Origin of the sequence: Cytophaga sp. FL35, assembly GCF_014349235.1 — a bacterium.
In the GTDB taxonomy this organism is placed as follows: Bacteria; Bacteroidota; Bacteroidia; order Flavobacteriales; family Flavobacteriaceae; genus Euzebyella.
Map to the genome: position 1 here is coordinate 57672 of NZ_JACSOH010000004.1, position 57671 is coordinate 115342.

Consider the following 57671-nt stretch of genomic DNA (forward strand, 5'->3'; position numbering starts at 1 on the left):
AAAAGTAGGGCTATTGTAATGATCTACCTAAGAAAAAGAAAAGAAGTTATTAATAATCGTATCCCAAAAAAACTACCTAATTAACACCAGAAATTTCAATCCTTGGGCATTCCCAAAAGATACGTACCCAATGGTTTGCCGTTTGCTTTTAATGCCGGCCCTTTGCTCCAACTATACGTATCTGAGTGAAGCCCTTTCAAAAGTACATCCAAGTCCTTCATCGCGTACATTCTAGGTAACGAAGCCTGTCCATCCCAAGCATAACAGATGGGAATTACAGGAATGAGATACGTAAATAAAACTTGTTTAAATGTTAAGTTCTTTACGAATGGCGTCATAAAAAAAACCATCATTACAAGTATGGCCAATGAAATGGGCAAAAGCAGCCACCAAAGTAATAACGGCATCTTATTTTCGGCCATTTCATAGATTAATATGGGTTCGTTATTATCCTTTGCAGTTTTCAAAATTTGTCTTGCCGCTTTAGGAGGCATATGATGAAAACTATTGACCAAGGTTTTTAAACCAGCAGGTACTTGGGATAAATCGGTAGCATTTACGGGATCAGTATAATAGGAGATTTTAGGATTTCCTTGCGCAGAAAATTTCTTGATAATCTTCTTATTGGGATACAAATCTGTCATCAACAATCGAACATCTTGCAACCCATCAGTTTGATGCAACTGCCCTAGTACATCTGGCATACACCCACCCGAGCCCGACCCTAAATCTACAATCTGATTTAAGTTATTTTCTTTAAGAATTCCCGCCAAGAGATGGGACAACACTTCGGAAATACCCATCATACGGTGCAGCACCGCGATTAAATTGGTCATTCCCGTCCGTACAGAAGAGGGAAACCATGAAAAATCCTCGAACTCAAATAACTGTATTCGTTTCATTGATCAATAGAATTTTCCAAGCTGTGACCACATCCCCTTTTTCCAAAAATTTACGGGCTTGTTTATGCAGTTGCTCGGTATTCAAGCCCTTATATCCGGAATGTTCCTTTAAAAATTCATCCACTTGATCAAAGGACGGTATTTTTTCAACATTTCCTAATAGACCCAGATCGTTTCCCGAAAGTACGGTACTGTTCTTTATGGCATTGGGCAGGGCATCTACACCCATGCCAATACTCGATAGGGGCTTTGGCACTTCAAACATACCCTTATTCGCCCTAGTGTACCAATTGCCTCCCATACGTGCCACTTGGTCTATTTTACGTTGGTCTATTACTCCGTTTACATCCACTATAGCCCGATCTATATGTATTTTGACTACCTCTGAAAAAATAAGGTTACCTGCACCACCGTCCCTTCCCAGAGCTTCTACCTTTGTAACCTTGCATTCAAACTGTACAGGCGATTCGCCTACCCTAAAAGGCTGCACTATATCTGACTTTACCATGGTGAGTCCGCTTTTCTCAAACTCGTTGGTGCCTTTAGGATACTCCGTACTGGAAAGTGACATCTGTTGCACCATATCATAATTGACTATATTAATCACCACTTCCTTGGTCAGAAGTACGTTTTGTAAGGTATGCTTCGTAGTATTGTCCCTAACCCTGCGTGCCGGTGAAAAAATAAGAATGGGTGGATTGCTACCAAAAACATTAAAAAAACTGAAAGGTGATAAATTAGGCCTGCCTTTTTCATCTACCGTACTCGCAAATGCAATTGGTCTAGGTCCCACAGCCCCTAGAAGATAACCATGTAATTCCCCCGTTGAAACACTCCCCGGAAGAATTGAAATCATTTCTTTTGCCATAGTCCTAAAGATACAAATTTCCGCAATGGAGCCCGAGGCTCAAATGCTGTAATTATACCAATTTGCACTTGTTTACGTTATATTTGGTGAGAACACAACGCACAATGAAAATTCTGGGTTGGCATAGATTATTTGTTAATGAACTTTAACCCTAAAAATAAGACCTCCAATATCTTTTTATTGATAGCATCCTTTGTTATCGTGAGTCTTATTTTATGGAATACCAACAGTTTTTTTAAAAAATTCAAAGAAGAAGAGCGTTTAAAAATGGAGATATGGGCAACGGCCCAATCAGAATTTCAAGCTTCTTCAGAAGATATGGATTTGGGGAATCTACACCTCAAGGTTTTTCAAAACAATACCTCTACCCCAATGATATTGGTAAATAAAGACGGATCGATCAAAACCAATAACATGCCGCCAGAACGGATCAATGATACGGCATTTATTCAACAACGTATTAAAAAATTCAGAAACGAGAATGTCCCCATATCAATCGACCAACAGGGTGAGCATTTGGCCACATTGTATTATGGAAATTCAGAAGTTTTGAACAAACTCAAGTTTTATCCCATTGCCCTGTTACTCATTATTTTTCTTTTTGGCGCCGTCATATTTTTCTTTTTCAAGACAAACAAAGCTTCCGAACAGAATAAATTATGGGCGGGTATGGCCAAAGAGACCGCCCACCAAATTGGCACTCCCCTTTCTTCCTTATTGGGTTGGAACGAACTTTTAAAGGCCGAAAATATCAGCCCTGAGATTACCCAAGAAATCCAAAAGGATATTTCAAGATTGGAAACCATTACCGAGCGTTTTTCCAAAATTGGATCCTTACCCAAATTGGATGCACAGGACATTGTGGAGCAGACCAAGGAGGCCTATGAATATTTAAAGCTTCGTAGTTCTGACCTTATCAAATTTTCATTTGACTCGCAAATAGCGCACTTACCGGTACTTTTAAACAAAAGCCTCTATCATTGGACCATTGAAAACTTGGTCAAAAATGGCATTGATGCCATGAAAGGTAAAGGAGAAATTGGTATAAAAATCCTTTCGGACGGTAAGAACGTACATATACAGGTGTCCGATACAGGGCATGGTATTCCAAAAAGCGATTTCCAGTCCATTTTCAATCCTGGGGTGACCTCCAAAAAAAGAGGATGGGGCCTGGGCCTTTCTTTGGTAAAACGAATCGTGGAGGAGTATCACAAGGGAAAGGTTAGAGTGCTTACCTCTAGTAAAGCGGGCACAATTATGCAAATTTCCCTAAAACGAATGGAAACTTAAGTCCGAAATTTTTCGGCACTTAAATACAGTATTTATGTCTAAGGAAAAATTAATGGTCATTAAAGAAGCAGACCTTACCAATAATTGTCCGGAATGCTTTAACCAAGACCTCAAACTTTCTTTCTATCAAAAACATTACGCGAGCAAATTTGCTTACAGGGTAAGTGATGAAATATCGCACCAACTTATTTGTAACAAGTGCAATAGCACTATTTATCCAGTCAGTTGGACGGAGGATATTGAACGAACGTTCGATTATTATCAGAAAATGGCACAGCCTCAACCTGCTTCCCGTTCCTTTACATCCTTATTTTGGATTCTTTTATTCGGTGGTATAGCTATTGTAGCCGCCGGCATTTACTTCCTGTTTCAGCAAAACCTTATATAGGGCTTTGCAATTTTGCTTTAATGGCCGCGGCCGTAGCTTCAAAAGCTTCATTGCTCAATGTCTCCTTTTTTTGAAAGGTAGCATCCTCCATTCTGTTGAGTGGAATAAGATGCACATGTACGTGCGGAACCTCTATCCCAATTACGGACATCCCCACACGCTTACAATCAATAGCGGACTCAATGGCCATTCCCACTTTTCTGGAAAAGGCCATTAGGCCCATGTAAGTTTCCTCATCCAAGTCCAAAATACGGTCTACCTCCTTTTTGGGTACGCAAAGTGTATGTCCTTTGGCATTGGGGTTGATATCCAAAAAAGCGAAGAACTGATCATCTTCGGCAATTTTATAGCAAGGTATCTCTCCGTTGATAATTTTTGTGAATATGGATGCCATTTATTAAAATTTTAAGGCGATTAACTTCTGGTAATTTCCAAAATATCAAATTTAAGTGTACCGTTGGGAACTGTAATTTCGGCTACATCCCCTACACTTTTACCCAAAAGTCCTTTACCAATGGGTGAATTGACCGAAATCTTTCCAGATTTTAAATCGGCCTCACTTTCGGCTACCAAGGTATATTTCATTTCCATACCGTTGGTCTGGTTCTTTAACTTTACTGTAGAGAGCACTAAAACCTTGGAAGTATCCAGTTGGGATTCATCAATTAAACGGGCATTGGCCAAGGTCTCTTCCATTTTGGAAATTTTCATCTCCAAAAGACCTTGTGCCTCTTTGGCCGCATCATATTCGGCATTTTCCGAAAGATCTCCCTTATCCCTTGCCTCTGCAATGGCTTGGGACGCCTTAGGACGTTCCACATCCTTTAATTGATTAAGTTCATCCCTTAATTTCTTCAACCCTTCCGGTGTATAGTAAGATACTTTACTCATAATATGTTCGTTTTATACATAGGGGCAAACACCAATAGTATTATTTCCATGGAAATCATGAAAAACTAATCACGGTCAAACGCACTCTTGGCCCACATCATGTCCTTAGTTTATTCAAGGCCTTGATCGATAGTGGTTTATTAAGAGCCCGTGAAAGTAATCTTCGATTTCATGGCCGCACTAATGGCAGAACCCATAAAAGTAATAAATAAGAAAAATCCTCTACTTAGACCGAAATTAGACGGCTTTTTTAGAGAGGATTTAACGCAAATATAAACAATTTTTAGTCAAATTTGCGGTATAAAACGGTTTTTGACCTTACAATATGTTGCGATTTTTTGGTGTTTTGCTTATAGTTTCTCTACTCTCCTGCGATAATGATCGTGGAGCACGTAACCCGTATTTACAAGAGATTGGCTTTAGGTTCGATATGAATTTGAACCTACCGCTATACAGTCCTTTGACCAACCTGGGCAATGCCGTTTTTATAGATACTCCAGGAGTTGGCATCAAAGGCATTTTTGTCATCAAATCCAACTTTGATCAATACCGAGCTTTTGAAGCAAGTTGTCCCAACCACGTACCCAACGAGTGTTCTACAATGGAATTGGACGGCCAAATCGTTACCTGCCCCTGTGACGGATATGAATATTACCTTTTTACGGGTCAACAAAAAGACACGCCCGATGATGGTAACCGGTACTATAATTTATTGGAATACCAAGCGACCATTAGTGGCAATGTGGTGATTGTAACTAACTAGCTTGACCTATAAAAATCCATGATAGGTTTAAAAAGTTCACCTGAACTTGGAGGTGTATAGGAAATAGCATTGGCACCGGCACAGATGGCCATTTCAATGGCCTGATCCGTTTTGCCTCCGGTGGCAATGATGGCCACTTCACTATCCAAATCACGAATGCGTTTTATAATTTCCGGCGTACATGAAGCCCCAGATACGTTAAAGATGTCTACGCCCGCTTTTAAGCGACCTTGAAAATCATCCTTTTCCGAAACAACCGTAACGGTAACGGGAATGTCAATTTTGTCCTTTAACTTCCTTATTAAATCGTTGGGTGCCGGCTTATTGAGCACAACACCTAGTGCACCTTGAAAATCTGCATGGATTGCGAGTTCAACAGAACGGTCTCCCGTGGTAATCCCACCTCCCACCCCACAAAAAATGGGCTTGTCCGCCGCCAAAATCAAGGCTTGTGAAATGGTAGGTTGGGGAGTAAAGGGATACACCGCAATGATGGCATTGGCATTGGTATTTCTGATAATGGCCACATCTGTACTAAAAAGAAAAGACTTTAATAGCTGACCAAATACCCGAATGCCGGAGCAGGTATTTATAATCTCAGGTACGGTTACAATGTTCTTACGAAGTTTACTGCCAAACTCAGGTATTTTTCCCATAGACAACCCATTAAGCAATCATTTACTACAAATTGCTTAACTAAAGGTAGTGCGGAAATAGATCGGTATTTCTTAAAAATTATAGGTTACCCAAAATTTTATCCATCACCCAACTGGTATGTGTGGCCGTTTCTCCCGTAGATGGATGGGTTCGATTATGAAACAAATCATCTTTGAGCGCTTGTACATGAAATTGCTGTACGTGCTTGGGATGTTCTATAAATTCACTTTGAGTTCCTGACGCACTCACAAGAGTCACATCTTGATCTTCAAAAACGGCAAAGCTAATTTTTCCTTTGCTACCATAGATTTCCACCAAATCTTCTCGGCGGTCACATCCAAAGTTCCAAGCTCCCGTACCTGTTATTCCGTTTTCATGTAACCAAGTACCGCTCATAGCATCCTTGGCCGTATACAAACCTTGCTGATTAAGGGAAATGCCGTGTACTTCTTTAAAATTGCCGAACAAATAGGCAAACAAGTCCAAGCCATGACTGGCCAAATCATCAAAATAACCTCCAGGTGCTACGGAAGCATCTGTTCTCCAATTATGTTCCCCGCTTTTATCCACTTCACTTGGCGTTTTGCTGAGCATCCATTTGATGTGCCTCACCTCTCCAATTTTTCCTGTATCCAACCATTCCTTCACTTTTAAAAACCTAGGCAAGGTTCTGCGATAGTAGGCCACAAAGAGGGTTAACTCCTTTTTCCGAAAGGTTTCAAAAATCACCTTACTGTCTTCATACGATGGTGCCAAAGGTTTTTCAATGCAGCAAGGTTTGCCCGCCGCGGCCACCATTAATGCATATTCCTTATGGCTATCCGGCGGGGTTGCAATGTACACGGCATCAACATCCTTATCCGCAATCAACTCTTCGGCATTGGAGTAGTGCTTTGGAACATTGTGTCTACGGGCATAATCAGCTGCTTTTTCGGCATTGCGGCGCATCACGGCCACCAATTCAAAACCTTCGGTCAATTGATAGGGAGGTCCGCTTTTTACTTCGGTTACGTCTCCGCAACCAATAATTCCCCAGCGAATGGTATTTGTATCCGTATATGACATTTTAAAAGTGTTTTAGTTGATTTTTTTGAGTTCTTGAAAATAGGAAATTAATTTTTGTGATTCAGGGCATAAGCTTATAACTTGAGTTTGACCCCATCAACAAAAAAACCACCAACCTTTTGGCCAGTGGTTTCACCCTATCAAAATGTCAACTAACTAGAAGCGTACTGTGGCCCCTAACAAGAAGTTGATACCTGCCTGCGGATAATAACCTGCCCCATCATAGGTAATGACGGAACCGGTGGAATCATCATCATAAGTATAGAAATACCCATTAGAAATGATATCCGCATCAAAAATATTGTTGACCAAACCTGAAAAGGTGATACTCTGGAGTATCTTATTAAAATCTATGGTGTACTGAAGGTTCAAATCTGATTGTATATAAGAATCCAAAGTAGAATTTTCGGAATCAATATTTCCCATATATTGCTTGCCGACAAATTTGGTCAAAAAAGACACTTGAAAATTGTCTGTAGGCATGTAGGCAAAACGGTTGGCAGCAATTACGTTGGGAGAATAAGCAATGTTGGTATTGCCCAAATCTTCCAGTTCCCCATCTCGTTGAAACACAAAATCAACATTTTTATTGGTACTTAAAGCCACATTGGGACTTAAACGAAATTTATCTCCCAACATAAAATTAGCGTCCAGCTCAATACCGGCGCGATAACTATCTCCCACATTGGCACGAAGGGGAGCGCCCACATCGTTTAATTCCCCGGTAAGCACTAATTGGTCTTTGTACCTCATGTAGTACCCGTTGGCATTCAACTGAATTTTTGGCGAAACATAACGCCATCCCAGTTCAAAATCATTTAAACGTTCTGGTTTGGGGTTGCCGCTTTCATAATCATTTCGGTTGGGTTCACGGTTGGCTACGGCAAAACTGAAATAAAAATTATTGTTGCGATTCAAATCAAAAACAACTCCCGCCTTAGGGTTGAAAAAACGGAAAGTATCATCTACCAAACCGGTGTCTTCGCCATTGGCAGAATAGCCCACCCTTCGATATTGTACGTCTCCAAACAAACTCCACTGACTGTTTACCGCATAGTTGGCCTTGGCATACAAATTAAAGTCACTTTTATTTGAATCGTTGTCGTAATAGCGATCTCTTATATCACTTTGGGAGGCAAACCGGGCCCAGATAATCTCACCAAAGTGGGCCCCTTGGTAGGAATTCCAACCTCCTCCAAGAATAACATCCCATTTCTTTTTGTTATAGTTAGCAGAAAAAACGGTACCGTAAAATTCATTATCCAACCACCTTCTTCTTATCAAATCGGTTGTATTCTGCAATTCCCCATTTACTGTGAGAGGTTCCAATCCGTAAGTTGAAAAATCATCATCCTCCCTAAATTGCTCAAAGTAACCACGCCCGTTTGTGAAGTGAAATGCCACATTGGTGCTCCAGTTTTCCGAGAGCTTTTGGTTCCACAACAATTGTGCATGGTCTTGGCGGTAATTATCTTCCTCCTTGTCATAGAACTGCTCCCTTCCGTTTTCATCGGTATAGGCACCTGCCGAGTTATAGGTTCTCCCTCGAGATTCAATGGTGGCCAGGTCAATTCCGTTCCACGATTGATAGGTAATTTCATGTCCACCAAAAATAATGGCCTTTAGCAGGGTATTTTCATCTTTATAGGCCGCTTGTAGGTAATAAGACTCCAACTCTGAAGATGCTCTGTCAATATAACCATCGGAAGTAATTCGAGATAGCCTACCTGAAATTTCTACATGGTCGTTCAAAAGGCCTGAGCTAAATTTTATATTGTTCCTGAGCGTATTAAAACTTCCTATGGAAGAAGAAATTTGACCGTAGGCCTCTTCAGAAAAAGCATCCGTCAATAAATTTAAACTTGCGCCAAAAGCCCCTGCCCCATTGGTTGAAGTACCCACCCCACGCTGTAATTGCAAACTTTCGGTAGAGGAGGCAAAATCGGGCATATTAACCCAAAATGTACCGTGAGACTCCGCATCGTTATACGGTATTCCGTTGATAGTAACATTCACTCGGGTAGCATCACTACCACGTACCCTAATCCCAGTGTACCCCACACCTGCACCGGCATCTGAAGTGGTCACCACCGCAGGCAAGTAGTTCATTAGAACGGGAATATCTTGCCCTAGATTTCGCGGAGCAATTTCCTCCTTTTTGAGATTGGTAAAAGTAACCGGTGATTCTTTGGTTACCCTAACGGCCTGGACCAACACCTCGTCAAGCACTACTTTAGTACCCTCAAGAGAATCAGTAGGTTGCTGCTGGGCAGAAAGCAAGGATAACTGACTTAAAGCTACCAATAAAACGAACGAAGCTTTGAGCCTTCCTTTATTACAAATTGTAAGTTTGCCAAGATGGCCACTTGAGGCCCATTGTTTAGAATTGAAGATGGTAAAAAGTATTTTCATTCGAACTAAAATTTAGTTTCGAATAAAAGGGGCCATTATTCTAAAAATTACACATGATTTTAAGTTTCCAGCATGGAAACTTGTGGAAATTCCAAATGGTGAACCTTTCACCTCCCTTGGCAGCATTACCCGCCCAGGTTCCTTGGGTATAATCTCAGCCCTTTCCTTCTAAAACCTTCAAGTCAGTTTTTAATCAATTAGACTTGTCGATCACTTGCAGAAAAAGCACCCCTTTGAGATGCCGCAAATATAAATCTGTCCTCATTCATTTCATAACAAAACTTTTAAAAATTCTTTTCATGTATTTGAGTCCAACAATTAACGCTTTGTTATAAACCCTAAGGTCATTCTGTACGTATTTTTAATGATGGTCTCTTAATACCCAATTATGACGAGTGAAACTGGAAGATCTAAAAACAAGTTTACCCTTAAAATAGTAGCCAGCTATTTGGTATTGGCCACCTTAGCGGCCGGTGTGGGCTATTTTATCTATACAGAAATACAGACCTATATTTCCACCGAGACCAATGATAACAATGATGAAAAATTATTGCGGACTTCGTCATTGCTCACTAACCTTTACGAGGCCGAAAGTCTTTCTAAACTGGCCATACAAAATAATAACCAGCTTTCTTTTGAGGCGTATTCCAAAAAAATAGACTCCGTTCAGACACAAATAGACACCCTAAAACAATTGATGCTGGGCGAAGAACAAAAAAGCCTATTGGATAGTTTACAGCTACTGCTAAAGAACAAAGTGGCCAACAATAGTGAGCTCAGAAAACTTAAGATTAAGACCAACAATAACAATTCCCTGGACAAGGCGCTAAAGGAATTTGATAAAATAGAGGAATCTTTTGGAAAGTTTTCGGCAGAAAATCTTTTTTCGGACTTTGAGCAATTTTCACCCCAAGTACAACAATCGCTTAGGGAATATGCCGACCTCATCAACAGCAACGCCCCCAAAAATCAAGACCCGACCCAAAACAGTGCTTATGTTGACTCCATTTTAAATGTTTCCAAAAACATGATCCGTAGGGCCAAGTTGGCAGACAACCGCTCCCAACGCTCATTGGCGCAAAAAGAAATAGAAGTGATTCGCAATGATTTGGAGCTTTCCCAACAACTACAAAACATCATTACCGCATTTGAGCAAGAAGTATTGGCAAGTAGTTACAACAACAGTATCAAAAAAAGGGAAACCCTTAGAAGGACCACTAGAATCGCCGGTTTTGCCGCTTTGCTAGGCTTTGTTATAGTTGGTATTTTCTCCTTCCTCATAACCAGGGATTACTGGAAAGTACAAACCTACCGCGCCAAATTGGAGCGAGAAAAGAAATACTCGGAATCCTTACTAAGAAGCCGGGAGCAGCTAATTTCTACGGTTAGCCATGATCTTAGGACCCCGCTTAACACTATTGGGGGATATTCTGAGCTATTGGAAAGTACAGACCTATCTGACAAACAGAAAGGCTATATAAAGAATGTAAAATCAGCATCGGAATACGTGGGTAACCTCGTGAACGACCTTTTAGACTTCTCCAAGTTGGAAGCGGGTAAACTAAACATTGAAAAAGTGCCTTTTGTTCCCGCCAACCTTATTCAAGAAACTGCAGAAAATCTACAGGCCCTACATAAAAATAAAGGCCTTAGGTTGGTCTTAAATATTGACCCGGCTCTTGAAAAAACCGTTTTGGGCGACCCATTTAGAATACGACAGATACTGACCAATCTTTTGGGAAATGCCTTTAAGTTTACGGAAGAGGGCCATATAAAAGTGGAGGCTAAAGTAGATAGGACCAAAGGCAAGGAAGTAAGCGCAAAAATCTCGGTTTCCGATACTGGAATTGGAATTGCCAAAAACAAACAACATCTCATATTCAAAGAGTTTACCCAAGCGGAAAAGGATACCGAAAAGAAATTTGGCGGTTACGGTCTAGGGCTCACGATTTCCAAAAAATTGGCAGAACTACTAAAAGGCACCCTGTTATTAGAAAGCGAAGTGGGCAAAGGAAGCACCTTTACATTGCAACTTCCCTTAACCCATACCAACAAGGTAAAGGAGGCTGATAAAACCATGCCTTATATGGCCCCAAAATTGCGAATGCTTATTATTGATGATGATACTGCCTTACTGCATATGCTCAGGGAATTAGCAGAAAGTATGGGAATTACCGTTCATACTTACACCAACTTTTTATCTATTGAAGAAGATTCACATTTAGCATATGATTTAGTACTTACCGATATTCAAATGCCTCAGGTCACCGGTTTTGAAGTACTAAAAAAGCTACGATCAGGCAAGTACAAACATTATAAGAACCAGCCCATAATTGCTATGACAGGACGTAGAGATCTAGGGCCAGAGGCATATATGGGTGTTGGGTTTGCCCAAGTATTACAAAAACCTTTTACGAAGGGAGAATTGGTAGCCACTTTAAAACTTATGGGAATTGTGGCCAAAGACGAAACTAAAGAACCTGTGAGCCCCTCCCCAAAAACAATATTAGCGAAAGAGAAAAACAGTACTCCTTCATTGTATAATCTAGACATTATACATTCCTTTCTTGGTAGAAATGAAGATGCCATTTTTGAAGTATTGACCACTTTTGTTAACGACACCAAAACCAATATGGCGCTTTTGGATCAAACGGTGAGCTATCGTGACTATCCGCAAGTGAACCAAGTTGCACATCGTATGCTTCCCATGTTTAGGCAATTGAAGGTCGCCAAAAGCGTTGCAGTTTTGGAAAAACTGGAATTAGCCCAAGCAGATACAATGGATTGGGGCAAAATGGATGAGTCCTACGATATCCTAAAGCAACAGGTGAAACAACTGTTAACAGAATTAGAAGAGCGGTTGGCTACAAGTCCAAATTATAGTGGTTGATTTTATTATAAAGGGTCTTTCTGGTAACCTGAAGTAATTTTGCGGCTTTGGATTTATTAAAGTTGGTCTTTTTTAAGGCCTTGATAATACGCTCCTTCTCAAATTCAGATTTAGAGAAACCTTCTGTAGGCATGGGTTTTTCCTGTGGTTGTAAAACTTCTTTTGGCAGGGCCGAAACTTCCACTTCATCCCCCATAGTCAACAAAACGGCCCTTTTGATAACATTCTGTAATTCTCGCAAGTTGCCAGGCCAGTGGTACTGCTGAAACGCCTCCCAAACCTCTTTGGAGAAACCCTTGACATTTTTGTCTAAACTGGCATTTGCCTTGTCCAGAAAATTTTCTGCGAACAGCATTAAATCTTCAAAACGGTCTTCTAAAGAAGGTATTTCAATTGAAAATTCGTTCAATCTATGATAAAGGTCTTCCCTAAAATTACCTTTTTCGACTGCATCGGTCAAATCTTCGTTGGTGGCAGTGATAATACGCACATCTACCTCAATTTCCTTGGTACTACCTACCCTTTTTATTTTTCGTTCCTGTAGCGCCCTTAAAAGCTGAATCTGGTTCTCATAACTAAGATTTCCTACCTCATCCAAGAACAGGGTTCCTTTATTGGCAGCTTCAAAATTACCTACCTTATCTTCAACGGCGCCGGTAAAGCTTCCTTTAATATGACCAAAAAATTCACTGGTGGCCAATTCCTTCGGTATGGCTCCGCAGTCCACCGCTATGAAATTAAAATCCTTGCGCTTACTATTGTCATGAATTGCTTTGGCAGTTACCTCTTTACCGGTACCACTTTCGCCAGTAATGAGTACAGACATATCCGTAGGGGCCACCAATTTTATGTAGTCGTCCAATTTTTTTGATGCTTCACTAATCCCTTTTACTACTTTGGCACCCTTTTGTTGCATTTCCAAGATTGAAGAGGATGATTTCTTTGTAGTTACCTGAATTTCGTCCGGTTCATCCTCAATGTCCACGGGAGCTGGCACCTCCACTTTTAAGGCATTGTCCAATACCATTACAATTTCGTCCGGCGTAAAGGGCTTGGAGATATAGTCAAACGCTCCTTTTTTCATTGCATTTACGGCTGAACCAACTTCTGCATATCCCGTCATTAAAATTACTTGGGTAGCGGGATTAACAGATTTAATATCAGTAAGCAGTTGTATACCATCGTAATCCGGCAAACGAAGATCGGTTAGTATGAGATCAAAAGTTTTATCCTGAATTTTTTGTTTCGCATCAGGCGCATTAAAACTAGTCTCTACTTCGTATCCGCGTTTGGACAAAAACTTTTGCAGCATTTGACAAAATGCGGCATCATCTTCAATGATAAGAAGGTTTGGCATAAAAAAATATAGGTTCTAAAGCTATCTACGTAAAAATAAGGTAAGATAGCTGTTTTGTAGTCTTAAATTCTCATAAAAGAGAGAATACCACTGACTTAAAAGCACAAAAAAGGGGCCCGATTGATATCGGGCCCCTTTTCAATGGGAACATGTTCCCAAGAAACTACTAACTATTTTTACTGCTCAATTGCATTACCTTCCTCATCTACAATTAGGGCGCCAGAAGTACCATCTTCCAAGGATACCTCAATCTTGTAATGATTTTCTTCGTTTTTATGAGCCTTATTGATGGTTGCACCAGGATAGTTGGTCTCAATCATTGTAGTAACAGCTTCAGGAACTTCTTCTAGAGAAATTTCAGAAAAACTATCTTGAGCTACAGCTTCAGTAGCAGCTTCTTGTTGATCGGCAGCTTGCTCTTCTTGAGCAAATGCAGTTAAACTTCCTAATGCGAATACAGTGGTGATAAATAACTTTTTCATGATTTTCTGATTTTTAAGGATTATTATTAATCAAATTCACTTAGTACATTGAAAATATGATACCAAATCAGACACAAAAACATAATAAACTCAAATTCAATCTTTTATAAATTTTAGCGAATTTTTATCGTGTGTATTAGTGTGAAAGTGGGTAAGGATTGGGTAAAAAGTTCACATCATAAAAAAACCTAGCAAAATCAATTGGTTATGATAATGCTAGGTCTTACGGTAAGTTTTGGGACTTATGCTCTAACTTTTGAACTATCGATTAAATAATGGGAAAGAGTAATCTATAGTAGGTTTATGTATTCTGAAGAAATGAAGTGGGGTATACATTAGAGAACTGTAAATAAAATGGGGATTCATGAGAAAAGCCGAATGTAAATTTTGATTCTATTTTATATAGAAAAGGGTTGCTTTTAGCAACCCTTTCCCGACCAAACCAACTTGATACAAAACAAATAACTCAAGTTATTACATTTCAATCCAGTTACCATTTTCGTCTGCGTACAAAGTACCAGCAGTTCCATCTTCTAGAGAAACCTCTAGTTTGTACTGCTTAGACTCGTTCATATATGCTTTATCAATAGAAGCAGTGGGATAGTTTTTTGATACTGCTGCTGTAACAGCTTCTGGCAATTCTTCAGTAGCTACCTCAGAAAAATCATCCTGAGCTACAGCTTCTGTTGCAGTCTCTTCAACAGCGGTTGCTTCTTCTTGAGCAAATGCGGTTAAACTTCCTAATGCAAATACGGTGGTAATAAATATCTTTTTCATTTTTATAGTATTTTAAAATTTATCTGATTAGGATATAGAAATAATGATACCAAAATGCCATATTTTCACATATATTTGATTTACAGTGTTTTGCGTGTTTATCTTAAAATTTAAAGTGTGTAAAACTGGATACTTGTGCCAGGAATATGTGTAAATGGGTACAATCCTTACTGTACCGTGTCATTTATTTGTAACTATCCCCATTACCACAAGGCATAAAAAAACCCGGTCATAATGACCGGGTCTTTATTTCTGATTAAACAGTTGTGTTCGAGGGATTATTTTTCAATCCAGTTACCTTCGGCGTCAGCGTACAATTCAGCTGTTTCGCCATCTTCTTTAGCAACTTCTAGCTTGTATTCAGCTTCTTCGTTCATATAAGCCTTAGAAATGGTAGCACCTGGGTGAGCAGCCTCTAGAGCTTCAGTAATGGCAGCAGGAACTTCCTCAGCAGCAATTTCTGCATAACCATCCTGTACAGCTTCTACTTGTTCAGTAGCTACTTCTTCAACAGTTGTTTCTTCTTCTTGAGCAAAAGCAGTCATTGTACCTAAAGACAATACTGCAGCAAACATTAAATTTTTCATTTGTAATAGTATTAAATTAATTTATTTGTTTTGATAATCGCTTAGTAAAGAACCAAAAGAGTGCCAAATCTAATTAGCCATGCAAAATCAATCTAATATATTGAAAATTAGTTACTTATATTTTAATTGCAGGATTTGTAGTATGGGTACGAGTGTGTACTAAACAAAAAAAGTGTGTAAATCTTACACACTTTTTATAACATTGAATAAATGTCTTACCGCCTATTTCACCTGATGCGCAGGTCGCAATAAATCATTTACTGTTTTAACCGGATTAAAGGTAATACTAGGCACCTCTACAAATATAGTATTCCAAAAGGCCATAGCCCCATTCCAAAGTCCAGGTAGTTCCAAAGCCTTAAGTTCTTTACCATCTTTTGTTTTGCCCGTAATGAAACCCTGCTTAGGATCCACGAATTTCATCAGGTCATATTTATTGCCTTGATAGTTTTTAACGCCGCAGACCAAATCTACCGGATTAAAATGAGTGGCATTTTGCAAAATACTATTCTGCTCCTCATCACTGGTATCAATTTGTGCAGATTCAATAATCTGAAGGGATATATTCCCTTTTCTATCATTGATATAAAAAGGCCCTCCACCGGGTTCTCCTTCATTTTTGACCATTCCGCAAACGCGAATAGGCCTATTTATTTTTTCCTTTAAAACGGATTGCTGCTCCCCAGAACTTAGATTGCCAAAGTCAGCTCCTAAACGAACATTGAGTTCTTTTTCCAAAAAAGATTTTATTTCGGTAAGTTCTTCGGATGATTTCTGACCGTCGTCCAAGCTTTTGGCATAATCAAATGCTTTTTCCTGAACCTGAAGTAATACTCCGGCCAGCAACTTTTTACTATCCGCCATTTCCGAAGCAAACCTTGGGACGGTAACATTATCTATATTTTTAATAAAAATGATATCCGCTTCCTGCTCGTTCAAGTTTTCAATTAACGCACCGTGACCTCCTGGTCTAAAAAGTACGCTACCATCGGCATTCCTAAATGGATTATTGCCCATATCAACTGCTATGGTATCGGTAGAAGGTTTCTGATATGAATAACTCACCTTATAAGAAGTTCCGGTAGCAGTAGCAACCCTGTCTCTTACCGTTTCAAATTCTTGGTTGAACATATCGCCGTGTTGCGGAGAAATGGTAAAGTGAAGTTCTGCGGTTTCCCCGGACTTGGCATACGCGCTAGCTTCCTTTAAATGCTCTTCAAAAGGAGTGGCGGTATGGTCTCCATAATTATGAAAAGGTAAAAGTCCTTTGGGATAAAAGCCATAGTTCAATGCTTCTTCAGACATCATTTCCTTTACAAAAAGATAAACTTCTTCATCTTTTGACTTTGCTTTTCCTTCAATTCGCTTCTTTACCAAATTGTAAAAAGCAAAATCCGTGATTCCTTCAGAGAATGCTTTTAAAGCCTTATCTCCAGTGCGCTCAAAATAGCCTTCAAGGCTCTCTGCAGTGGGGTCATAGTTATCTAAAAAGTTGAATAAAGCCTTGAACATTCGTGATGCCGCCCCGGAAGCAGGAACAAATTTTAAAAGGGAAAGACCTTTGGCAGACTCCTTCTCGAACTTAGTAATTAAGCCCTTTTCTTCTTCCTCCGTAAATTTAGAGATACCATCACCTGCTGTAACGGCCTTCTCTAATTGTACAAAGGGAATTCCCTCTTTAAAGGTTTCTATTTGCTGGTTTACTTTTTCTTCGGAAATGCCCTTTTCCGAAAGTAATTTTAAATCGGCTGCTGTTAAATTCATTAGTTCTTCCATAATTGGTCTATGTGTTCTATGGCCTTGGCCAAACGTTCATTTTTCCCGCCTTTCAATATAGTGAAATTACGGCCATACCTCTTTAAGGTATCTTTAAAATATTGATACATTCGCTCTCTCTCGTTGGGCTTATCGCGCAAATCATCGGCTACCCACGGTACATCTATATATGTAAGCAAATACAGGTCGTAGCTATTTTCCAAAGCATATTTTTCCAGTAGAGGGTCGCAATAACCAACATAATAAGCCTCCGAATATACTTTGGTCTCCAATAAATCAGTATCGCAAATAAGAAGATTCGTGACTTTCTTAGTGAGGTCGTTTTCCATTTGTATTTGCCCTTCGGCAATGGGTAATAGATCGTGCGGTTCACAAACCTTCCTTTCCCTATCCCACTTGTTCTGCAGATATTCACGGGCAAATTCGGGTACCCAACGTGTGTTGTAGTGCTGTGCCAATTCTTTGCTCAAGGTAGTTTTTCCAGTTGATTCGGGACCAAAAACTACTACCTTAATAATGTCTGAGGGCTCTTGTTTAAGCTTTTCTTCCATGCTAAATAGCCGTATATCGCGATTATGGTGAACAGAAAATACTGCAAACTTGTAAAAATAAGCCCCTTATACCAATATAAGGGCACGGAAATAATGTCACCAAAAATCCAATATACCCAATTCTCGAGTTTTTTTTTGGCCATAAGCCACATTCCAACAAAGAAGATACCTGTTGTGAAAGTATCCACATAGGCTGTCCAATTGTTGAACTTATCAAAATACCAGTAAACAAGGCTTACAAAAACAAGGGTGCCTAAAAACAACAACAAACTATACTTTTTTTCTTTGGATGTTGTAGAAGTAATGGGCACAAAATGGGTCTCGTCAACTTTCCGCGTCCATACATACCAACCTACGATACTCATGGTAAAATAGTAGGCATTGATAAGCATATCGCCCAACAGACCATATACCAGAAGGATATATACAAAGATGGCCGTACTGATAATACCCGTGGGGAAAACAAGAATATTTTCCCTTTTGGAATAATAAACACTTAAAAATCCAAAGAACACCCCAATGAACTCCAGTACTGTTAGATGAACGGGAATACCGTCATACTGGGAAAAAATCCATTCAAAAATGTGGTTCATAGTCGCTTCGGTCAGATTTTACCATCTTCATGTACATAAGTCCGCGTTCCATCAACTCAAAAGCCACCTTAATTTCCTCCTGTAACACATTCATTACCTCATCATACTCGCCATAGACTTGGGTACTTAAGGGGTTTTCCAAAACGGTTAGGCCAGAAGCCCTCAATTTTTTGATAAAATTGATGATGTGCCCTTCAAAATCATCTTGAAGGGGTGAAAAAGTAAGTTCTACGGAAATGTTCATGATGGTTTATCTGTTTTTGGGAATTTAGCCCCAACACTTATCTTCTCAAGGCGTACACTAGTGTAAAGCCCTCAAATTCCAAAAATCGAATATCATAATTTGAAGTGGTGCCCTGGTACAATATTTCTGCCGTGGTGGCAGAACTATCAAAAATGAAGTCTTTCACATCTATATGATGGATAAAACTCAGACCAGGTTCGGCATAAATTTTATAAAGTGATTCCTTACAGCCCCAAACAATGGTCAACTTTCGAATAAGGGCATCGGTATTGGCAATTGTCTTGTACTCTTCAATTGGGGTGAATTTATGGGCTATGCGCAGAATTTTTTCCCGTTGCATCTCAATGTCGATTCCCACATCATGCGCACTACTGATAATAATAGCGGTAAAATTGTGTGAATGGGTAATGGAAATTTTATTGCCATCTTTTAAGTGGGGTTTGCCAAACTCGTCATAAAACAAATTAGCATCAACATAGCCAGCTTCTGCCATAAGGTGCCTGATACTCAAAAAAGCACGTCTGTGCATTTCAGATTTCATACCGTCCATACGGTTTTGGCAGTGGTCCGTTAGCTCTATTCCTTTTGAAAGAGCTTCTTCACTTTCCTCTACCTTCCAAATATAGACCTTGGTAGCGGCGTTTACCTTGAGTATCTTATAAATAGGCATAACTTTAGGTACCTTTTTCTTAACTTTGCGACCACAAAATTGTGGTACGCCCGCATATTACGAAAGTAAAAAATAAAAAAGACTATGGATACGAAAACTGTTGCCTATCTACCCTATAAAGTAAAAGATATTGCTTTGGCCGATTGGGGAAGGAAGGAAATTGAATTGGCCGAGGCCGAAATGCCCGGTTTAATGTCACTTCGCGAAGAATACGGAAAAGAACAACCTTTAAAAGGCGCCCGAATTGCCGGTTGCCTTCACATGACCATACAAACAGCCGTTCTAATTGAAACATTGGTAGCCCTTGGTGCCGATGTTACTTGGAGCTCCTGTAACATTTTCTCAACCCAAGATCATGCCGCCGCAGCTATTGCCGCCGCCGGTATTCCTGTTTATGCCTGGAAGGGAATGAACGAAGAAGAATTTGATTGGTGTATTGAGCAGACCCTTTTCTTTGGTGAAGAAAGAAAGCCATTGAACATGATTTTGGATGACGGGGGCGATCTTACCAATATGGTGTTGGACAAGTACCCGGAATTGGCAAAAGACGTAAAAGGACTTTCTGAGGAGACTACCACGGGAGTTCACCGTCTATATGAGCGCATGAAAAAGGGAACGCTTCCAATGCCGGCCATCAACGTGAACGATTCTGTTACCAAGTCTAAATTCGACAATAAATACGGTTGTCGTGAAAGTGCCGTTGACGCTATTAGAAGGGCTACGGACACCATGCTCGCCGGTAAAAGAGTAGTTGTTTGTGGCTACGGTGATGTCGGTAAGGGTACAGCAGCCTCATTTAGGGGAGCCGGTTCCATTGTAACCGTAACCGAAATTGACCCTATCTGCGCACTTCAAGCATGTATGGACGGCTACGAAGTAAAAAAGCTGGAAACCGTTGTTGGTAATGCCGATGTAGTTATCACTACCACCGGAAACAAGGATATTATCAGAGGTGAGCATTTTGAGGCAATGAAGGACAAGGCCATTGTTTGTAACATTGGGCATTTTGACAATGAAATTGATATGGCTTGGTTGAATTCCAATCACGGAAACACTAAGGATGAAATCAAACCTCAGGTTGATAAGTATACGATTGATGGTAAAGATGTTATCGTACTTGCAGAAGGGAGATTGGTGAATCTTGGTTGCGCCACGGGTCACCCAAGTTTTGTAATGAGTAATTCCTTTACCAACCAAACCTTGGCACAAATAGAACTTTGGAACCATAGTGACAAGTATGAAAACGAGGTGTATATGTTACCGAAGCATTTAGATGAAAAAGTGGCCGCACTTCACCTTTCACGTCTGGGCGCCGAACTAACGGAACTAAACACCGAACAAGCGGAATATATAGGAGTTACTGTTGAAGGTCCGTTTAAACCGGAATATTACAGATACTAACATTATAGATCGGTTAATAAAAAAACAAAGCCCTTGCGAATGCAAGGGCTTTATTTTTTTCTATCTGTTAGTTAGCGTGTTTATCCCATAATCTTCTTACAAATTACCTCTCCAATGGCCATAATCGCGTTTTTTTCATCTTCCGTAAAGTCATAAGATGTTGGTTTCGCTACTCCCAATGTGCCATACAACTTTCCGTTTAATAATAAAGGAGCTGCTAGGGAACCTTCTACTTTGGTTTCCTTTGCTGCTGGGCGTGCTACCCCAGAATTATCGGTCTGTAGATTGCACATCTCTACAGGTTGTTTCCTTTCCGCTGCAATCCCCGCCATTCCTTTTCCTATGGGAATAGTTTCTAACTTAGGAATCAAGAAAGGAGGAATACCCACTTGAGATTTCAACTTTAATAAGCCGCTTTCTTCTTCCAGAAAATGCAAAGTACCTGTTGAGCAATCAAAATAGGAGATGATATCCTTTAGAATTTTATCCCAAATGGGTTCGTCAACATTTATAGCTTTATATATTTCATCTAGTAGGGCGGTATTTGTTAAACTCATAGAAATACGATTGGAATATTGGTTTGAATTTGCGCTATAAGATTAAAAGCAATCTAGCTCTAGTGGTTTTTGTTATCAAATTATAATTTAGACTAGCCTACTTGATTGTATTTTCTCATCAAGGCTTTGTACTTCTCGGAATCTTCTTTAGAATGATTTGCGTAATCATCAATAATTGTATGCTCAATACTATTCGTCTTTAAAAAGATGGATACTCTCTCAAGTTTTTCAGGAGTACCTTTTATCTCAATCTTGGCCATATCTTATTAATGTTTAATCTAACTTCCTTGAAAATGAGTCACATGGGGGAAGCTTGCTTTTTGAAAATAAAAAGAAGCGGACTACAAATTTACATAAAATGAGTGTACACAAGGATTGTTTTTAACATCAAAAAAAGGCCCTTTTAACATTAAAAAGAGCCTTTTACAGGTGTGTACTAAAAAATATGAAACTTACTTCAAGCCCAACTTTTCTAAATTATAGAAGAAAAAGTTCTTTTCGTCGTTCATGGCAACGAAAAGTCCGCTCGAAAAAGTACTGTTCAATGGCACGGTCACTACATCGCATCCATCAGTTTCCAAGGTGCTTAAGTTTACGGCCTTTACAAATGAATTATCTTTTCTGGAGAAGATATTGAATTCTCCCTGCTGTTGGTTAGAAACGATCAAGTACCCTTCACCATTTTCATAAGTGGCAATAGCAATGCCTTCAATATCACTTTTAAAATATTCCCCACCAAAGCAAGAAAGTTCTTGGTTACCCTTGGATGGTTCTGCATAATATTTTCTAATACAATGTTGCTCATCTGAATAATAAACATAGCCCATTTCATGGTCTACCGCTATGGCCTCGATTTCTTTTTTTTCGCTAAAATTGCCAAACTTCCTCACCAACTCTGCATTGACGGTCCCTGAAGAATCTGGATTTAATTTATATTGGTACAAGTACCCTTCGGAAGGCCCGGATTTACGACCAACAATGGCATATACGGTTCCATCTTTAGGCGATTTGTACAAGGCTATACCCATGGGCAACTTCAATTCAGGGTCAGTTTCATCAGAAAAAACAGGATAACCACCATTATCCAAGGGTTTCATATCCGGAACTGAAAACAAACGTATCTGGTTTCTTTCCCTTTCTGTAAATGCGATGACATCCGTTTTCACAGAATCATTTAATTGCAAACCGTAAACCAAATCTACATTGTTGGGTCTTTTAATGCCGGTAATGGACTTCTCCATAATTATTTTCCCATTGAGATCAAAAGCATATACACCCCCATTGGTCTCTTTATCAGTACCAAAGACAATGCTTTTACTAGTATCTTCAGGATTAATCCAAATGGCAGGATCATCCGTATCATTGATGGTTTTTTCCGTAATAACATCCGGCGCAATAGGGGACAATTTACTTCCCGTTTTACAGGCGAACGCCAGTAATAGACAAATAAGAAGCGCTTTATTTGTAATTCTATCCATTTGATATTTTTTAACTATTGTAACAATGATTTTTACGCTGTGTATTCTATCGACCACTTTCACCTTATTTCTTGAACAAATCATATTTAATTCCTAAGGTTCCTCTTAGACTATAATATTCTGCCTGCATGGTGCGCCCACTTACTCCTTGGTAATAGCGGAGCGGTTGGTTGGTAATATTATTTAGATCGGCATATACCCTAAGATTACCTGTAATAGCATAACTGGCATTGAAATCAAGGAAGAATTGTTGATCGTAATACCTATCTTCAAAGGCGTTACCTCCTATTTCATCTATGTAGGCATCAGAAAAGTTGGCGGACAATCTTGCACTAAATTTCTTATCTGCATATCCAATGGAACCATTGAACATATTGGGCGAAGTGTTGGGCAAATCCAAATCATCCCTTTCATCACCATCCTCATTTCTAATGCCATCTGCACTAGATGTCAAATAAGTATAGTTGAGATAAACACTCATATTTTTTAAAAATCCAGGTAGAAAATCCAATTGTCTTTGCAGTGAGACTTCCGCTCCAAAAATCGAAGCATTATCACCGTTTAAAGGCTGGTAAACTTCATAGCCCTCCGTTCCTGCTCCAAATTCATTGGATGTAGTTTCAAATTGGTAGGTATATATAAAATCATTGATATTCTTGTAGAACACCCCCCCTGAAAGGATTCCCACATTACTAAAATAATGCTCCGCCATAAGGTCAAAATTCATTGAAGTAGTAGGTTCAAGATCTGGGTTACCTAGGTATATTTCGTCATCTTCATTTACAAATTCTTCCCGTGGGATCAAGTCTACGTAATTAGGTCTTGCCAAGGTGTTGGTCCATGCAAACCTAAGGACGGTATTATCCGTAGCGTCATATTTTAAATGAACGCCCGGCAATATATTGGTATATGAGTTGTTGGCTTCAACATCTTCGATTTCTATACCCTCATCTATTCCGGCTTCCTCATCTTCTTCAATAAAATTCACACGTTTGCCCTTAGAGGATAGGGATGTATTTTCAATTCTCATACCAGCCAGTAAACTAAGCTTCTCCGATAAGTTTTGATTGAACATGATGTAGGCTGCCAGCACATCTTCTTGCACATCAAAGTTTCCTGAGGCGTATTCCTCTGGTTTATCTTCACCCAAGGACGGACTTAAATTCAAATTACCTAACCAGTCCTCACTAGCGAACAAACCGGCCTGATATTGACTCCCCGCCAAGAAGTTAGAATCTGTAATATCCCTTACCGGAACCATGTTCATGGTAGAAAACTCATCTTCAAAGTCAAATTCAAAATAATCATTATTCCTTATTTTGGACTTGAACCTTCCTCTCGCTCCAAATTTGACACTCCCTTCACCATTGCCAAAGAAATCTGCAGGCAATTCAAAATTGGCAAAGAAATTAAGGTCTTCTTCCTCTGTATATTGATTTTCATTACTAATATCACTATACTCAAAATTTGCAGGAGCGGTATCTTCCGCATTTACCGGGGAAAAAATTGGGAACTCGGCGTCCGTACCGTTATTGATACTATATTCCGATTCAAACTCTGCATATCGTTCATCTAAACGCTCCTCTGAAGCCTTGGCATAAGAACCCATCCAATTGAACTTAAGCTTACCAAATAGATGTATACCGCCCAAGCTGTAATTTTGCATCCGTTGATCTTCCAATCTTCTGTTCTGATTTCGGCTGCTATTAATACCACCTTTGGATTGTCTTTTTACCTCCACCGGAAAACGGCTAGGATACCCATTGGTAATAGTAAAGTCATCTACTCCAATATCTTCCCCATCCAAAATTTCATGCTCCAACCTAAAACGATTTTCCCTATCGTCCCTCCAATTATACATTGATTTTAAGTAAATATTATGATCGGCATTAAAACGATAATCCAAATTAGCCGCAAAACTCCTACGTACCCGCTGCACCAAGTACGTCCTGTTCTCAAAAACATTGGGATAGGGGTTTACATCTACCTCTTCCAATATATCTTCGCCCTCTTCATCTTGTACACCACTATTATATTCAAACTCATCAGTCCACTCCGCTTCAATATTATGGGATCCAAAATCATTATCGTTCATGGTCGCGGATACCATCCATCCAAACTTACCGTTCTCTGTGCGGTCTCCAATCAACACGGAACCGTTCCAAATAGGCTTATCCGTTATGAAATTGATTCCTGAACCGGCCGTTGCGGAAACCCTAAAGCCCCTAGGTGCCGTTCTAGTAATAAGGTTGACGGACCCACCCATGGCATCAGCATCCATATCCGGGGTTACCGCTTTGTTTACCTCAATTGTCTGGATCATATCAGACGGAATCAAATCCATCTGTACATTTCTATTATCGCCTTCGGCGGATGGAATTCTACTACCGTTAAGAGTTACCGAATTTAATTGAGGCGATAAACCACGAACTATGATGTTTCTTGCCTCTCCCTGATCTACCTGCATGGTAATACCCGGGATTCGTTTTACGGCATCACCTATATTCGCATCGGGAAATTTACCAATTTGGTCTGTTGAAACCACATTGGTAATGTTCATGTTGTTCTTTTGGGTATTCAAGGCCCTTGATTGACTGCCTAGCCCATAGCCCAATACCTCAACCCCATCCAGTTCCATGGTTTTTGGGGTTATAAAAATGGAAACCGAAACCGTTTTATTTTCTTCTATAGTTACCTGCTTATCCACATCAGAATATCCCAGGTAACTTATGTTGACAGTATAGCTTCCAGCGGGAATGTCTACCAATGAAAAGTTTCCGTCAAAATCAGAAATAGCGCCCTTTTTTAGCTCTGAAATAACCACATTGGCCCCAGGAACCGATATACCACTTTCATCTGTAATTGTACCTGTAAGGTTCCCGTTTTGAGCTAAAACGGGAAGGCTACAAAAGGCAACAAATACCAATTGCAGCATTAATTTAATTATAATTTTAGAATTCATATTTGATTGGTTTTACGAATCCAAAATTATGTATATCAAACAGATACGATGTTTTTTAAATGGAAACAAAAAGGAAACAATGCAATTTTTCAAGGAAACAACAAGGCAACAATTAAGATAAATTTACATTGCAATAACAATTAGCTCACAAATGACCTATAAACGCGTTAAATAAGTGCTTAATTCTTCTTTTGAGTCTATGGGTAGTTTTTTTCTTAATCTATACCTGGCCACTCTTACACTGTCTGGCGTTAGATGAAGAATAGATGCAATTTCTTTGGAGGAAAGACTTAATTTCAATAACATTCCCAGTCTAAGTTCCGCAGGGGATAATACGGATAAAGCTTCATCGTTCAGTTTTTTAATAAACTGGGGATGAATTTCCTTAAAAAAAGCCAAGAATTCATCCCACTCCTGATCTTGCGTAAGACTTACTTCTATATCTTTTACGATATTTTTCAGCTTTCTCTTTAGGTCCATATTAGAACGATCCAAGCTATTTTTAAGATTTAAGGATAGATTGGAAAGCATCTTGTTTTTTTGCGCTAACTGCAAACTATATCTCGATAAAGCGGAGTTTTTTATTTGAACTTCCCTTTGTAGGTTCTCTTCCTCGATTTGTTTACGCTCCAATTCTGATTTTAATATGCGTTTCTCATAGGTTTGTAGCTTTAGGACCTCTCGTCTTTTTCGCTTCATATATAAAAACCAAAAAGTAGTCAATACCAAACAAATGATTACACAGGCCGCTAATAACCACTTTTGAAATCTATTTATTTCACCCTCATGCAATAGCTGCTTTATACGCAATTCTTTTTCTCGGGTATTGTAAATATTCTGCAAGGCACTAGCTTGATTTGCCCTGTACAGCTTTTCATTTTCTTCATCAATAGCAACAAAAGAAGCTAGGGAAGCATAAGCCATTTCAGGCTTATTGGCCAAATCATAAGCCTTTGCCAAATCCTTATAAGCACTTGCCTCTTCCTCCCTGTCTCCCAGCATTTGGGCAATGGAAAGTGATTCTTGCGTGTACCTTATTCCTTGGGAGTAATCACCTGTTTTTCTATATATATCCCCAAGATTATTTAAAATATTTGCCGATTTGTTATTCTTGAGTGCTCCGTTTAAATTATATGCCTTCTCAAAGAAACTTTTTGCCTTTTCATACTCCTGTAAATCCTCATAAATACTTCCCAAACTCTCATATACCAAGGTGAGACCTCTGGTGTTTTGCAACCTTTCAAAAACCTCCAGACATTTGTTTTGATACTCTAAGGCCATGATGTAATTACCCTTCTTTTCATAGCAATCCCCTAGACCGCTATAGGAAACGCCCAACAAAAAATCATGTCCTGTATTTTCAGCAATATTTTTGGACTTTTCAAAATAGCCAATGGCCATATCATAGTTTTTAAGAAGCATGTGTACGCCCCCAATTCTATCAAGGGTACCTAAATAAATAGAATCCGTCACATTTGTAGGCACAAGAAGAAGGGCTTTATTGTATTGATCAAGAGCTTCTGTATAAACCCCATTGGCCTCACAAAAATAGCCCAATTGTAGACGAGCCTTAATTACGGTTCTTTTATCTCCGTTCTTCTGAGCTTGCTTTAGACTTTGGTTGAGCTGGTTAAATGAGTGGTCTAAATTGCTTTGCTCCTGGGACCAACCGTCTGCTCCTAGGACAAAAACCGAAACTAAGCAAAACAAAAAAAGGAATCTCATAATCGCTATAAAAAAAGCACAAGATATTCCTTATACCATTTCCTTACATTAACTAAATATTATATTAACACAAGTATCAAAAAACAAAAAGCCCTATCCTTTGATAAGGATAGGGCTTCTAACTCTTTGAAAATTTGATTATGCTTCGAAAGGCTCTATAGAAACAAAAGACTTTCCTCCAGCTTTCTTTTCAAACTTTACAATACCATCTTTTTGGGCGTGTAAAGTGTGGTCTTTACCAGCGTACACATTCTCACCTGGATTGTGTTTTGTACCACGCTGTCTAACGATGATATTTCCGGCAATAGCGGCTTGGCCACCAAAAATCTTAACGCCCAAGCGTTTCGATTCTGATTCCCTACCGTTCTTAGAACTACCTACACCTTTTTTGTGTGCCATGATATGAAACTTTTAGTCGTGCAAAACTCGCTTTGCACTGGATTAATTAAATTTTATAAAAATGGACTTAGGCCTTTCCTCCGTCCAATTCATCTTGCCATTTCTTAAGCTCATCCCACTTACCTTCGGCAGCAAGTTTAGCTTGTGCAGGCCAAGTATCGGTCACGTGATTACCACGTACATCTGCGATTATTTCTGCCACTTTAGCAGCATCTGTCTTTGCCAATTCTGCAAAAGTATCAATACCTGCTTCCGCCAAAGTCTCAGCAATCTTAGGACCAATTCCTTCAATCTTCTTCAAATCATCTGCCTTTGCAGATTTCTTTGGAGCTGCCTTCTTAGGTTTTGACGCTACAGAAACATCAACACTGGCATCTTTACCGGCAGCTTCTGGCTTAGCAGCCTTTTTAGGCTCCTCCTTCTTGGCTGCTTTTTTTGCACCCTTGGCAACAATACTTTCAATTACAATCTCGGTCAAAGATTGTCTATGACCATTTTTCTTTTTGTAACCTTTACGTCTCTTTTTCTTAAAAACGATTACTTTGTCACCTTTTAGGTGCTTAACGACCTTAGCCTCAACAGCTGCGCCGTCTATAGCCGGGGCGCCTACAGTAATGTCCGATCCGTCTGCTAAAAGAAGTACATTGTCAAAAACAACTTTTTTGCCTTCTTCTTCCTGTAAACGGTGAACATACACTTTTTGGTCTTTTGCAACTTTAAATTGCTGCCCTGCCATCTCTACGATTGCGTACATAATTGTGTATATATTAGTTTTTTATTTGAGCCTATTTTTCAATAAGCGGATGCAAATATACGCCTAAATCCTTAATGTACAACACAATCCCCAAGTTTTTGAAGGACGAATTATTTCTTTAAACCGTAAACCAAACGTTCTAAAACTAAAAAAGGGGCAAAAGCCCCCATTTTATTAATTTTCAATTAATTGACACTCGTAGAAATTGGCTTTTTACTAATATTGTTACTTGTCTTGAATAACTGCATAAACGATAAGGTCAACACCAAACTGGTAGCAAAACCCATAATTGCGACAGTGAAAAAAACAATTCCTTCAAAGTTCTTAAAATCATTGAACCATACGGTAGTCAATTCTTGCAAGAACAATGCATTGATTTCCGTAGCGTAAAGAGCAAAAAATAACGTAAAAATTAATGTGGCAACAAAACCGGTAACCAATCCCGCTGTAAAACCTTTACCGTAGTCAAAACCATTGCGCACCTCCATCTTGTAATATTTTATGGCCTCATAAATACCAAAACCGGTAATTACGCCATTGAACAAACTAAAAAAGACATTGGTGTGCAGATTAAATAGGGATAGAATCAAGAAGTAGGCAATAAGACAGCCACTAGTGGCAACTCCAAAACGAATAGGCAAAGCAAACTGTTTCATATTCTATAGTTTTAAGATTCATTCTTTTAAATTAATGAATATCAGCCAAATAATTTTACTAATTCCTGTTAAATTCGAAATTGCACAGTAAAATTCCCACAAAAAAAACTTCATGTTGTAACTTTATCTAGTAGGATGCAACCCATAAATATCTAAACACATTATATGACCATGAAAAATTCACTTTTTTACCTGATACTTTTATTGGGAGTTCACTTGGGAGCCCAAGAAGTTAGGTTCGAAGAATACGACCTCCCAAACGGCCTACACGTCATACTCCATAACGATGAGTCGGCCCCTGTAGTCACAACTTCGGTAATGTATCATGTAGGTGGCAAAGACCGTACGGAAGGCCGCACAGGCTTTGCCCACTTTTTTGAACACTTACTTTTTGAAGGCACCAAGAATATTGAGCGAGGCAAGTGGTTTGAAATCGTTTCATCCAATGGGGGACAAAATAATGCCAACACTACCCAAGACAGAACCTATTATTACGAGGTTTTCCCATCCAACAATCTAGAACTTGGATTGTGGCTGGAGTCTGAACGAATGTTGCATCCAGTAATCGATCAAACTGGGGTAGATACCCAGCAAGAGGTCGTTAAAGAAGAGAAGCGACTTAGGTATGATAACCGGCCTTATGGCCAACTTTTAACAGTCGTTGGAAAAGAGCTCTTTAGTAAACATCCCTACAAAGACCCTAACATTGGATACATGGAAGACTTGGACGCCGCCACTCTTGATGATGTAAAGGCCTATAACGAAAAGTATTATGTGCCTAACAATGCAGTTCTGGTCATTGCCGGAAATATAGATGTACCACAAACAAAGAAATGGGTATCTTCCTATTTTGGCCCTATTCCAAAAGGAGCACCGGTAACAAGGAACTATCCTAAAGAAGATCCAATAACTACGGAAAGAAGAATTCAGGCCTACGATTCCAACATCCAAATTCCGGCCTATGTACTTTCCTACAGAACTCCCGGATTCAAAGAAAGAGATGCCTATGTATTGGAAATGATCTCTACGTACTTGAGTGACGGACAAAGTTCCAAACTCTACAAAAAAATTGTTGATGACCAAAAGCAAGCACTGCAAGTAGGGGCTTTCAATATTTCTCAAGAAGATTATGGTATGTATCTGGTATTTGCCTTACCTGTTGGTGAAACCTCTGGAGAAGTATTATTGGAGGAGATGGAAGAAGAAGTGGCAAAAGTCCGTAATGAACTGATTAGCGAGAGAGATCACCAAAAATTATTGAACAAGTTTGAAAACCAATTTGTGAACTCCAATTCCAGTGTAGCAGGGATTGCCAATTCTCTTGCAAGATACCATCTGCTCTATGGGGACACAGAACTGATCAATAAAGAAATAGAAATTTACCGTTCCATTACACGGGAAGAAATCAAAGAAGTGGCCAACAAATATTTGCAGCCCAACCAACGTGTAATCATAGATTATCTCCCCAAGGACGCACAGGCAAACTAATCACACGGTAAAACTTAATAATTATTCCCATGTTGAAAAAATATATAACACTCACCTTCATTCTTTTTACGGTGTGCCTTCACGCCCAGATAGATCGTAGTAAAATGCCAAAACCGGGCCCTGCTCCAGAAATAAACCTGGAAGAACCCAAAGGTTTCGAACTCAAGAATGGATTGGAAGTTCTGGTGGTTGAAAATCACAAACTTCCCCGAGTATCCATTCAATTGCGAATTGACAACCCACCAGTTCTGGAAGGCGACAAAGCCGGAGTGTCCTCTTTAATGGCATCCCTTTTGGGTAAAGGATCAAAAAACATTCCCAAGGATGAATTTAATGAGGAAGTAGATTTCCTAGGAGCGCGCATCAACTTTGGTTCCCAAAGTGCCTTTGCTTCTTCTCTTTCAAAGTATTTTGACCGGATTCTAGAACTAATGGCAGACGCAGCCATCAATCCTAACTTTACACAAGAGGAATTTGATAAGGAAAAACAAAAATTACTTACCGGACTTAAAGCCGAAGAAAAAGACGTTCCCGCTATAGCTAGAAGAGTCTCCATGGCCCTGGCCTATACAAAAAAACACCCCTATGGAGAATTTGTAACTCCAGAAAGCGTAGAGAACATTAAACTGGCAGATGTCATTAAATTCTACAATAACAATTTTGTTCCCGCCAATGCTTATTTGGTAGTTGTGGGCGATGTTGAGTTTGAACAGGTACAACAATTGGTGGAAGAAAAATTTACACCTTGGACAAAATCCTCCCCGTTGTCTTTTCAGTTTTCAAGACCCTCTGATGCGCTTTACACACAAATCAATTTCATTGATATGCCAAATGCCGTGCAATCGGAAATTACGGTTGAAAATCTAGTTAACCTAAAAAAGAATGATCCAGACTATTTGGCAGCCCTTTTGGCTAATGAAATACTCGGCGGAGGTGGGGAAGGAAGGCTTTTTCTAAACCTGAGGGAAGACAAGGCCTACACCTACGGTTCTTTTTCCGGTATTGGATATAATAAACATGTACCATCTAGATTTAGGGCAACGGCAAGTGTTAGAAATGCCGTAACAGACAGTGCTATGGTAGAAATTCTTAAGGAAATAGATAAAATACGAACCGAGCCGGTATCTGAAGAAGAACTAAAAAACACCAAAGCCAAATACACAGGAAGATTTGTAATGGCATTGGAAGACCCAGCAACAATAGCCGAATACGCCCTTGATATAAAAACGGAAAACCTTCCTAAGGACTTTTATCAAACGTATTTGGAAAAAATAAGTGCCATAACGGTGGAAGATGTACAAAAAGCAGCCCAAAAATATTTTAAGCCCTCTAACCTTAGAATTGTAATTACAGGAAAAGGTAGCGAAGTGTTGGAAAACTTGGAGAGAGCCACCTACAAAGGCAAACCACTACCTGTAAGCTATTTTGACAAAGAGGCCAATAACGTGCCTAAGCCAGATTATAGTACCCAAGTTCCTACAGATGTTAGCGTTAATGATATCCTTAACTCCTATTTAGAAGCTATTGGTGGAAAGGACAAATTAGAAGACATCCATTCAATTGCTTTGTTGGCCGAGGCCGAAATGCAGGGAATGAAATTGAACTTGCACATGAAAAAGACCGATAAAAATCAGTTCATGCAAGATTTACAGGTTGCTGGAAATTCCATGAGCCTTCAAAAATTCAATGGGGACTCAGGATTCGTTGTAGTGCAGGGGCAAAGAAAAGATATGTCCGCAGAGGAAATTGCCAAAGTGAAAGAAGAAGCAACCCCTTTTCCAGAACTTGGCTATTTAAGTTCCGAAAACATTACTTTGGATGGAATCGAGACCATTGAAGGAAAAAAAGCCTACAAACTTAAAATAAGTGAAGATAAAATCATTTTTTATGACCAGGAGAGCGGCTTAAAACTTCAAGAAGTCAATACTGCCGAAATGGGCGGTCAAACTATTGTTAGTACCATTACTTACCAAGACTATAAAGAAGTTTCCGGTGTTCAATTTCCACATTCATTGTCCCAGACCGTAGGTCCACAGAGTTTTGATTTCAAGATTACCGAAATTACAGTGAACGAAGGCGTTTCTGATTCAGACTTTGAATAAGGCACATTCCAACTATTTAAAAAAACGGACCAGATGATTATCGGGTCCGTTTTTTATATCGTCCGAACCACATATATATGCTTAGCCGTATATTTGCACTAAACCTATGAAAACATGAAAAAAGTACTTTTCTTACTTATTGTCCCTTTCCTATTCTTATCCGCTTGCAAGGAAGAAAAAGAACAAACCCAAATGCAGGAAGTAATGGCAATTCATGATGAAGTTATGCCAAAGATGAGCAAATTGGGCACTCTTGTTGGTGAATTAAATTCCAAAGAAAACGATAGTACGGAGCTTGGCCTTAAATATAGAGAAGCTAGAAAAGACCTACAAGCAGCACATAAATCCATGATGGATTGGATGCAAAACTTTGGCAACAGGTTTGACCCAGATGAAATTTTAAAAGGCAAGGAGCTAACCGATCAAAAACAGGAATGGCTCAATGAAGAAGAGAAAAAGGTGAAGGATTTAAAGGAACAGATCAATTCCAGTATTTCCAATGCCCAACAATTATTGGGAAAATCTGAATAAACAAACATTCTTAATCGAGTTTATCCGTCTTTCAAAGAAGTTTGAACCCTAACTTACAGAAGTCTATCTAATTTAGATTTGGTTTTTAATCTATACCTATGGAATTCAATACTAAGTTTATTACTAGATGCTTGGCAGTATGTTTTCTTATCCTTTCCGGAACGGTTTCTAGGGGGCAAGAAAAAGAAATGACCAAAATGCAGCAGGTCATGGCCCAGCATGATGAAGTTATGGATGAAATGCCCAAACTTTCCAAACTGATCAACCAATTACAGACCAAGGCTAATGCTTCCTACAAAAAAGAAAAGTATGAAAATGCCATTAGCGATTTAAAGTTGGCAAACAAGTCCATGATGAACTGGATGGCAAACTTTGGAAAAAGGTTTGAAGCCGATGAAATGATGAAAGGCAAAGAACTCACAGAGGAAAAGAAAAGATGGCTCTTGGAGGAAGAGAAAAAAGTGGCCTTATTAAAAGAAGAAATTGAAATTAGTATTTCCCAAGCGGAAAGAGTATTGGGCAATTAATTATTTATTCCTTCCATTTAAGGGTTTCCATAATAGCCCTAATGTCCTTTCTTAAGTACACAGCTGCGGGATAAATGGAGTCATAATTGGGCTTGGTATAAAAATAAAGCGATCCCGTTACAAAATGCCGGGTACTATCCGTTACATAAAACTGTGCCTGTGAGGCTGCATCTCCACTCACCTCATAAAACATGCCGTACACTTTGGCATCATCGTTTATAAAGGGCTGCTCTAAAATTCCATCTGCCTTAACAGAATGCTCATAACTAAACTTTTGGGCATCGGAAAATAATTTCTCCAAATTACCTTCTACTTCTTTATAATTGATAAAAATTTCACCTTTCATTTCCGGGTATCTCAATATCAAAGAATTGTTTTTGTCCCGCTTTAATTGAGCCAAATCATTATACTGAAAAGAGAACCTTTCCGTCTCCATACCTGCTACCAAAGGTTTTGAATACTCCAGACGAAGTTCCGCTTTTGGTTTTGGCAATACATCTTCCTTGCACCCCATAAAGCAAACCATTAGCAAAAAAACGAAGACCAAAAAACCTCCAATTCTTTCCAATACCGTTTTCTTACGTATGTTTAAACTATCCAAGGCACTAAAATTTAATTAGATATCTCAGGCTGAGGTAGGGTCACCTTAATTTGTTTCAGCCTTTTTTTGTCCATACTCTCTACTACAAAGACATGGTCGTTAAATTGAATTTTCTCTCCCCTTTTAGGGAAGCTTCCGGCTATTTCCAATACAAAACCTGCAACAGTTTCCGCTTCGCCCTTTTTTTCCTCAAATTCATCTTCGTCCACGAGTTTCGTTACCCTGTAGAAATCCCTAAGGGCTGTTTTACCATCGAATACAAAATTGTAATCATCCAATTTGGAAAATACAAGGTCCTCGTCGTCAAACTCGTCGGTTATATCACCTACTATTTCTTCAATAATATCCTCTAAGGTTACGATACCAGAGGTTCCTCCATATTCATCAACTACAATGGCCAAATGGTTTTTCTTCTCCTGAAATTCCAAAAGCAAATCGTCCAATTTTTTGTTTTCGGGCACAAAAAACGGCTCCCTGATCAAACTCGCCCAATTAAAGGTTTTCCTATCAATATACGGTAATAGGTCCTTTACATAAAGAACACCACTTACATTATCCATATTCTCCGAAAATACCGGAATCCTGGAATAGCCGTGTTTTTTAATCTCTGCCATGACCTCAGGGAACTTCATATCTTCGCTAAGGGCAAAAATGTCAATTCTAGGACACATTACCTGCTTGGTGTCTGTATTTCCGAAGGAAACTATTCCTTCCAGTATCTTCTGTTCCTCTTTAGTGGTATCTCCCTCATCTGTTAGTTCCAATGCCTGTGATAAATGGTCCACACTTAGATTAGAACGTTGTTTTCCCAATCTATTATAAAGAAATAGGGTACCGGAACGCATGGGCAAACTTAAGGGAGAGAACAAAATATCCAGCACTTTTAAGGGGTAGGACATAAAATGGGCAAAAGCCACCCTGTTTCTATTAGCGTATACCTTAGGTAAAATTTCGCCGAACATCAATATTAAAAAGGTAGCTACGACCACCTCCAGTACAAAGCGTAGCCACTCCAGCTCTATATCTGAAAAAAGAGTTTCTCCAATATCGCTAAACAATAATACAACCCCAATGTTTATGGCATTGTTGGCAATAAGTATGGTGGCCAAAAGCTTTTTTGGCCTATCCAACAGCCTTACAATAATATCTCCTTTAACAGATTTTTTATCCGCAATATCCTTAACATCCGTAGCCGAAAGTCCAAAGAATGCCACCTCCGCACCAGAGATAAGAGCCGAACAAATCAGCAATAGTACCAATATGGCAATTTGGAAAGCAAACGCACCACCAGAGACTAAAAATATGGAAAGCGCACTAAAAGGGTCAGGGTCCAACAGCTAGAGTTTTATGATAAAACGAGGTATAATCCCAATAATTATTTTGGTTGTACTAAAAACTAAATTATTTAAAATCCCTTAGAAACCAAAAGCCTTGTTTATCAGGAAAAATTTTTCCCGTTTAGAAAGGCAGATCGTCCTCAGGTTCACTTACCGAATGGCTTGGCTGACTGGCTTGTGCAGGTTTTTGACTTGATTGGGCAGCAGCTTGTGAGTTTCCACCACCATTCTGCTGCTGGTTATTGGCCATACTTTCCTTTTTGGTAGTCAAAAAGGTAAAATCCTGTACTTGAATCTCCGTGGAGTACCTAGTATTGCCATCCTCACCTTGCCATTGGCGGTTTTTCAATCTTCCCTCAACATATACCTTGTCGCCTTTGCTTAGGTATTTCTCGCAGATTTCTGCAGCCTTGTTCCTTACCACCACGTTATGCCAATCTGTATTGGTAACACGCTCCCCGGTTTGTTTATTAGTGTAGGTTTCATTGGTAGCAATGGGGAACCTTCCTATGCATCCGCCTCCTTCAAAATAGTGCATTTTAACTTCATCTCCCAAATGCCCTATCAACATTACTTTATTCAATGTACCACTCATATTCTCTTAAAGTTTAATGGTCAAAAGTACGAATTTTTAAACGTTTTCAAGAACTCCGCGATCAAAACCGGAACGGCAAATTCTTCGGCTTTTGAAAAGGAAATCCCATCTTTTAATTCATCTTTTAACTCAACAATCCAAAAAACGGTGTGCAGATGCCTATGCGAAAGCTTATGTACAATAGGCATTTCATTAAAACGGAAAACTGTATGGACCTTATTAATAATAGGAAACTGGTCTAACTGTGCTTCAATTTCCGGTAAGGTCATTTCCTTTTCTGATTCCAACAATGGAAACTCCCATAAATTGCGCCATATACCTTTGGATGTTCGTTGTCTAAGATGGGTTTCGCCTTTAGGGGAAATAGGAACCACGTAATTAAAATGAAGATGCTTTATTTTGGTCTTTTTAAGTTTAACCGGAAGCTCCTTTACCTTATTCGTCTTTAAAGCTTGACAACCTTCACTTAAGGGACAAAACATACAATTGGGATTCTGCGGCGTGCATTGCACCGCTCCAAACTCCATGATACCTTGATTATAGTCCCTGATTTCAGAAGAATGCATAACCTCCCTTGCCAATTCTTTAAAATACGCAATTCCTTGGGTGCTATTAATAGGTGTATCAATACCAAAGAACCTTGACAACACTCTATAAACGTTACCGTCTACCACAGGTTCTGGCCTACCAAAACTTATGGAAGCAATGGCACTAGCGGTGTAATCCCCTACCCCCTTTAAGCCCAAAAGCCCTTTGTAGGTATCCGGAAATTGACCGTTTAACTCATAGGCCACTTTTTGTGCGGTAGCGTGTAGGTTTCTAGCCCGAGAATAATACCCCAGACCTTGCCAAAGTTTCATGACTTTTTCCTCGGGGGCATCTGCCAAATCCCTAACGGTAGGAAAGTTTTCCACGAACGCATGGTAATAAGGCGTACCCTGCGCTACCCGAGTCTGTTGCAACATAATTTCGGACAGCCATATTTTATAAGGATCCGTGGTTGCCCTCCAAGGTAGGTCCCGCTTATTTACATGGTACCATTTGAGTATTTCTTCAGCAAAATTCATTTCAAAAAAATCGGAACCAAAAGTAAGGGTTTATACGCCAAAGCTCTAAACAGAATGGGATAATTGGCAAATGTAAGGTTGAACGACTTAAAATTAGTTTGTTAGCGGTTGGAAATGAATTTAATTTATATATTTGCATCCCAAAAAATTTATACTGAAAATTTAACACGACAAATGACGAAAGCAGAAATTGTATCAAAAATCTCAGACAAGCTGGGAATTGAAAAAGGAGATGTTCAGGCGACTGTAGAGAGTTTTATGGAAGAGGTAAAGTCTTCTCTTGAGGGCGGTGATAATGTTTACTTGCGTGGCTTTGGTAGTTTTATCATTAAAACAAGAGCTGAAAAAACCGGAAGGAACATCAGTAAAAATACCACTATCAAAATTCCGGCACATAATATTCCGGCATTTAAACCAGCCAAGGTTTTTGTAGAAGGTGTTAAAAGTAACGTACAGGTTAAATAATAGTAATCATTTAAATAAAAATTTATGCCGAGCGGTAAGAAAAGAAAGAGACATAAGGTGGCTACCCACAAGCGTAAGAAGCGCAGGAGAGCCAACCGACACAAGAAGAAATAAACCGTAAGGGTTGGTAAAAAGGGCTGATAATTTCAGCCCTTTTTATGCTAAATCCATTATTTTTCTTCACGTTCTTTGACATAGAGATTCAAAAAGAATTTCGGCGGATACATACTTCAAAAAAATCCGTTTCAATCATTGTTTAATCGATTCCGAATATATTTTTTCGGAATACAAATACATTCAGGTGAATAGAGAATTAATCGTAAGATCTAGTTCCGATGCCGTTGATTTTGCCTTATTAAAGGACGGTAAACTCACTGAACTGCATAAAGAGGAAGACAATAATAATTTTTCCGTTGGCGATATTTTCCTCGCCAAGATCAGGAAGCCCGTAACCGGCTTAAATGCCGCATTTGTCAACGTAGGGTATGAAAAAGATGCTTTTTTACACTATCACGACCTAGGGCCCCAATTATCCTCATTGCTCAAGTTCATAAAATTGGTGAGTACCGGCAAACTGAAAGACTATAACCTTGGCAATTTTAAATTTGAAAAGGATATAGACAAAAATGGCGTAATAACAGATGTTGTTAAAGCCAACCAATCCATTTTGGTTCAAATCGTAAAAGAACCCATTTCCACCAAAGGACCAAGAATAAGCTCAGAACTTTCCATTGCTGGACGCTATTTGGTTATGGTACCTTTTTCAGACCGTGTTTCCGTTTCGCAAAAAATTGCGAGTAACGAAGAGAAAGACCGGTTAAAAAGATTAGTAAAAAGCATTAAACCAAAGGGATTCGGGGTAATTATAAGAACAGTTGCAGAAGGTAAAAAAGTAGCGGAACTTGACAAAGATCTAGAAAACCTGTTGGCCAAATGGTCAACAATGTGTAAAAAAATGTATAAAGCACCTACACCTTCCAAGGTACTGGTAGAGCTTAATAGAGCTTCTTCCATTCTTAGGGATATCTTTAACGATACCTTTACGGGTATTCATGTTGATGATGAAGGACTTTATGACAAAATTCAGGACTATGTACAAGAAATAGCTCCTGGAAAAGAATCAATCGTTAAACTTTACAATTCCAACGTTCCTATATTCGAAAAGTATGGTATAGAGCGCCAAATTAAGACTTCTTTTGGCCGTACTGCGAGCATGAGCAAGGGCGCATACCTAATCATAGAGCATACGGAAGCCCTTCACGTAATAGACGTGAACAGTGGCAACCGATCCAATAAAGCTAAAAACCAAGAGGAAACTGCATTGGAGGTGAACCTTTTGGCGGCGTCCGAAATTGCAAGACAGTTAAGGCTTAGGGATATGGGCGGTATTATCGTGGTAGATTTTATAGACATGGTAAAGGCCCCCAACCGCAGAAAGCTATATGACCATCTTAGAGATGAGATGAAAGACGATAGGGCAAAGCATAAAATACTTCCGCCCAGTAAATTTGGACTTGTACAGATTACCAGACAGCGGGTAAGACCCGAAATGAATATTAAAACAACCGAGGAAAACCCTAACGGCAGTGGCAAGGAGATAGAAGCTCCTATTGTTTTGATCGATAAGATCAATGCCGATTTGGAAAAGCTTTTAAAGGGACCCAAAAAGGACAATGGTATTACATTAAATATCCACCCTTTTATTGCAGCCTATATTACCAAAGGTTTTCCGTCCATACGTTCCAAATGGTTCTTGGAACATAAAAAATGGATCAAAATACAACCTAGGGATGCGTATACGTATCTAGAATACCGTTTTAAGGATAAAGACGGTAAAACCATATATTAAAGAATTATTGCAAGCGGCTTCCATATGATGGAAGCCGCTTTTTTTGTACCCAATACTGAACTACCTTTGATAAAACTTAGCCCTCGAAGTACTATAGAAATGATAAAAGGCTACACCGTACAGGAAGCTACACATAAGCTGGAACAATTCTGTGCCTACCAGGAACGTTGCCACAAAGAGGTGGAAGAAAAATTAAGAGGTATGCGCATGATTCCTCAAGCCATTGACCAAATAATTGTTCACTTGATCAAGGAGAATTATCTCAATGAAGAGCGTTTTGCCCGGAGTTTTGCGCGAGGAAAGTTCATTATAAAAAAATGGGGAAAGATCAGGATTATGCGTGAACTAAAAGCCAGGAACATCTCCCCCTACAATATCAAAACGGCCCTAAAAGAAATTGAAGACACAGACTATTTAAAGACTTTTAATGAACTGTCCCAAAAAAGACTAACTCAGATTTCAGAGAAAAATCCACAGAAAAAACGAAAGAAATTAGCCGACTATCTTTTATATAGGGGCTGGGAACACCAGCTGGTCTACGATAAAATTTACGAACTTATTCCTTAGTTTCCATTAAAGGAAGTTGAATGAAACCCCAATATTCACATTAAATTGATTGTGAAATTTATCGGATAGGGTTAGGTCTTCTGTTTGATACTTGGCAATTGGAAAACCTAGTTCCGTATAAACGCCTAGCCCCTCTGAAAAGAAATAGCGGGCGCCGGTATGAAACCCAAAATTCTTGAGCCCTAAATCCAAACCGGGGTACAAATCAAAGGCAGGGGTAACATCTATAATTGGCCCTAAATGTGCACTAAAACGCACTTTGGCATCAAAACGCTCTCTTGTATCATCATCTATTCCTTCTTCTATTCCCAATAAATAGGAAGATACGGCACCCACGGATATATTCTCTCCCAAACCATAGTCATAGGAGGCAACAATTCCCGTTCCGTTATTCTGTAAGTTGGCACCTACTTGGAACTTTTGATCTCCACGGCCTTCGTAGGCCTGTGCGGAGACAACCACAATTGTAAAAAATGCAACTATTGATGATATAACTAACTTCTTCATATACTTTTTTAAAAGAGTTTTTAGGCCGAAAGAACACGTTTGGTACGCTCAACAGCTCTGCTGTTTTTATAGTCGATCCATTTCTGGCCTTTTATTTTTCGCATCGCGATATCAAAGCTACGCATTATGAAAATATTATAGACCCCTTTGGCAAAATTGAAGGGGTTTTTGGGCCATGCCCTTAAGCTCATACTAAACCCTGGAGTTTTATATTTCATATAATGCCAGTAACCCTCAGGCATGTAAAGAACCTCTCCATGTCCTAATTCCGTTCTATATCCGGAAGCCTTTTTTAATCCCGGCCATTTTTCATAATCGGGATTGGAGAAATCTATACTTTCATGCGTAATCAAGGAGTGGGGAACCTTGTACAGGTACTTGGTTTCCTTAGGTGCAAACAAGATACATTCTTTGGTTCCCTCAAAGTGAAAATGAAAGATATTGGCCAAATCAATATCATAGTGCATAAAGGTGTAGGAGTCCCGTCCCCCAAAGAAAAGCATGGGCAATTTCCTTTTCAGTTTTAATCCAAAATCCGGGAAATCATAGTCCTGCTGAAGTGCTGGCACCTCCTTTAAAATATTCCATAGAAAAATCCTGTAACGGGTAGGCTCTTTTTTGAGCAAATCTATATAATCTGCCATTTTCATCTGGGCATGCGGCTCGTTAAAACCATCTTCATGATTAACAGGTCTATCATCATAAAGCGGCACCGTTATATCTCCCGCCACTTCTTTCATGTAGCCCAAACTCCATTTTTTTATGGCTGGCCAGTGTTCTACAGAATTTTCTAGAACTACCGGTTTCTGAGGCTTGAAATAGTGCTTGATAAAATCTTCCTTAGTAATGGAACTTACCCGTGGAATAGCTTCTAACTTCAATGGTATACGATTGCGTTTTCCGAAGCAAATTTAATTAACCTTTTGTAAAGATTTTCTTAAAATTAACCTCATGCTATTTTACTATACCAACTTGGTCTTGGCTTTTGCCTCCTCATTTCTAGCAATGGTATGACCCGGTCTGCTCCATTTGGGCTTTTCTCCCAAAGGCTGGTGTTGCGAGTCCTCCGCCTCTACTGTCTGTGGCTGACTTATCTTGGTAAAAGGTTTTTGAGGATTGAGGCCCAATAACTTGAACATTTCCATATCCTCGTTTACATCAGGATTAGGAGTGGTCAGCAATTTATCTCCCGCAAAAATGGAGTTGGCTCCGGCGAAGAAACACATGGCCTGGCCTTCCCTGCTCATTTGGGTACGGCCTGCGGATAACCTCACCTGGGTTTCAGGCATAACAATTCTGGTAGTAGCCACCATTCGAACCATTTCCCAAATGGAAACTGGCTCCATATCTTCCATTGGCGTACCTTCTACTGCCACCAAGGCATTGATAGGTACAGATTCCGGTTGCGGATTTAGAGTGGCCAATGCCACCAACATGCCGGCACGATCCTCTATTGCTTCTCCCATACCAATGATACCCCCGCTACAAACGGTAACATTGCTCTTACGAACGTTGTCTATAGTTTCCAAACGGTCTTCAAAAGCACGGGTAGAAATCACGTCTTTATAATAATCTTCGGAAGTATCTAAATTATGGTTGTAGGCATATAGACCGGCTTCCGCCAATCTTTTTGCCTGATTTTCGGTCAACATACCCAAGGTACAGCAAACCTCCATATCCAATTTGTTAATGGTACGCACCATTTCCAAGACTTGATCAAACTCCGGTCCGTCTTTTACATTCCTCCAAGCAGCCCCCATACATACCCTTGAACTACCTGAAGCTTTAGCGCGTAAGGCTTGGGCCTTTACATGGGAAACCTGCATTAAATCATTCCCCTCTATATCCGTATGATAGCGCGCCGCTTGTGGGCAATAGCCACAATCCTCCGGACAACCACCTGTTTTAATAGACAATAAAGTAGAGACCTGAACCGTATTGGGGTCATGAAATTTTCTGTGAATCGTGGCAGCTTCATAAAGCAGCTCCATTAGCGGTTTGTTGTAGATTTCAAGAATTTCCTCTTTGGTCCAATCGTGCTTTTGTTCGCTCATAGTCTTATCTAAATCTGGGTCAAAAATAACCTTTAATAGTTTCATAATCCAAAAATCCGATTAGAATCAGTGTTGGGGATAAAAAAAGTCCATCAAAAATATGATGGACTTTCAACTTTTAAAAATACTAATTGTTTAGCTTTCAGGTTGATTCTCCACAACCGTAGTATCTGTAGCATCAGCGTCATCTGCCTTAACTTCCTTTCCTTTTAGGTAATCTGGAAGTTGCATACCAGCCATATTGAACATTTCCTGTAGAGGTGGAACCGACTTATACATTCCCGAAATAAAATTGGCCGTAGAGCCTTTGTCATTTCCATTTTTTGCTCCGGAATCCCAAACGGTCACCTTATCGATTTTAATATTTTTGATAGCCTCAGCCTGGGTTTTCACCAATTCCGGAAGCTTATCGGCCACCAATAACAGCACCGCATCTTTTGGATTGTTTCCAGCGGCTTTTACAATTTCATCCAACCCTTGTGCTTGTTTGGTCAATATTTCAAATAGTCCCTTCGCCTCTGCTTGCGCCTTGAAAAGAATAGCATCCGCCTCACCTTTAGCTTTTCTCCTGATCATTTCAGCCTCCGCTTCGGCAGCAATCTCCACTTTTTTCTTATCTATTTCAGCAGGTACCACAATATCTGCCATTTGGCTACTTCTTACCCTCTCGGCCCGTGCTATTTCCGCATCTTTTTCAGCCGCATAAGATTCTTCCAAAGCTCTCGCCGCTTGTACTTTTTCCGCTGCTATTGCCGTCCTCTCCGCTTCTGCCTCTCTTTGTCTTCGTAAGGAGTCTGAGTTTGCGACATTGATTTTTGCCACGTTTTCACCCTCAACCGCTTGGGCATTGGCCGCAGCAACTTGGGTTCTTTGATCCTGGACCGCGTTGGCCTCCCCAATGGAACCGTCCCTATTTTTCTCTGCAACGGACTTTCTGGCTGCGTTGATGGCATGTGCCGCCGCTTCCTTTCCAAGCGCTTCAATATATCCGGATTCATCTACAATATCCGTGATGTTTACGTTGATCAGTTTTAATCCTACTTTCTTTAATTCAGACTCTACGCTTTGGGAAATATTGGTCAAAAATTTATCCCTATCCGAATTGATTTCCTCAATATCCATGGAAGCAACTACCAAACGTAATTGACCAAATATAATCTCCTTTGCCAATTCCTGAACCTCGGGCATTCCCTGTCCCAACAACCTTTCGGCAGCATTTTGCATCACTCCGGGTTCCGTAGAAATACCTATAGTAAACCTTGAAGGCACATTTACCCTAATATTCTGTTTACTTAAAGCATTTACAAGGTTTACTTCTATGGATATAGGGGTTAGGTCCAAATATTCATAATCTTGGATTACCGGCCATATAAAAGCCGCCCCACCATGAATACATTTGGCAGAACTGCCGGCTCCTACTTTACCGTAAATTACCAATATACGGTCCGATGGACATCTTTTATACCTGCGTATAAACGATATTATAATGATGAAGAAAAATAGGATGGCAAACCCAATTGCCATCAAAGAGGCGCTTCCTCCTAATTGTAAGGGAATGTTTAGCATTTATTAAGTATTTATAAGTTGAACGATTAAAATTCCGTTGGCAGTAACCTCCTTCACCTTTACGACATTGCCCTGCACTAAATCCACACCATCATCTGTTAACGCATCTAGTTCCCTGAGGGAGCCCTGTACATTTATACTCACCTTGCCAATTCTACTTCTGTTGGCACCAATGGTAAGGTAAACTTCACCTATTTGATTCAGGGCATTGGAAAGTTTAAGGGTTCCACTGCTTTGAAGTTTTCCTAAATAATAAAACAATGAAGCCATGGCCAACATCATAATTAGGCCGCAGACAACTGATATAAGAACGGTAATACCTTTTGACATTCCTGCATCTAAACAAGCGATTCCAGACCAGCCAAAAATGGTAAAAAAGCCAACAAGATTCTTAAAGGAAAGAAATTGGAATTCAATGCCCGTGTCACCCTCAATTTCTACATCTACATCTCCCTCAACACCCTCGGTTTCCCCACCAAATAAGGTAATTATCAAAAGAATCAAAAAGATTACGGAAGCTATTAGTGCTATTACCCAATAAATCTTCTCAAAAAGGAGCATTGTTTCAAACCCAGGTATCATAAAGTCAAGTTTTAGTTGTTATTCAATTTCAAAAACAACAAAAATCGACTTAAGGGCGGGATAGAAGAACTCTAGGTTCTAGACAACAAAAGGCTAACGGCATTTCCCCCAAAGCCAACAGCATTTACCATTACCTTATTTATTGTAGCGGGCAGATTCTTTGCTTCTACAAAGGGCACTGATATTACCTGTTGTTTTTGCAACATCAAAATAGCAAGTTCCATACTTAACGATCCCGATGTTCCGAAAGTATGTCCTACTTTCCATTTATTTGTAGTCAAAGTAGGAAGTTTGTTACAAAATACCTTTTCAACAGCCTTTATTTCTGAGGAATCGCCTTTTATCGTTCCGGGGGCATGCATCACCACTACATCTACCTCATCAGGTGAAAAATCACCCAAGGCCATCTTCATGGAACGTTGGAAACAAAGGGCATCGGTAGAAACGGAAATATTGTGTTTTAAGGGTTCCGTTGCATAACCCACGCCAACAATTTGAGCCAAGGCATTCTCTTTTTCCCCGATTTCCATACAAGCAACCGAGGCTCCCTCCCCTAGCACCATGGTATTCTCCTTTTTTTCCATCTCCAAGGCCAAACAAGGAAAATCCACTTCTTTTTGCAAACCTCGCCTTGAATATACCTTTAGGGCTTTCATTTGGGAAATGGTGAAGGGCGTTAGCGGTGCCTCACTACCGCCTACCAAAAATTTATGGGTCATACCACTTTGTAGCCAAGCAACCCCATTTAAAACGCCATGGAGACCTGTTGAACAGGTGATGGAATGTGATATTTCAGGACCATGGGTCTTTAGGTCGTGCGCCAACCACGAAGAGATATTTCCCAAAGTAGTGGTCGGTGAGGATAATGTGGAGCTTTTACCCTGCGCCAAAAATTCTTTGTGATAGGTTTCAAAAAGTTCGGTAGCTCCGCGCGATGATCCGATATTTATTCCGAAGTCGTCGTTTATGGTCCATCCTGCATCGGCAACAGCTTTTCTAGCCGCGAAAAGTGCATATAGAACGGTTTTATCCAAACTTCTGTATTTTGGATCGGCATTTCTGATCTCCTCGATTTTCTGAATGTCTTCTTGTTGAATGGTCGAAACCCATTCATGTTGGTCTCCAAAACGTTTTTTTGTCAAATAATGCTGGCCGTTTAAATAAGCTTCCCAGGTAGATTCCAAATCACTACCTAATGGGGAAATAGAGGATATTGCCGTAATTGATATGGGTTGTTTCACTACTAAAAGTCGTCTTAAACGATATCCAATACCTCGGTAATGGTATCGTAAATTTTTTGTAATTGTGCTTCGGAAATGATGTAGGGAGCAGAAATATAAATGGTATTTCCTAGGGGCCTCAAAAATACGCCGTTGTCCATAAAATGCTTGAACAAACGGTCTCTGAGATTGCCGTAACGTTCCATTTTTACATTTAAGTCGAGCGCATAAATAATTCCGCATTGGCGGGTGGAGGCCACCTTTGGATGAATTTTCACCTTTTCATCAAACTCTTGATGACTACGGATTATTCGTTTAATATTTTTCTGAATTTCTTCGGACTGCAGCAATTGTAATCCGGCAAGGGCAGCCGTACAGGCCAACGGATTAGCTGTGTAAGTATGGCCATGGAACAAACCTTTAGCAATATCATCGCTATAAAAGGCGTCGTACACCTCTTGAGTGCAGCTCGTTACTGCCATAGGAAGCAGACCTGCCGTAAGGGCTTTACTCATACAAATGATATCAGGCGGGGTCTGCAAATATTCCGAAGCAAAATTTTTACCTGTTTTTCCAAAGCCGGTCATTACCTCATCGGCAATGGCCAAAACCCCATATTTTTTGATCAGCTCTAAAACCTGGTTCAGATTTTCTGGGGCATGCATTTTCATGGCTGCTGCACCTTGCACTAGGGGTTCATAGACAAAGCCGGCAATATCATTTTTCTGCAAGCGACCTTCCAGCTGCTTTAATACCTCACCTACATTTTCTTTTGTGGGAACAGGTATTCGCTCTACTTTAATAAAGTAATCTTCAAACGGTCCGTTGTAGACGGACAGGCCCGAAACGGACATAGCTCCAAAGGTATCGCCATGAAAACCTTCTTCAAACGCCAATAAAACAGGTCTCTTTTCCCCTTTATTAAAGTGGTATTGCAACGCCATTTTAATTCCAATTTCGGTAGCCGTTGAACCATTATCGGAAAAGAAGAGCTTTTGTTGATTGCTAGGTAATATGTTGATTAACGCTTCAGACAATTTTACAGCTGGTTCATGGGTAAATCCGCTAAAGACCACTTGGTCCAGCTGCTGCATTTGCGCTTGCACCTTTTCTAATATATAGTCATTACAATGCCCATAAACACTGGTGTACCAAGAGGAGATTCCATCTATATAGACCTTGCCGTTTTCGTCATATAAAAGAGCTCCTTTCGCCCTTTTAATACCCAACATTTTTGGGTGCAATTTGTGTTGGGTCAAGGGGTGCCAAATATGTTTTTGGTCCCTTTTGGAAATACTTTCGGATTCCAATACCGCCATGTCACGTTCATTTTCCATCATGCAAAGATGGGGAAAATGGACTTCTTTTTACATAATTTGAACGTTCAATAAACGGATACTTTCTATAAAGTCTCTAAAATAGGCTTGAATTTATCGGCATATTTTTTAATAACAGCCTTATCAAAAGATTCCTCCTCCTCAATGCGGCCTATCATGGAAACTCCAGTTTTATGTAGAATAATATTTTCAGTTTGAGGATTCGCATTTCCACTAAAAAGTACGGAAACATCATACCCCTTTTGCATGAGCCAATTTATGGTCAATAGACTGTGGTTGATACTTCCTAAATAATGCCTAGAAACCACCACTACTTTATGGGTAGGCATGATGATATCCAATACGGTATCACTTTCATTAAAAGGAACAAGAATACCTCCACAGCCCTCAATCACCAAATGATTGTCCGTTTGCGGCACCTTGATATGTTCACGATCAATATGAACACCTTCGTTCTCCGCCGCTGCATGTGGGCTCATAGGGTCCTTTAATTCGTAACTGCTTTTGTGGATTTTAGACTTTGGGTTGGACAATAAGGCCTTTACCTTATCACTATCTGTATGGTCAAGTTCTCCCGCTTGAACGGGTTTCCAATAGTCTGCCTCCATAGCCTCTGCAATAATGGCCGAGGCAATGGTTTTTCCTACTTCCGTAGAAATTCCTGTTACGAAAAATTGTGTCATAGGGTCATTTTAATTAGTGATCATGCCACAATTTAGGCATTTGTATTTTCTTTTCTCCAAAAACGGAAAAAGTTTATGCAAAAGACCCTGTCTTTTATAGAAAACCTCGGAACGTTGGGCTCTACAATTGGGACATACCCGTACATTTCCCTCCTCATCCAAGGCATATGCCCTAATCTCATCATAAATGGATATAGCCTTGTCCTTATCTTCAGAATAAACCTGAAGTTTTACACCACCAATAGCGTTGCTAATAATGGGGTCTGAATTCAACGTATTCTCATCCCTTAGAAAGACCGAAATACCTACAGACTCCAATTTACTCTTAACGATTTGTACATCTGCCGGATATTCAAAAGAGGCCAACGTATAGAATTTACCTGCCATTCCCTAATCAACTAATCCTTTTAATAAAAATAGCAATTCTTCCATTTGCTTCTTGGTATTAAAACTGTGGAGACAAATTCGTAGTCTTTCCGCTCCCAGAGGAACCGTAGGGGACAAAATGGCCCTAACATCAAAACCTGCATCCTTTAATTTTGCGGATGCATTTTTTGCCATTTCTATATTTCCCATATGCAGACAATGAATGGCAGATTGGCTAATTATAAACCTATGGTCCAAGCCTATTCTTTCAATTTCCGACTTAAAAAAAGCGATATTCTCTTGAAGTTTTATCAAACTATTCGAATTTGCCATTTGCTGATGAACGGCCCGAACATTGGCCAAGGAATGTGGTGGCAAGCCCGTAGTATAAATGAAACTGCGGGCAAAATTGATTAGGTATTCCCGTAATTTCGTATCTCCCAATACTGCCGCTCCATGGCAGCCCATAGCCTTCCCGAAAGTGACAATTCTCGCAAACACTTCGTTCTGCAATTTTAAGGCCTGCACCAATCCAGTACCGTTTACCCCAAAAACACCCACGGCATGGGCCTCGTCAACAATTAACCTGCACTTCTGATTTTCGCACAGCTTGCTAAGGACCTTTAAATCTGGCGTGTCACCATCCATAGAAAATACGGATTCTGTTACCACATAAATTTCAGCATCGGGCAATAGTTTGCTTTTTTCTTTCTTGATTCTCTCCCCTAAGTTGTTAAAATCGTTGTGGGCAAATTTCTGCGCTTTGGCATTGCCAAGGGAAATACCATCCCGGATACTGGCATGAATCAATTCGTCGTAGAACACCAGATCACCACGTTGCGGAACGGAAGCAAAAAAACCTAAATTGGCATCGTAACCAGAATTAAAAACCAATGCCGAAGGGCATTGGTAAAAACCGGCCACTATTTTCTCTGTATTCGCATAGAGCTCATGGTTACCGGTAATTAAACGAGAACCAGTAGCCCCATTTTCAACACAATTTTGATAATCAAGAATGCTAGCGGTGATTTTAGATACTTCTTGATTTCTGGCAAAGCCCAAATAATCGTTCGAGGAAAAATCTACCAGATGACCAGTTGTCACCGGAAGCTCACGGAACGAATTTTCAGTTTTTCTTTGCTCCAGCTTTTTAAGCAACTTAGATGGAAAAGACATCATTTTGCAAAATTAAGGGGTTTACGCGTTCCTAATCCCAACAAACAACAAAAAAAGTCCCTACGGTCAAAAGATAAAACCCCAGGGACTTCTCTATTTGAACTAAATTTTAATATAAATTACTCTCTTTAAAATAAGACATTTCAAAGCCAAGATCCTGAGCAAAATAAGGCTGCTCTCCCAAATAGAGTTTTTCTTTGGCGGCGTAAAGCACCTCATCTTCTCCTCCGTAAAGATCCATGTACAGATAGTCCTTTTCCATCTTAAGGGAATAATATTTGATGTTTTTGGCATTGTAAGCTTTCTGCAAGAAAATAGTACCACTTAACAGCTTGCCCCTATCCAAATTGGCCTTAGCTATTATGTTACCATCTAATCCATATTTAACCACCGAACCGTCTAAATAGCCATCTGTAAGTTGAAAGCTATATTTTAGTTTTTCGCTAGTTGGATAATACCATTCACATTTGGCTCTATTTGAATCCATAAAATTCTTTACCAATCGTCCTTGCTTTGACACGGTTTCTTCTTTCACCAGAACACCATTCTTATACGTTTCTAAGCTGTTTCCTTTGTTATAATTGGTTTTTATACTCCTAACACCATCAAATGGCACACCGTTTTTGTACTCCATTTGGGCAATTTTCTCCCCATTATCATTGTAATAGGTAGCTATTCCATCTAATTTATCCTTCTTATAGATTTCTTGGGCAGTTAGCTCCCCGCTATAGGTGAATTTCTTGAACACCCCTTCCTTTAAGCCATTTATATAGCCCCCTTCTTCCAGTACATTTTTGTTATAGTCCAGTTTTTGATACACTCCGGATTTCTTCCCTTCCTTAATTTCATAAAGCTCCCTAGTTGCCGTGTCATAATAGGTACCTGCCCATGGCTTCTGATCTTTGAACTCCACTTTGGCAATCAAACTACCTTCGCGATCATAAAAGGAGGCACAACAGTTAATATCTATATCCTCAACCAAAACCGGGTCTATATTGCCGTAGGCAGAACTATAACCGTAATCATACTTTTTATAAGCCAGTTGTTGTCCGTTTTTTATGACTTCGTACTCGTTTACCCAATCGGAATCATTGAAGAATTTATATCTAGTTCCCTCCTTTTTTTCAAAATCGAAGCTTCCTAGTATCTTGCCCTTATTATCATAGAAAACCCCTTTTACTGGATTGTACTTTTTAAAATCGGTTTCACTTTGTTTTTCTCCATTGCTATAAAAAGTAACCTCCCTAACTTTGTTAAAACCATCTTCTTCATATTCTTCAATTCTTTTAAAGGTATGGGTAGTATCTTCGGTAATTTTTCTATTTCTCCATGAGGTTTTTCTAATTAAGTTACCTTCTTTATACTCCTCTATGCCATTGACTTTTGAAGTGTAGTAGTCAAAAGAAAACCTTTGACCACTGTCCGGTTTTGGGTAGGAACCCGCATTATTAAGAAGGAGCTCCCCTAATTGATTTCCATCAGTATCATAAAAAACCTCCCTTTCATTGGTTTTCTCAATTTGGGTTTTTTCCGTTTTAGGGTGATATACAATTTCCTTCATTAATACCCCTTCCTTAAAAGTTCGTTTTCCACCATTATAGAATTCTGTACCATTAAAAGGTGCATAATTCTTGTATTCCATTCGAGCCATCTCTTTCCCGCTCTCGTCATAACTAATTTGAAGGTTTTTGTACCCTTCGCTATAGCTCGTAAGGCTTTTTAGTTTTCCGTTGGAGTAGAAATTGCTTTCCTCATTAATTTTACCATCCGTGTAAACCGTCTTTCTTTGAATTTCATAATCACCGGCATAGTCATCCTTCATCTGCCCATAACCAAATAAATAGCTTGTGCCATTTTGGGGGCGTTTACCATACCGATCAACCATATATTCCATGACCCCCATTTGCTTCCCATTTGGCGTAAAATAGGTATGTTGTAATTTGGGTTCCTTTTGAAATAAGGCCCGCACTTGTTCATTGGGGTAATAATCCGTTTGACCAAAAACCTGATTTCTGCTGTAATATTTAATGGATTGTACCCGCATAGGGTTATAATAATAAAATACCTCTTCCCCTTTTATATCCCCTCTTGAATTTTTGGTTTTTCGGCCTATTAATTTTCCGTCCTTACCAAAGTAATTGGTATAGACTTCGTAGTTGCCAGGAGTACCCACACGTTCCAATCTAATACCGTTGATATCATCTTGATGTATTACTTCCCTAATGGTATCCCCCACCTTTTCCGAATACATCATTTGCCCTCCGTAAACGGTATTTCTCTTCCCCGAAATATAAACACCCCGCTCGTAGTGGGCGGTAAGTTTTTTACCATTTAAATAGGTGATAAAATCACCATGTAGATATCCTTGATCGTAGTTGCCTTGCTGATACATGGAACCATCTTCCTTATACCAAGTGACCGTACCTTGCCATTTTTCCTTGTTGGGCAATAAGGAATTACCAACCATTTGTTTGGTCCCGGAAATGTAGTAATCCTGAAATTGGTAAAGGTCTCCCTGTTTGGTAATCGGTAGCCTATAGAACAAAGCACTATCCTTTTCCTGAACAACTTTCCACTTACTGTTATAGTAGATAGTGTCATTTTGTGCGTTAAGGACATGAAGTCCGAAAATAAAGACTACAAGAAAAAGGGAATTTTTAAAAGTAAAAGACATGATTAAAAGCTTAAAATAATACGGGGACAAATTTAGGGGGTGCCCATTTTTAATTACTCCCTTTTTTCAGGGGTTTTTCATTAAACCAAAATAGTATTGCTTTTATTGCCTAAATGAAAAAGGATAAAAATATTGCCGGCTATTGAAAAAAACCTCTTACTCCTTTGTTTTAGCCTTTTCAGTAATTTAAGGAAAGGCATCCAAGTGCCAAAAGTAATTATTAAGCAAAATGGCGAGTAATCAATTTGTGGGGTTTATCACGGTAAACTCCCATAGGGCATCGTCTTCATTGGTAAATAAGTGCTCTACACCAATAGAGACCGTTTCGTCATAATAAAAATCATTCCCACTAAAAAAAGTAACCCCTTGAAGGTTCAACCTAAATCGACCACTTTCTGATAAAACAATACCCATGCGCGATTCATAGACATCTTTCTCTTCGTTTAGGGTTAAGGCAATCGCATTAGCCTGGTAACCTGTATCCAGTTTTTTGCCTAAAATAAACTGTGAATCGAGAAAAAGCCAGTTATAATCTTGTGAAAATTCAGAGTACTGCTCCATTTGAAAATTAAATCCAAACTCTTCAGAATCGGTACTTTCATAAACATCGAGCAATTCGGCATACCCCTCTTCTTCTAAATATCTGCTGAACCGTTGTTCAATAATCAAGGTATCACCTACCGTAAACTCATTGCTTTCAGGAAAAGTGAAGGCATCTTTTGTAGACACGTAAATGGTGGCGCCGTAATAACTATCGTCATTAGAATAACATCCGTTGAGCAGTACGGCCAAAACCATAAGTGCAATGTTTCTAAGAAAAACCATATTCCTTTTCTTTAAAATCGATAACCTACTTTAATTCCCGTTCTGACCAAAGCCCCGTTCAGGAAAATAAAATCCACATCAAAATTCGTACGAATACCAAATTGAGGTTCTAGAACCAATTTATCTTCCAAAAACAAAAACCGATAACCGTAACCGATACCTAACCCGCCAACGATGAAAGTTTTGGTGCCTATGGTATAAACCCCATAACCTTCTTCGTTTACATGCCTTATATACCTGCCTGATTCTTCAACCTCACTAAGAGAACCGAAAATCTCTAAAAAATGGCTCTTTTTTTGGGCGCCATTGAAGTACAACCTTACGAAAGGGGCAACTTCGTACTTGGTCTCTTGATCATAGCTGTAGTCGTTGGTACTGAGGTTTTCAAATCCGTTACCATAAAGTGCTCCGCCTACACCCACTGCCCATTTATTGGCTACGGCACGCTCATAGCTCAAATCTACACTACCAAAAAAAGGCAACAGCAAATTGGTTGATAATTGATTTTTATATTTTAACGGAGGAGCTTCCGTTTGGCAAATGCCGTTAAAAATCGATAAGGTGATGCATGCCAAAGTTAATATTCGTACCATGAAGCTAGATTGGACATAACTTAGATTCAGCAAGCTACAAAAGGTTGCTTTTAAATACTATATTGGAGGTTAAATTAAACTTCTCTAAACCTTATGGCAATAGACGCATTGACCGAAATTGAATTTACCAGATGTAATACCGATAGTGAACTTCTGCAAATTCTGGACTTGCAGCGTAGGAACTTACCCGTTTCGCTTTCTGAAGATGAAAAATTGAAAGAAGGCTTTGTAACCGTCGTACACTCCTTTGAAATCTTAAAGGAGATGAGCGAAACCTGTGCCCATATCATTGCCAAATACGAAAATAGAGTAATCGCCTATGCATTATGCATGCACCCTAAATTTGCAGACCGTATTGAAGTTCTAAAGCCCATGTTTGCCGAAATGGAAAATCTGGAACCCAAAATAGAGAACTATATGGCCATGGGTCAAATTTGTGTGGAAAAGGCCCACAGAAAAAAAGGCGTATTTAGAGAACTGTACAGAACCATGAAGGAATTTGTAATCCCTGAATTTTCTTCTATAATCACCGAGGTAGATGCTGCCAATCAAAGGTCTATGGCTGCACATACCAATATTGGGTTTGAAGTTTTATCAGATTATATTGTAGATGATGTTCACTGGAACATAATCCAACTGAAATAAGAATTACTACAATGTAAATCATACTGCGAATACAATACTTCCCTAAAAGTGAAGCACAACAACCCCAAGGATTATTTTGATAAATAAACCACTTGCTTAACTTTGGGAACATGAAGACAGCAGAAGACCATAAAAATGAAGAAGAAAGGCTTAAGCTTCTAGACTCCTATTCTATTTTAGATACGTTGCCAGAGGAAGACTATGATAATTTGACCAAACTGGCCGCTGAAATCTGCCAAACCCCAATTTCCCTGATTACGCTGTTGGACGACCATAGGCAATGGTTCAAATCCCATCACGGTCTAAATATTAGGGAAACCCCAAAAGACCAAGCGTTTTGTGCCCATGCCATTCATACCCATGAAAAAATTTTTACGGTCAAGGATTCTCGGGAAGATGCGCGTTTTTTTGATAATCCGTTGGTGACGGGAGAGCCTAGAGTGGTATTTTATGCAGGCGTGCCGCTAAAAAATTCTTCAGGACTACCTCTTGGCACCCTTTGTGTTATAGACCATCAGCCCCACGAGCTTAGCAAGAGCCAAAAGGAGGCTTTAAATATTTTGGCCGATCAGGTCATGAACTTATTGGAACTCCGAAAAAACAAATTGGAGCTTGAGAACAAAAACCGCGATTTAAAAAACCTTTCCAATGAACTGGAAGTTAAGGTAGAACAGCGTACCCAAGAACTTGCCCTTCAAAACCGGGAACTGGAAAAAATGAATTCGGAACTCCAGTCCTTTGCCTACATTTCCAGTCACGATATGCAAGAACCCCTGCGTAAAATACAAACTTTCGTTTCTCAAATACTGGCAACGGAGAGCGCCAACCTTTCTGAAAAAGGAATTTATCGCTTTAACCGAATGCAATTAGCGGCTAACCGTATGCAGACCCTGATCCAAGATTTACTTTCGTATTCCAAAGCGGAGAAATCCAACCAAATATTTGAAGAAACTTCTTTTCAGGAAATCACTGAAGAGATAAAGGACAACCTTCTTGAAGAGCTTCAGCATAAAAAAGCAACTTTAACAATTGAGGGCAATTGCAGTGCAGAACTGATTCCTTCACAGTTTAAACAGTTATTTGCCAACCTTATCGTTAATTCCCTCAAATTCGCCAAAAAAAAGGTTCCTTCGGTAATTTCCATTGATATAGCTACTGTGGATCATACGCAAATCAAAGAATTTCCTCTAAGAAAAGATACGGAGTACTGTAGAATACTTTTTAAAGATAACGGGGTTGGTTTTGACCAAAAATATGCAGAACAAATTTTCAAGATATTTCACAGACTACATAACCGTAAGGAATATGAAGGCACAGGCATTGGTCTGGCCATCGTGAAAAAGATTGTTCAAAACCACCAAGGCTATATAACGGCCAAGGGTCAGTTAGGCGAAGGGGTTACCTTTAAAATTGTGATTCCTAGATATCAGAAAACACAACTCGCCCCATCTACCCCATAACTATATGAATCTCTTGTTGAAAAGAGTGGCTTGAGGCCAACTCTTGTAATCTTCAGTTATTTTATACGGATTTTACCCACAATTTTTTTTGCATTTATTTTCAATTAAAGAAATCCCTTTCAGCCCAACAAACTTCCTGTCTCAGGAATTTTCGGTATCAAGTTGTGGTACATTAAATTGAAAATCAAGGTGGTTCTTCATCGAAAAAATTATATTTTCCCGTCAGCATTAACTTATATTTAACATTAGATAATAACCATTTTTTGAGCCGGTTCCTAGTCCCTTTTCTTATGTTATGTACCTATGGCTTTTCCCAAAACATCAACTTTGACCAGTTGGGCAAGGAGAAATGGCTGCGCTATAATGGCGGTATTGCGGCCAATGGTGTGTATTATGATGGAACTGCCAATAGACAGGCTTTTACCTATTATCTTACCGGCAGCCTCAATTTTAATGTGGCGGGCGTGTACAGCATACCGCTATCCTTTACCTACTCCAACCAAGAATTTAATTTTCCCAATCCGTTTAAGTTCAACAGGTTTAGTCTGCACCCATCCTATAAATGGGCCACTGCACATATTGGGGACGTAAGCATGACCTTTTCGCCCTATACCCTTTCCGGACACCAATTTACAGGGGGCGGTTTTGATCTGAACCCGGAAGGAAAGCTTCAGATAAGTGCCATGTACGGTAGGTTTCTAAGGGCCACGGAATACAACGAGGAAGAACCTCAAGCATTAACGGCCTACCAAAGAATGGGATATGGCGTAAAGACCGCCTATGATTTTGATTTTATGAAACTGGGAGTGATTCTTTTTAAGGCCAATGATGAAGAAAATTCCCTAAAAGAACCCTTTCCCGTAGAATTGGGACTTGCCCCTAAGGACAATGCCGTTCTTTCCTTTGAGTCCATTTTCAAACTTTTTGACAAAGCTAGCATTCGTATGGAATATGCCATTTCCGGGGTTACGGAAGATACCCGTTTAACGGAAAACAGGCCTACGGCCGGGTTGCTTTCCTTTCTTTTGGAGGAAAACATCAGCACCCAATATTACAATGCCCTAAACGCCTCCTTGGATTACCCAGCCGGAAACGGTAGTTTGGGCGTGGGCTATGAACGTATAGACCCGGATTACAAAACGCTTGGGGCCTATTATTTTAATAACGACCTGGAAAACGTTACGGTAAATGCGAGTCAGTCCATTTTTGAGAACAAGTTGAACCTTAACGTGAATGCAGGTTTGCAGCGCGACAATCTTAACAATGCTAAATCTTCGGACCAGCAACGCGTGGTAAGTGCCATCAATGCCAATTACACGGCTTCGGAACGTTTGGGCATCAACGCTAGCTACTCCAATTTTCAGTCATACACCAATATCAGGGACCAATTTGATTATATCAACCAAGTGGGGGCGTATGACAATGTAGACACCCTTAATTACCGGCAGATTTCCCAGAATGCCAATTTGGGCCTTAACTATATCCTTAAAAAGACCGAAACCAAACAGCACAGCACCAACCTCAACCTGGTATATCAAAACAGTACCAATCAGCAAGAGGGGGAGACCATTGAAGGCGGTGAAAATTCTTTTTATAACGGGGTAGCTTCCTATACATTGGGGTTTCCACAACAGGCACTAAATGTGTCCTTGGCCGGAAACGTTTCTTACAATACCGTAGCTGAAGACAACAACCTTATTCTTGGGCCTACTTTGGCCATTGGAAAACAATTTTTTGACAAAAAACTGCGGAGTAATTT

The 57671-nt window shown here is 39.6% G+C and carries 56 protein-coding genes (1 of these 56 only partly in view); 15 read left to right on the top strand and 41 right to left on the bottom strand.

Features of this window, described 5'->3' with window-relative positions; translation table 11 throughout:
* Positions 1–95 precede the first annotated feature (95 nt).
* On the bottom strand, positions 96–902 hold the full coding sequence (locus BIZ36_RS04000; protein WP_187456582.1) for a hypothetical protein: 807 nt from the start codon (positions 900–902) through the stop codon (positions 96–98).
* The gene (locus BIZ36_RS04005; RefSeq protein WP_286174561.1) at positions 880–1770 is read right to left on the bottom strand and encodes a flavin reductase family protein; all 891 of its coding nucleotides are present in this window, start codon (positions 1768–1770) and stop codon (positions 880–882) included. The genes BIZ36_RS04000 and BIZ36_RS04005 overlap by 23 nt, the downstream gene beginning before the upstream one ends.
* A gap of 138 nt (positions 1771–1908) precedes the next feature.
* Here BIZ36_RS04005 and BIZ36_RS04010 point away from each other — a divergent pair, with 138 nt between their 5' ends.
* Positions 1909–3060 carry a sensor histidine kinase gene (locus BIZ36_RS04010; protein WP_187456583.1) on the top strand — a complete coding sequence of 384 codons (1152 nt, stop codon included), beginning with the start codon at positions 1909–1911 and terminating at the stop codon, positions 3058–3060.
* Positions 3061–3094: 34 nt separating this feature from the next.
* Positions 3095–3448 carry a hypothetical protein gene (locus BIZ36_RS04015; protein WP_187456584.1) on the top strand — a complete coding sequence of 118 codons (354 nt, stop codon included), beginning with the start codon at positions 3095–3097 and terminating at the stop codon, positions 3446–3448.
* On the opposite strand, the gene BIZ36_RS04020 is transcribed toward BIZ36_RS04015, so the two are convergent.
* Positions 3441–3842, bottom strand: a complete 402-nt coding sequence (locus tag BIZ36_RS04020; protein ID WP_187456585.1) for an HIT family protein — start codon at positions 3840–3842, stop codon at positions 3441–3443. The two genes, BIZ36_RS04015 and BIZ36_RS04020, sit on opposite strands and share 8 nt — an antisense overlap.
* 20 nt (positions 3843–3862) lie before the next feature.
* On the bottom strand, positions 3863–4339 hold the full coding sequence (gene greA, locus BIZ36_RS04025; RefSeq protein WP_187456586.1) for a transcription elongation factor GreA: 477 nt from the start codon (positions 4337–4339) through the stop codon (positions 3863–3865).
* 325 nt (positions 4340–4664) lie between these two features.
* Between greA and BIZ36_RS04030 the strand changes: the two genes are divergently transcribed.
* Positions 4665–5102: a Rieske (2Fe-2S) protein gene (locus BIZ36_RS04030; protein ID WP_187456587.1), complete on the top strand. Its 438-nt coding sequence runs from the start codon at positions 4665–4667 to the stop codon at positions 5100–5102.
* Here BIZ36_RS04030 and BIZ36_RS04035 read toward each other — a convergent pair.
* The 3 genes from BIZ36_RS04035 to BIZ36_RS04045 form a co-directional block, all read right to left on the bottom strand.
* Positions 5099–5758 (bottom strand): hydrolase, encoded by a 660-nt coding sequence (locus tag BIZ36_RS04035; protein ID WP_187456588.1) that lies wholly within the window; start codon positions 5756–5758, stop codon positions 5099–5101. The two genes, BIZ36_RS04030 and BIZ36_RS04035, sit on opposite strands and share 4 nt — an antisense overlap.
* A 79-nt stretch (positions 5759–5837) precedes the next feature.
* Positions 5838–6824 carry a Gfo/Idh/MocA family protein gene (locus BIZ36_RS04040; RefSeq protein ID WP_187456589.1) on the bottom strand — a complete coding sequence of 329 codons (987 nt, stop codon included), beginning with the start codon at positions 6822–6824 and terminating at the stop codon, positions 5838–5840.
* 156 nt (positions 6825–6980) lie between these two features.
* Positions 6981–9236, bottom strand: coding sequence for a TonB-dependent receptor (locus BIZ36_RS04045; RefSeq protein ID WP_187456590.1), 2256 nt, complete (start codon positions 9234–9236; stop codon positions 6981–6983).
* Positions 9237–9624: 388 nt separating this feature from the next.
* On the opposite strand from BIZ36_RS04045, the gene BIZ36_RS04050 reads away from it, so the two are divergent.
* The gene (locus tag BIZ36_RS04050; protein WP_187456591.1) at positions 9625–12126 is read left to right on the top strand and encodes a hybrid sensor histidine kinase/response regulator; all 2502 of its coding nucleotides are present in this window, start codon (positions 9625–9627) and stop codon (positions 12124–12126) included.
* Here BIZ36_RS04050 and BIZ36_RS04055 read toward each other — a convergent pair.
* The 9 genes from BIZ36_RS04055 to BIZ36_RS04095 form a co-directional block, all read right to left on the bottom strand.
* Positions 12101–13483, bottom strand: a complete 1383-nt coding sequence (locus BIZ36_RS04055; RefSeq protein WP_187456592.1) for a sigma-54-dependent transcriptional regulator — start codon at positions 13481–13483, stop codon at positions 12101–12103. The genes BIZ36_RS04050 and BIZ36_RS04055 overlap by 26 nt on opposite strands.
* 176 nt (positions 13484–13659) lie before the next feature.
* Complete coding sequence (locus BIZ36_RS04060; RefSeq protein ID WP_187456593.1) at positions 13660–13965, bottom strand: hypothetical protein; 306 nt, start codon at positions 13963–13965, stop codon at positions 13660–13662.
* 474 nt (positions 13966–14439) lie between these two features.
* Positions 14440–14742: a hypothetical protein gene (locus tag BIZ36_RS04065; protein ID WP_187456594.1), complete on the bottom strand. Its 303-nt coding sequence runs from the start codon at positions 14740–14742 to the stop codon at positions 14440–14442.
* A 278-nt stretch (positions 14743–15020) separates the two neighbouring features.
* Positions 15021–15329: a hypothetical protein gene (locus tag BIZ36_RS04070; protein ID WP_187456595.1), complete on the bottom strand. Its 309-nt coding sequence runs from the start codon at positions 15327–15329 to the stop codon at positions 15021–15023.
* Positions 15330–15551: 222 nt separating this feature from the next.
* On the bottom strand, positions 15552–17093 hold the full coding sequence (locus BIZ36_RS04075; protein ID WP_187456596.1) for a DUF4301 family protein: 1542 nt from the start codon (positions 17091–17093) through the stop codon (positions 15552–15554).
* Positions 17093–17656 (bottom strand): AAA family ATPase, encoded by a 564-nt coding sequence (locus BIZ36_RS04080; RefSeq protein WP_187456597.1) that lies wholly within the window; start codon positions 17654–17656, stop codon positions 17093–17095. Before BIZ36_RS04080 ends, BIZ36_RS04075 begins: the two co-directional genes overlap by 1 nt.
* Positions 17611–18249: a nicotinamide riboside transporter PnuC gene (gene pnuC, locus BIZ36_RS04085; RefSeq protein ID WP_187456598.1), complete on the bottom strand. Its 639-nt coding sequence runs from the start codon at positions 18247–18249 to the stop codon at positions 17611–17613. Before pnuC ends, BIZ36_RS04080 begins: the two co-directional genes overlap by 46 nt.
* The gene (locus tag BIZ36_RS04090) at positions 18233–18493 is read right to left on the bottom strand and encodes a thiamine-binding protein (protein WP_187456599.1); all 261 of its coding nucleotides are present in this window, start codon (positions 18491–18493) and stop codon (positions 18233–18235) included. Before BIZ36_RS04090 ends, pnuC begins: the two co-directional genes overlap by 17 nt.
* A gap of 37 nt (positions 18494–18530) precedes the next feature.
* The gene (locus tag BIZ36_RS04095) at positions 18531–19163 is read right to left on the bottom strand and encodes a 4'-phosphopantetheinyl transferase family protein (protein ID WP_187456600.1); all 633 of its coding nucleotides are present in this window, start codon (positions 19161–19163) and stop codon (positions 18531–18533) included.
* 84 nt (positions 19164–19247) lie between these two features.
* Between BIZ36_RS04095 and ahcY the strand changes: the two genes are divergently transcribed.
* Positions 19248–20564, top strand: coding sequence for an adenosylhomocysteinase (ahcY, locus tag BIZ36_RS04100; RefSeq protein WP_187456601.1), 1317 nt, complete (start codon positions 19248–19250; stop codon positions 20562–20564).
* Positions 20565–20644: 80 nt separating this feature from the next.
* Here ahcY and BIZ36_RS04105 read toward each other — a convergent pair whose 3' ends face one another.
* The 8 genes from BIZ36_RS04105 to BIZ36_RS04140 all read right to left on the bottom strand — a co-directional run bounded on the left by BIZ36_RS04105 (position 20645) and on the right by BIZ36_RS04140 (position 29095).
* Positions 20645–21121, bottom strand: coding sequence for a GAF domain-containing protein (locus BIZ36_RS04105; protein WP_187456602.1), 477 nt, complete (start codon positions 21119–21121; stop codon positions 20645–20647).
* A gap of 92 nt (positions 21122–21213) precedes the next feature.
* On the bottom strand, positions 21214–21381 hold the full coding sequence (locus tag BIZ36_RS04110; protein WP_187456603.1) for a hypothetical protein: 168 nt from the start codon (positions 21379–21381) through the stop codon (positions 21214–21216).
* 192 nt (positions 21382–21573) lie between these two features.
* Positions 21574–22599: a phytase gene (locus BIZ36_RS04115; protein ID WP_187456604.1), complete on the bottom strand. Its 1026-nt coding sequence runs from the start codon at positions 22597–22599 to the stop codon at positions 21574–21576.
* A gap of 64 nt (positions 22600–22663) precedes the next feature.
* Positions 22664–25561 carry a TonB-dependent receptor gene (locus BIZ36_RS04120; protein WP_187456605.1) on the bottom strand — a complete coding sequence of 966 codons (2898 nt, stop codon included), beginning with the start codon at positions 25559–25561 and terminating at the stop codon, positions 22664–22666.
* Positions 25562–25717: 156 nt separating this feature from the next.
* Positions 25718–27286 carry a tetratricopeptide repeat protein gene (locus BIZ36_RS04125; protein WP_187456606.1) on the bottom strand — a complete coding sequence of 523 codons (1569 nt, stop codon included), beginning with the start codon at positions 27284–27286 and terminating at the stop codon, positions 25718–25720.
* A gap of 138 nt (positions 27287–27424) precedes the next feature.
* Positions 27425–27685, bottom strand: a complete 261-nt coding sequence (gene rpmA / locus BIZ36_RS04130) for a 50S ribosomal protein L27 (RefSeq protein ID WP_187456607.1) — start codon at positions 27683–27685, stop codon at positions 27425–27427.
* A 67-nt stretch (positions 27686–27752) separates the two neighbouring features.
* Positions 27753–28439: a 50S ribosomal protein L21 gene (rplU, locus tag BIZ36_RS21390; protein ID WP_187456608.1), complete on the bottom strand. Its 687-nt coding sequence runs from the start codon at positions 28437–28439 to the stop codon at positions 27753–27755.
* 185 nt (positions 28440–28624) lie between these two features.
* Positions 28625–29095, bottom strand: a complete 471-nt coding sequence (locus BIZ36_RS04140; RefSeq protein WP_187456609.1) for a DUF4199 domain-containing protein — start codon at positions 29093–29095, stop codon at positions 28625–28627.
* A gap of 171 nt (positions 29096–29266) precedes the next feature.
* On the opposite strand from BIZ36_RS04140, the gene BIZ36_RS04145 reads away from it, so the two are divergent.
* From BIZ36_RS04145 to BIZ36_RS04160, 4 genes are all read left to right on the top strand, one after another.
* Complete coding sequence (locus tag BIZ36_RS04145; RefSeq protein WP_187456610.1) at positions 29267–30583, top strand: M16 family metallopeptidase; 1317 nt, start codon at positions 29267–29269, stop codon at positions 30581–30583.
* Positions 30584–30612: 29 nt separating this feature from the next.
* Complete coding sequence (locus BIZ36_RS04150) at positions 30613–32685, top strand: M16 family metallopeptidase (protein WP_187456611.1); 2073 nt, start codon at positions 30613–30615, stop codon at positions 32683–32685.
* Between the two features lie 114 nt (positions 32686–32799).
* The gene (locus BIZ36_RS04155) at positions 32800–33216 is read left to right on the top strand and encodes a hypothetical protein (RefSeq protein WP_187456612.1); all 417 of its coding nucleotides are present in this window, start codon (positions 32800–32802) and stop codon (positions 33214–33216) included.
* 98 nt (positions 33217–33314) lie between these two features.
* Positions 33315–33743 (top strand): hypothetical protein, encoded by a 429-nt coding sequence (locus BIZ36_RS04160; RefSeq protein WP_187456613.1) that lies wholly within the window; start codon positions 33315–33317, stop codon positions 33741–33743.
* A gap of 4 nt (positions 33744–33747) precedes the next feature.
* On the opposite strand, the gene gldD is transcribed toward BIZ36_RS04160, so the two are convergent.
* From gldD to mutY, 4 genes are all read right to left on the bottom strand, one after another.
* Complete coding sequence (gene gldD, locus BIZ36_RS04165; RefSeq protein WP_222937223.1) at positions 33748–34344, bottom strand: gliding motility lipoprotein GldD; 597 nt, start codon at positions 34342–34344, stop codon at positions 33748–33750.
* 11 nt (positions 34345–34355) lie between these two features.
* Positions 34356–35678 (bottom strand): gliding motility-associated protein GldE, encoded by a 1323-nt coding sequence (locus tag BIZ36_RS04170; RefSeq protein ID WP_187456614.1) that lies wholly within the window; start codon positions 35676–35678, stop codon positions 34356–34358.
* A 124-nt stretch (positions 35679–35802) separates the two neighbouring features.
* Positions 35803–36276, bottom strand: coding sequence for a single-stranded DNA-binding protein (locus BIZ36_RS04175; protein WP_187456615.1), 474 nt, complete (start codon positions 36274–36276; stop codon positions 35803–35805).
* 20 nt (positions 36277–36296) lie between these two features.
* The gene (gene mutY, locus BIZ36_RS04180; protein WP_187456616.1) at positions 36297–37343 is read right to left on the bottom strand and encodes an A/G-specific adenine glycosylase; all 1047 of its coding nucleotides are present in this window, start codon (positions 37341–37343) and stop codon (positions 36297–36299) included.
* Positions 37344–37517: 174 nt separating this feature from the next.
* Between mutY and BIZ36_RS04185 the strand changes: the two genes are divergently transcribed.
* The 3 genes from BIZ36_RS04185 (at position 37518) to BIZ36_RS04195 (ending at position 40224) form a co-directional block, all read left to right on the top strand.
* Complete coding sequence (locus BIZ36_RS04185; protein ID WP_013992739.1) at positions 37518–37808, top strand: HU family DNA-binding protein; 291 nt, start codon at positions 37518–37520, stop codon at positions 37806–37808.
* Between the two features lie 301 nt (positions 37809–38109).
* Positions 38110–39657 carry an Rne/Rng family ribonuclease gene (locus BIZ36_RS04190; protein ID WP_187456617.1) on the top strand — a complete coding sequence of 516 codons (1548 nt, stop codon included), beginning with the start codon at positions 38110–38112 and terminating at the stop codon, positions 39655–39657.
* Positions 39658–39681: 24 nt separating this feature from the next.
* Positions 39682–40224 carry a regulatory protein RecX gene (locus BIZ36_RS04195; RefSeq protein ID WP_222937225.1) on the top strand — a complete coding sequence of 181 codons (543 nt, stop codon included), beginning with the start codon at positions 39682–39684 and terminating at the stop codon, positions 40222–40224.
* A 6-nt stretch (positions 40225–40230) separates the two neighbouring features.
* Here the strand turns inward: BIZ36_RS04195 and BIZ36_RS04200 are convergent, their stop codons facing one another.
* The 13 genes from BIZ36_RS04200 to BIZ36_RS04260 all read right to left on the bottom strand — a co-directional run bounded on the left by BIZ36_RS04200 (position 40231) and on the right by BIZ36_RS04260 (position 53807).
* Positions 40231–40731: a DUF6646 family protein gene (locus BIZ36_RS04200; protein ID WP_187456618.1), complete on the bottom strand. Its 501-nt coding sequence runs from the start codon at positions 40729–40731 to the stop codon at positions 40231–40233.
* Between the two features lie 20 nt (positions 40732–40751).
* The gene (locus BIZ36_RS04205) at positions 40752–41612 is read right to left on the bottom strand and encodes a cupin-like domain-containing protein (RefSeq protein ID WP_222937226.1); all 861 of its coding nucleotides are present in this window, start codon (positions 41610–41612) and stop codon (positions 40752–40754) included.
* 81 nt (positions 41613–41693) lie between these two features.
* Positions 41694–42785: a biotin synthase BioB gene (gene bioB / locus BIZ36_RS04210; protein ID WP_187456783.1), complete on the bottom strand. Its 1092-nt coding sequence runs from the start codon at positions 42783–42785 to the stop codon at positions 41694–41696.
* A gap of 135 nt (positions 42786–42920) precedes the next feature.
* Complete coding sequence (locus BIZ36_RS04215) at positions 42921–44351, bottom strand: flotillin family protein (RefSeq protein WP_187456619.1); 1431 nt, start codon at positions 44349–44351, stop codon at positions 42921–42923.
* 3 nt (positions 44352–44354) lie between these two features.
* Positions 44355–44933, bottom strand: a complete 579-nt coding sequence (locus tag BIZ36_RS04220) for a hypothetical protein (protein ID WP_187456620.1) — start codon at positions 44931–44933, stop codon at positions 44355–44357.
* 71 nt (positions 44934–45004) lie between these two features.
* Positions 45005–46174, bottom strand: coding sequence for a beta-ketoacyl synthase N-terminal-like domain-containing protein (locus BIZ36_RS21270; RefSeq protein ID WP_187456621.1), 1170 nt, complete (start codon positions 46172–46174; stop codon positions 45005–45007).
* 14 nt (positions 46175–46188) lie between these two features.
* Positions 46189–47472, bottom strand: coding sequence for an adenosylmethionine--8-amino-7-oxononanoate transaminase (bioA, locus tag BIZ36_RS04230; RefSeq protein WP_187456622.1), 1284 nt, complete (start codon positions 47470–47472; stop codon positions 46189–46191).
* A gap of 83 nt (positions 47473–47555) precedes the next feature.
* Complete coding sequence (bioD, locus tag BIZ36_RS04235) at positions 47556–48173, bottom strand: dethiobiotin synthase (protein ID WP_187456623.1); 618 nt, start codon at positions 48171–48173, stop codon at positions 47556–47558.
* Between the two features lie 9 nt (positions 48174–48182).
* Positions 48183–48560 (bottom strand): putative signal transducing protein, encoded by a 378-nt coding sequence (locus tag BIZ36_RS04240; protein ID WP_187456624.1) that lies wholly within the window; start codon positions 48558–48560, stop codon positions 48183–48185.
* 3 nt (positions 48561–48563) lie between these two features.
* Positions 48564–49718: an aminotransferase class I/II-fold pyridoxal phosphate-dependent enzyme gene (locus BIZ36_RS04245; protein WP_187456625.1), complete on the bottom strand. Its 1155-nt coding sequence runs from the start codon at positions 49716–49718 to the stop codon at positions 48564–48566.
* Positions 49719–49824: 106 nt separating this feature from the next.
* Positions 49825–52389 (bottom strand): toxin-antitoxin system YwqK family antitoxin, encoded by a 2565-nt coding sequence (locus BIZ36_RS04250; RefSeq protein ID WP_187456626.1) that lies wholly within the window; start codon positions 52387–52389, stop codon positions 49825–49827.
* Positions 52390–52629: 240 nt separating this feature from the next.
* Complete coding sequence (locus BIZ36_RS04255) at positions 52630–53214, bottom strand: hypothetical protein (protein ID WP_187456627.1); 585 nt, start codon at positions 53212–53214, stop codon at positions 52630–52632.
* A gap of 11 nt (positions 53215–53225) precedes the next feature.
* The gene (locus tag BIZ36_RS04260) at positions 53226–53807 is read right to left on the bottom strand and encodes a DUF3575 domain-containing protein (protein WP_187456628.1); all 582 of its coding nucleotides are present in this window, start codon (positions 53805–53807) and stop codon (positions 53226–53228) included.
* A gap of 93 nt (positions 53808–53900) precedes the next feature.
* Here BIZ36_RS04260 and BIZ36_RS04265 point away from each other — a divergent pair, with 93 nt between their 5' ends.
* The 3 genes from BIZ36_RS04265 to BIZ36_RS04275 form a co-directional block, all read left to right on the top strand.
* A complete protein-coding gene (locus BIZ36_RS04265) occupies positions 53901–54452 on the top strand; it encodes a GNAT family N-acetyltransferase (RefSeq protein ID WP_187456629.1) in 552 nt (183 codons plus the stop codon).
* A 110-nt stretch (positions 54453–54562) separates the two neighbouring features.
* Positions 54563–55912, top strand: coding sequence for a GAF domain-containing sensor histidine kinase (locus BIZ36_RS04270; protein WP_187456630.1), 1350 nt, complete (start codon positions 54563–54565; stop codon positions 55910–55912).
* 290 nt (positions 55913–56202) lie between these two features.
* On the top strand, positions 56203–57671 hold the 5' portion of the coding sequence (locus BIZ36_RS04275; protein ID WP_187456631.1) for a TonB-dependent receptor. The gene runs 964 nt beyond the window's last position; the window shows 1469 of its 2433 coding nt (coding positions 1–1469); it begins with the start codon at positions 56203–56205; its stop codon lies beyond the right edge, outside the window.

Bases quoted from the DNA above. Each gene is read 5' to 3' on its own strand.
- BIZ36_RS04000 (WP_187456582.1), bottom strand. From the start codon at position 902: ATGAAACGAATACAGTTATTTGAGTTCGAGGATTTTTCATGGTTTCCC.
- BIZ36_RS04005 (WP_286174561.1), bottom strand. From the start codon at position 1,770: ATGGCAAAAGAAATGATTTCAATTCTTCCGGGGAGTGTTTCAACGGGG.
- BIZ36_RS04010 (WP_187456583.1), top strand. From the start codon at position 1,909: ATGAACTTTAACCCTAAAAATAAGACCTCCAATATCTTTTTATTGATA.
- BIZ36_RS04015 (WP_187456584.1), top strand. From the start codon at position 3,095: ATGTCTAAGGAAAAATTAATGGTCATTAAAGAAGCAGACCTTACCAAT.
- BIZ36_RS04020 (WP_187456585.1), bottom strand. From the start codon at position 3,842: ATGGCATCCATATTCACAAAAATTATCAACGGAGAGATACCTTGCTAT.
- greA (WP_187456586.1), bottom strand. From the start codon at position 4,339: ATGAGTAAAGTATCTTACTATACACCGGAAGGGTTGAAGAAATTAAGG.
- BIZ36_RS04030 (WP_187456587.1), top strand. From the start codon at position 4,665: ATGTTGCGATTTTTTGGTGTTTTGCTTATAGTTTCTCTACTCTCCTGC.
- BIZ36_RS04035 (WP_187456588.1), bottom strand. From the start codon at position 5,758: ATGGGAAAAATACCTGAGTTTGGCAGTAAACTTCGTAAGAACATTGTA.
- BIZ36_RS04040 (WP_187456589.1), bottom strand. From the start codon at position 6,824: ATGTCATATACGGATACAAATACCATTCGCTGGGGAATTATTGGTTGC.
- BIZ36_RS04045 (WP_187456590.1), bottom strand. From the start codon at position 9,236: ATGAAAATACTTTTTACCATCTTCAATTCTAAACAATGGGCCTCAAGT.
- BIZ36_RS04050 (WP_187456591.1), top strand. From the start codon at position 9,625: ATGACGAGTGAAACTGGAAGATCTAAAAACAAGTTTACCCTTAAAATA.
- BIZ36_RS04055 (WP_187456592.1), bottom strand. From the start codon at position 13,483: ATGCCAAACCTTCTTATCATTGAAGATGATGCCGCATTTTGTCAAATG.
- BIZ36_RS04060 (WP_187456593.1), bottom strand. From the start codon at position 13,965: ATGAAAAAGTTATTTATCACCACTGTATTCGCATTAGGAAGTTTAACT.
- BIZ36_RS04065 (WP_187456594.1), bottom strand. From the start codon at position 14,742: ATGAAAAAGATATTTATTACCACCGTATTTGCATTAGGAAGTTTAACC.
- BIZ36_RS04070 (WP_187456595.1), bottom strand. From the start codon at position 15,329: ATGAAAAATTTAATGTTTGCTGCAGTATTGTCTTTAGGTACAATGACT.
- BIZ36_RS04075 (WP_187456596.1), bottom strand. From the start codon at position 17,093: ATGAATTTAACAGCAGCCGATTTAAAATTACTTTCGGAAAAGGGCATT.
- BIZ36_RS04080 (WP_187456597.1), bottom strand. From the start codon at position 17,656: ATGGAAGAAAAGCTTAAACAAGAGCCCTCAGACATTATTAAGGTAGTA.
- pnuC (WP_187456598.1), bottom strand. From the start codon at position 18,249: ATGAACCACATTTTTGAATGGATTTTTTCCCAGTATGACGGTATTCCC.
- BIZ36_RS04090 (WP_187456599.1), bottom strand. From the start codon at position 18,493: ATGAACATTTCCGTAGAACTTACTTTTTCACCCCTTCAAGATGATTTT.
- BIZ36_RS04095 (WP_187456600.1), bottom strand. From the start codon at position 19,163: ATGCCTATTTATAAGATACTCAAGGTAAACGCCGCTACCAAGGTCTAT.
- ahcY (WP_187456601.1), top strand. From the start codon at position 19,248: ATGGATACGAAAACTGTTGCCTATCTACCCTATAAAGTAAAAGATATT.
- BIZ36_RS04105 (WP_187456602.1), bottom strand. From the start codon at position 21,121: ATGAGTTTAACAAATACCGCCCTACTAGATGAAATATATAAAGCTATA.
- BIZ36_RS04110 (WP_187456603.1), bottom strand. From the start codon at position 21,381: ATGGCCAAGATTGAGATAAAAGGTACTCCTGAAAAACTTGAGAGAGTA.
- BIZ36_RS04115 (WP_187456604.1), bottom strand. From the start codon at position 22,599: ATGGATAGAATTACAAATAAAGCGCTTCTTATTTGTCTATTACTGGCG.
- BIZ36_RS04120 (WP_187456605.1), bottom strand. From the start codon at position 25,561: ATGAATTCTAAAATTATAATTAAATTAATGCTGCAATTGGTATTTGTT.
- BIZ36_RS04125 (WP_187456606.1), bottom strand. From the start codon at position 27,286: ATGAGATTCCTTTTTTTGTTTTGCTTAGTTTCGGTTTTTGTCCTAGGA.
- rpmA (WP_187456607.1), bottom strand. From the start codon at position 27,685: ATGGCACACAAAAAAGGTGTAGGTAGTTCTAAGAACGGTAGGGAATCA.
- rplU (WP_187456608.1), bottom strand. From the start codon at position 28,439: ATGTACGCAATCGTAGAGATGGCAGGGCAGCAATTTAAAGTTGCAAAA.
- BIZ36_RS04140 (WP_187456609.1), bottom strand. From the start codon at position 29,095: ATGAAACAGTTTGCTTTGCCTATTCGTTTTGGAGTTGCCACTAGTGGC.
- BIZ36_RS04145 (WP_187456610.1), top strand. From the start codon at position 29,267: ATGAAAAATTCACTTTTTTACCTGATACTTTTATTGGGAGTTCACTTG.
- BIZ36_RS04150 (WP_187456611.1), top strand. From the start codon at position 30,613: ATGTTGAAAAAATATATAACACTCACCTTCATTCTTTTTACGGTGTGC.
- BIZ36_RS04155 (WP_187456612.1), top strand. From the start codon at position 32,800: ATGAAAAAAGTACTTTTCTTACTTATTGTCCCTTTCCTATTCTTATCC.
- BIZ36_RS04160 (WP_187456613.1), top strand. From the start codon at position 33,315: ATGGAATTCAATACTAAGTTTATTACTAGATGCTTGGCAGTATGTTTT.
- BIZ36_RS04175 (WP_187456615.1), bottom strand. From the start codon at position 36,276: ATGAGTGGTACATTGAATAAAGTAATGTTGATAGGGCATTTGGGAGAT.
- mutY (WP_187456616.1), bottom strand. From the start codon at position 37,343: ATGAATTTTGCTGAAGAAATACTCAAATGGTACCATGTAAATAAGCGG.
- BIZ36_RS04185 (WP_013992739.1), top strand. From the start codon at position 37,518: ATGACGAAAGCAGAAATTGTATCAAAAATCTCAGACAAGCTGGGAATT.
- BIZ36_RS04195 (WP_222937225.1), top strand. From the start codon at position 39,682: ATGATGGAAGCCGCTTTTTTTGTACCCAATACTGAACTACCTTTGATA.
- BIZ36_RS04200 (WP_187456618.1), bottom strand. From the start codon at position 40,731: ATGAAGAAGTTAGTTATATCATCAATAGTTGCATTTTTTACAATTGTG.
- bioB (WP_187456783.1), bottom strand. From the start codon at position 42,785: ATGAGCGAACAAAAGCACGATTGGACCAAAGAGGAAATTCTTGAAATC.
- BIZ36_RS04215 (WP_187456619.1), bottom strand. From the start codon at position 44,351: ATGCTAAACATTCCCTTACAATTAGGAGGAAGCGCCTCTTTGATGGCA.
- BIZ36_RS04220 (WP_187456620.1), bottom strand. From the start codon at position 44,933: ATGATACCTGGGTTTGAAACAATGCTCCTTTTTGAGAAGATTTATTGG.
- bioA (WP_187456622.1), bottom strand. From the start codon at position 47,472: ATGGCGGTATTGGAATCCGAAAGTATTTCCAAAAGGGACCAAAAACAT.
- bioD (WP_187456623.1), bottom strand. From the start codon at position 48,173: ATGACACAATTTTTCGTAACAGGAATTTCTACGGAAGTAGGAAAAACC.
- BIZ36_RS04240 (WP_187456624.1), bottom strand. From the start codon at position 48,560: ATGGCAGGTAAATTCTATACGTTGGCCTCTTTTGAATATCCGGCAGAT.
- BIZ36_RS04245 (WP_187456625.1), bottom strand. From the start codon at position 49,718: ATGATGTCTTTTCCATCTAAGTTGCTTAAAAAGCTGGAGCAAAGAAAA.
- BIZ36_RS04250 (WP_187456626.1), bottom strand. From the start codon at position 52,389: ATGTCTTTTACTTTTAAAAATTCCCTTTTTCTTGTAGTCTTTATTTTC.
- BIZ36_RS04255 (WP_187456627.1), bottom strand. From the start codon at position 53,214: ATGGTTTTTCTTAGAAACATTGCACTTATGGTTTTGGCCGTACTGCTC.
- BIZ36_RS04260 (WP_187456628.1), bottom strand. From the start codon at position 53,807: ATGGTACGAATATTAACTTTGGCATGCATCACCTTATCGATTTTTAAC.
- BIZ36_RS04265 (WP_187456629.1), top strand. From the start codon at position 53,901: ATGGCAATAGACGCATTGACCGAAATTGAATTTACCAGATGTAATACC.
- BIZ36_RS04270 (WP_187456630.1), top strand. From the start codon at position 54,563: ATGAAGACAGCAGAAGACCATAAAAATGAAGAAGAAAGGCTTAAGCTT.